The organism is Nostoc sp. DedQUE05 (assembly GCF_034530955.1).
Classification (GTDB): Bacteria; Cyanobacteriota; Cyanobacteriia; order Cyanobacteriales; family Nostocaceae; genus Nostoc.
In genome coordinates, this window is the sequence record NZ_JAVRCB010000045.1 from 1 (window position 1) to 57,671 (window position 57,671).

Genomic DNA, 57,671 nt, shown 5'->3' on the forward strand with positions numbered 1-57,671 from the left:
ATAATTTAATAAAAACCCCCAAGCTCAGATCAGAGCTTGGGGGTTTTTATTTCTCATGAATTGCGCTACTAATGCCACACAACACTTTTAGAGGCGATTCGATTGGGTTAATTCGATTGGGTTAAAGGTTTATCGCCTGTCACCTATCCTCCTTTGCTTGTCGTGCAGACATGATTTGCTTTTGCTGTTCTTGTAGCCAGTTTTCAAAGAGTTCATTCAACAGGCGCATTTTCATAAATTCATCCAGTTGTGCTGGAATAAATTTTTCTAAACGCAAAATCACAAACCATTCAGCGATACGGGTAGGGGGCAATATCTGACCTGGTTGACTACTAGAGAGCATTTGCACCATTATCGGATGTAGTGCATTCAGTTCAATCGGGCCTACCAAGCCACCAGTTTGGGCTTCCGGACCGAGTGAGTATTCCCGCGCCAAATCAGCAAAAGAGTTTTCTTTTGCCTGAATCCTAAAGTAGAGTTCTTGGGCAATTCCCACATCCTGGGTTCGCAGTAGGGAATAAATTACTTTGTCCAGTTTTGCCTTGGACTGAAAAAAGTAAGATTCCAGTTTATTACCCCAAGTGGCTTGCTTGAATTTTTCAATTTTCAGCTTACGAGTGGTAATAACTTCTAGTTGATCGGGAGTCAGCCCTTGATGTGCCATCCAAGCCTGGATATCTTCTTCATTTTTAAACTGTTTTTCAGCGTAAAACTGTTGTTTAGCTTGGGCTACTTCCTCAGGAGTACACTCTATAACTACCTTGGCGGAGCGTGAGTTTTGCTCTATCGCCTCATCAATGATTAATTCTCGCTGCAACTGTGGCAGCATTTGGTAACTTGCCAGTAAAGAAATCAATTCACTAGCTGTAATTGTACGATTACCGATTTGGATCGCTTCAGTCATTAGCTTTCGGTCATCTCAAGAATATTTAGTCTGTTAAAGAAGCTATACCTTAGCCCATTGTCTAGGAACTTTTACCTTAATTCTACAGGGTTAGGTATATTAACCTCACTTTCGCAATAATTAAATAGTTACTTGCTAACATACTTAAAAATATACAGTTTGTATGAGTTTTTATCAAAGATTATACGCAAATGCTAGCAGATATGAAGATAAAGATAAAAGACAGTTCTTGCTAGTACGACTTTAGAAGACAAAGTTTATAGACTGAGTTAGGGTGTTTTGAGGTTTCTATTATTTATTATACGTAGAGCCACAGTGGTATTAGTGTCGCGATTCTTCTCCCAACCTCGAAAGAGGGTTTAGTACATAAGGGTAGACGCCAAGTATTTTCATGAGTCCGCGTACCCCTACGCGAAAGCGTTCGCGCACCGTTTTGCATCTAAGCGTTTAGAATTTTCTCAAGTAGAGCAGGCATAATGTACTGAGGGCGACGCTCCTATGTTACTAAAGCTTCTTTACAAGACGCTGTGCGAACGCTATCAAGCATCTAGGGGGCCTGTTTACAAGTGTTTCGGGTATAAAGGGGGACGCCTTATATGCTGCCTTTTCAAATAAGGGTATTATGTATTTTATATTACATGAATTACGCAACTGGCACAGTACGATCGCTAGCCAGTAGTACAGAAGTATTTAATTACCCAGAATGTAGCTTGATTGGCTTTACTCGAATTAGTAATAATAATCAATGATGTATCTTGAAATAAATCATATTGCTTGCACTATATTAGTTTAGCTAAAACTGAAAAGTTTAGCTTATCAAACAGGTAAAACTATTTACAAGCTTAAGCACAATTTGCTTTTTAATTATTTAGTTGAGCAACAAAAACGTCCAGAAATTGCTATGTCTTCTGTGTAGTTTTTCGGTGCTCGGTGCGCTTCGCACACCATTGCTTGTGCCAGTTGCGTAAATCCTGAATAAATTCAAATTAAATCTTGTATCTGTGCCTAATTTGGAAGAATTAATCTTGCTGTAAAATACAGCATTAATATAGATAATTTTGTCTGGCAAGTGGGAATTATAGGTTAAAATTAAATATTACCACTTTACCTGATGATCAATTAGAAGTGCGATCGCCTGGTGTTGTGACTCGCATCGATCCAACAAAACTTCGCACCGATCCAGAATTAGGATTAGTCTTTACAATTCAAGATTTACAAACTCTCTTTGGCGTAACGGCAAAATTTGATATCAATGAATACGCCATAGTTTTAGATGTTCCAGGACTAGATCGATTTAGTGGCAAATTGGCAGAAACGGAAACTCCAATTCAACTAGAAGGATTACCACAGGTTGCACCTCAAAAATTTAGTATCGCTGCAATTGAACAGAAGGTAAATGCTAGCGGTAGTGCTAGCAGATCGACAAACTATAGAGGTGATTTTCTTGCTGTTGGTAGTGCTTTTGGTGGTTCGTGGTTCATCCGCACCGATCAACCAAATTTAGAAAATCCGCAAACTTGGAATATTGCCGAAGCGCAGTTTCTTCGACAAACTAATTCAACTGATTATTTTGTAGTTTCCCAGCCAACGTTTTGGCAGACTCAAGGAACAGGAGACTATTGGGGTTTTACATCCATTCAACGACAGGGGTTTGTACCACCTCAACCCTTCGGTGGTGGTTCTTCCGATCCTCGCCAACGGTTACAAGCAGATTCTATTGAACGGACAATTTCTGGTAAGGCTGAACCAGGTACATTAGCGCGATTGGTGCAAGGTTTTGGCGATCGCGTGATTGCCGAAATTTTAGTTGGTTCTTCTGGCATTTACCGTTTTGAAAATATTAAAAGCCAAAATCAATTTTTGGGCAACAATTATCGCATCTTGCTGTATCCCCAAGGACGACTCACCGCCCAACCAGAAATTCAAGAGGCTAGTTTTTCGACAGTACTAGGACAATTACCAGCAGGTGCTTCAGGATTAATCGTTTCTGGTGGCTGACGACGGGATTTTGTGGGAAATCAAAGTTTCTTGGGCAACTTTTCTGACTTTCAAGGCGGAATTGCTGGGCGTTGGGGTTTATCGGAAAATCTGACAGTAGGTTTAGGTGGAGTGTATGACGAATCGGCTAGAGCCTTAGCAGAATTATTTTGGCGTCCGGGAAAGTTACCTTTGCAGGTAGCAGTTTCAGCATTGACGGGTAATAGAATGTGAATACAGATATTCGCTATAATCCATCTTTCAGCTTGAGTACTGCATTTATTAGCGATCGCTTGTCTAGCCGTTTTAATCTAGATTGGCGAGTTTTGCCTCAATTTATTTTATTCACTAGTACTGACACACAAGCGATCGCAGGCGCACGGGTAGAAGCTATACAACCAGATCGGGGGACTCGGCGTTTTTCTGCCACCAACGGTGCTGGAGTCTATTATTTAGAAGGCTTACCACAGGGTAAATACACTCTACAAATCAACGGTAAATCTTTTGGTAGCTTGACATTGGAAGAGTCTTCTGAGGCATTTCAAGAGCTTAATTTACAACAGTCGGCAATCCCCTAAGAGACTTCCAAAAAATAAATTATCCCAAATTATATTTATATTATGGGCACACAGTTAGCTGTGCGACCCAAGCGAGAAGTATTAATACACGATGCATTTCTGGAAAAGACATTGTGGCATGTGTAGTAAGAAAGCAAATATCACTTGATGCTCAAGTTAGCTCAAGGGGGTCTAATGATTGATCGCTTTTTGAATCTAATTTTTATCGATTCCTTCGCTGTAGTAATTAACCTGACATTTGGTACATTACTTCGCACTAAAATCTGCAATTATTCATGGGATGGAGTTGTAAATGATGAACCTTCAACACCAGAAAGTAGCGCTAGTTCTTCTAAATCTCTACCATCCTTAGAAGAGGTACAAACTACTCCTCTTCGATGAAATCTGCCTGCTGTAGCGATTCTCATTTGAATAAAATATAGGCTTGCTTAGGGGCGTACATCTGTGCGCCTCTATGAAAATCTATATCGATCTGTGGTTAATTATATTGATTGTCACAAGCAATAAGGGACTTCCAAGTAAAAAAATATTCCATAGCAGAGGGACAAGGAAGAAAGAAGTCTAGTTGAGTAGACAAATTGGATAATTTATTTTTTGGAGTTCCCTAACTAAAATTTTAACGGGAATACGGTAAAATCCAGAGGTACTTTTATTGTTACCAAAGCGGGTTAAGAATGGAAGTAATATGATTAAGTTTTTGGCTGGGGGTGATGTTGCTCTTTCTGTGACGCTATTGTTTGTGATGTCATAGATGTGGGCTAGGCAACTCTAGTTTTGAATATAGTTGCAATAACTTTAGGTTTTGCGATCGCTACTTTAACCGGATTAGGAGAAAAACATGTTACAGCAATTACAGTAGAAATAGGAATTCAAAATCGGACATTAGCGATCGCGATCGCTTCTACACCTACGCTGCTGAATAGTCCTACAATGGCCATTCCTGGGGCAATTTATGGTCTGCTAATGTTTGTGACTGGTGCTGGATTTGCTTGGTGCGCTAGTCGTCGCCAAGACTTGTTGAAAGCATAAAAGTAGTTTGCCTCATGCTTTACAAGTATTTGTAGAAATTGAATTATCCAATCTTGTTACGTTGATGTTTCTAGCCTCTTCTGCTAAACCGATTGATGACAATCTCAAAAATTTTGTAGACGAAATTGAGGCGATATACTGGGCAAACTAGCCATCACCAAAGCTGGCATTTTTCATAGTAAAATTTTGGTTTTGAGTAATTGTGTAGGATTGAGAATACAGAATAGATAGCAATTCTATTTGATTTTTTAAAATTGAAAGTCTTAGATTATCGACCTCTCTAAGAGGGCGGTAATTTTATTGTTTGTGGGTAATACTACCCAATATAAGCAAAGCCGCAGAAGTTGATGATGATGTTCCTTCTCAGCATTTGGGAATACTAGACTTGGAAAACTTTGTTGGCAAAGGCAAGCAGTGGATGAACAACGCGCAAGTCAGAATCTATGAGCTATCAAAAGAATTGAATTTGGAGAACAAAGAGTTACTAGCAATTTGCGACCAACTCAACATCGTGGTCAAAAGCTATAGTAGCAAAATTTCAGAATTTGATGCAGGACGAATCCGTTTGGCTGCTAAAAAATATGCATCTACAAATGGGATACAACAGGAATTAGCTATAGCAAGTCATCAACCAACTTCACCAAAGACTATATCTCCAAATCGGCTTGCTCCCATTCACAAACAACAAACCTTGGAAATAAATCAACCCAAAATATTAACAAATCGTCCTTCTAAAACGCCAGAACTATCCGTTACTACATCTTTCCAAGCAAGTTGCTTAAATATTAAAACAGATTCGGAAAAATGGGGCTATGTCTTCTTAGGTTCTTCGGCAATTAATAGTTTAATCAGCAATTTTGAAAGTCAAGTAGTCCTTGAATCATATCGTGAACCTTGGCAGCGACAAGAGCGTGCTAACGAGTTAATATTTGATTTACTAGGTCAAGAGCCTCGCTTAGTATATGTACGCCGCAAGGGTGCGGGGCAAAATCCTGAAGAAGAAATTTGGGATTTAACCATAGCAACAGATCATGATGATTTTCAATTACCTGCAAGACTTGACAAGCTGGGAAAAACACTAGGATTCATAGTAGTTGTACAACAAAATGGAAGGGGCGGTTTAAAGGTACTATCTGCTAAGTTGCTAGAACTTTCACAGGGAAATGCTGATGGCTATACTGTACCTTATTATTTACGGTTGCTGCCTAATCATCAGTATCGTATTGATATTCCGTCAACGGCATTGGCACGGATGGCAGCTATGCCTATATGCGGCGACCATCTGCCTACAGAAGATCATCTGCGAATTTGGGAAGTATTTTTACAGATTGAGGAAAAAATCGCTAAAACACGCCAATTTTGTGTGCCTTTTTTCAGCCACAATGGCTTCGGAAAACGGATCACTTTTGAGATTGACGTAATCTCAGCTACTCTTGACGGTTCTGATGAAAATTCCTTGGCTGTGGAAAACTTCTGGGAACGGGTAAAACGAGCAAAAAATGAAGAGGTTAAGCTATTCGAGACTACTCCCAAAGGACAAAACTGGCGCAACAGCCGCCAATTAGGAATTATTGAAGAAGTTATTCCAAACAGTTGCATTATCCGCGTAAGGCTAGAACGCGATTTAGCAGACTACATGGCAGCAGGACGTTATCAGCTACCAGCTACCGGATTTTTGTTTTTTGAGGCAGTTGGTGACATCCAACAGATTAAACGCAAAAAAGAAGCCTTGGCACAATTAAGACAAGGACGCACCCAAAATCCCTATTTGGGAAACTTTTTATTCGACGCTTCCCAAGCAAGACCTATTGAAAAAACTGTCGAATTGCAACCAAAGGATTTGTTGTTATCCTCAGCTAATCATAGCCAGAAAGCAGCAGTAGAAACAGTGCTTGCAGCTGAAGATTTAGTTTTAATTCAAGGGCCACCAGGTACTGGGAAAACTACCGTAATTGCCGAGATTTGCTATCAAGTTGCTCTACGGGGTGGACGCACTCTAATTACTTCTCAAGCCAATTTAGCAGTAGATAACGCCCTGAGTCGATTAGTTCATAACCCACTAATTCGGGCTGTGCGAAAGGGAAACGCCGAAAGAGTTGGAGAACAAGGACAGCCGTTTTTAGAAAATCGAGTGATTGGCACATGGTTAGAAAATACTGCTACAGACTGCGAAAAAAATCTTGCTAAACACCTCGATAATGTAAGAGTTTTACGTGAATTGCTTGCAGCATCACAACGATTCACAGCATACCTGAAAGTAGAAGAGGTATTTAATAAAGAGCAGGATTTATTACAGACGCGTAAAGCAAATTTAGAGTCAACTTGTACGACCCAAAAAAATGAATATAATCAAGCCGCATCTCAACTGGCTGAGGTCGAATCTCTGAAAACTGCTTTAGAGGAGTTGCTGAATCAAGCACCTTCAGTAGACTGGCAAGATCCAGCACTTCTTAATTTGTGGGCTGGTCTGAATAAATACACATCTACAGACGCTTCCTTGCGAAACTTTGCTGCAAATCTTCGGTTAGCAATTAATTTGGCTTCTGAACTTGGTATAGTTCGTCCAAATCATAGCTTATTTGGTTTAGCTGGTTGGTTGCAGAAGACTGTAGTTTCTCGGATTACTGAAGTTAGCACAGCATTAGCCTACGCCAGTGATATAGCTATGGCAATGACCGAAGCGGAGTTAGCTGCACAAACTTACACACAAAATTCAGAATATCTTGCTCGCCTAAAGTCAAATCACCAACAATTGCTTGCTAACCAGCAAAGTTTGCACCAAAGAATTAGGAATCTACATAACCGTGAATCTGAGGTCAGTTTAGCAATAAATGACCTTGATATATGGCTGTCTACAGCTAATTTAAATATTGCCAATGTATTGACACAGTGCTTACAAAATCGTCAAGGGTTTACAGTTGACTTAATCTTATTACCTTCGGTATTACGAAGCATGACGATCGCAGATCAATATCTACCTTGGCAACAAAGTATTGATCGGTGTCAGTTGAAAGTCAATGAATTAATTCCAAATTATCGCCAATGGGATAGGGTACGCAGTCGGGTTACTGAAATCAGAAATTTACTTGTGCAGGGACGAAATATACTAGGTAATCGCTCAATCGATGAAGCTGCCATTTGCCAGGTGAGCGTTATTAACACGCTAGACCCTGTGGAATCTCTCATAAAGCTGAAGCAACTAGCACAAAATAGCATCGATGAGATTGAGAAACCACTAGGGGTCTGGGGTCGGATTATCGAATGGATACTTGCGTTTGCTGTCAACCAGCCAAGTTTGGATTCCATAGCTCAAAAATTACGTCCATATAGCCGCCGTTATGGTGCGGCGGTAACTCTTGAGGCTATTAGGAGACAAGCCCAGATTATACGTCAAACAGTTCAGCCTGTTGAAAGTGAATCCGCTATCTCCCAAATTACAGAGGAAGTGGTTAATGGTATAGTTACGAGTGCGCGTACATGGCTGAAGCAACTACAAACTGAAACAGAAATAAAGCAAAACCAGCTTGAGGTTCAATTAAATGAACAGATGAGGTTGGTGGCTAATGAGCAGCAAAAAATATCTGCTAATCAAGAGCAGCTAGAAAATTATCGCAGTGAAGCTGACTTCAAATTTCAAAGAGCGATCGCACTCTTACAAGAACTTTTCCCCTTCCCATACTTACCCAAAGAATTAAAACTTTTAGTGCAAGAATACCTCAATAATCCTTCAAATATTCTGACTAAAATACCACAATTTAGAGCAAAAATACGGGACTGGGAAAATCGTACCAAGCAACTTGATACTTTAATTTCCTTGATCGATCCTTTTGCTACACTTTCCACTAGCAAAGACCTGCTCATAGTTCGTATTACTAGCTTGCAGGAAATAACGGAAACCTACAAAAGCCAATTTATAGAAACTCAAAGTCAAATACAGACAATTGTTGAGCATTTACGGCAGCAATTAGAATACATATCAACTGAACGAATCTGGTGGCAGTCAATTTGGGAAACAATTCCTGGTAAATTCAAGCTTGAAGTTGATTCGACAGACTTGTTTAATTTGGACTTTTTACGCAGTATCAAGGTAAAGTTTGAATATTGGCAGCAGCAACTTCAAAATGAAGAATTTTATCTTAATCGATATCAGCACTTTGTTCAAGATTGGATAGGAAAATTAAGACAGCCAACGGAAAGCGGTCGCAACGATTTAAGGCGGATTTATCTAGATAATGCCAATGTCGTTGGTATCACTTGCGTTCAAGCTGCAAATTACAATTTTTCACAAGAATTCAAATACTTTGATGTCGTCATTATTGATGAAGTTAGTAAATGTACTCCTCCAGAGTTATTAATCCCCGCTTTGAAAGCCAAAAAGTTAGTCATGGTAGGCGACCATCGGCAATTACCACCCATGCTTGACACGAAGACTTTAGAGGAACTTTTTCAAGAGATTGGTAGCACAAATACAGAACTACAATTATTGCAAGAATCACTCTTTAAAATTCATTTTGAAAGTGCTAATAATAGCATCAAAGAAATGTTAAATATTCAATATCGAATGCACCCCATAATTATGGGAGCAATCAATCAGTTTTATGATGGTAAACTAGAATGTGGTATTTTAGAGCCGGATACAAAACGCGCACATAATTTAGCAGGCGAAATCATCAAAGAATCTCACCATCTTATTTGGATAAAAACGCCTGGAAGTAATAAGTTTCAAGAAGAAACGATAGGAACTTCATTTTTTAATATTCCAGAAATTAATGCAATTGAATATCTATGTAAGCAATTTGAGAGTACTTGGGCTTTTAGAGTTGCTAATGGTGAACCAAAAAAAGAAATCGCCGTGATTACTTTTTATGGCGCTCAACTCAGAAAAATTGATGAACGCCTGCAATCTAAAGATTTCCCATCGTTGCAAATCACCACTGGTACAGTAGACCGATTTCAAGGTATGGAACGACCTATTGTAATTGTGAGTATGGTTCGCAATAATAGTAGAGGAGATGTGGGATTTGCTAAGAAACCAGAACGAGTTAATGTTGCATTTTCCCGCGCTCAAGAACTATTAGTCATTGTGGGTTGTCATTCGCTATTTACTCAGCAGCGTGGACAAGTCGGAGGTATGTACTCCAATGTTTCAAATATCGTGCGTCTACATGGAGGTTTCATTGATGTTTCTCGCCTCTTCTGCTAAACCTATTGATGAAACTCTCAAAAAATTGGTAGACGAAATAGAAGCGCAAAGTCCTAGTTTATCAGTTTTAGCAGCGCGTCAATTCCGTTATAGTTTACGTCAAACTCCGGTAGAAGTAAATATCAAGGAACCCCGCCAGTTTAACGTACTTGAAGAATTTATTATCCGCGCCGCTATTGAATTTCAACCTCCGCCAACAGAGGATGAATTAGCATCTGTACTTGGGCTTGATTCTGTTTTTATTAAAACTACTACTACAACTCTTCGTTCCTTACAAACTCTATCACCTACATCGCCACTAACAGTTACTGCTGAAGGTCACTCATTTTATGAAAAAGGGTCTGTACCACAGCCACCATATCCTATACAAATTTATGCTATTACAGACCCTTTAAGCAATAAGATAACCTTTCAATCTGAATCCTTAAATGAGACAACGATAACTTTACCTGACTTGGCAGACTTTATCACTATTGATCATACAATTGCTGATATTGCTTCCTTCCCCCTTGAGGAAATCCAAAAAAGTGTTCAAGCTTCAGGTTTAGCACTTCATGTACCAGAAGAGGGAAAAATAGTAACTTCCTATAGGGTACTAGCTTCGACTCAAAAATTTTGGAGAAAGATATCGCTTTTCGTTATCTTTGATGCTCTTGAAGATAAATTGAACATTCAAATAAGAAATGGAAAGCAAATTTTAGAGTCAGCATCAAATTGCTTAGAACTACTACATACTGAAGGTAAAATATCTTTGCAAGCATTATGTAAATTGTCAACCGAAACCATCAATTTTGAACGTCAAGCCATTCTCAAGCAGAAAAATACTGAAATAGAAGCTCGGCTTGAAAATATTCGCAAAAAGGCGCTAGAAGCTGCCACAAAAACTACTAGTGATGGAGATAACTATAAAGCGTTAGGTGAAGCCGTGCAGTTACGCGATGGACAAATTAGCTTGGTTTTTTCAGAAGTTTTAAATTCGGCTAAAAGTCAGATTCTAATCTATTCTCCTTGGGTAAATCAGGCAGTTGTCAATGAAAAATTTCTAATCTTGTTACAGAAATTAGCTAATCGCGGAGTTCGGATTTTAATTGGACATGGAATTGCGCGGCGACAAGAAGATGAAGATAAACCAATTCCACCAGAAGTAGAGAAAAAACTTCGAGCAATCAAAACACCTGATGGTTTACCATCTGTACAAGTTTTTTGGTTAGGAGATTCCCATGTTAAAGAAGTAATAGTTGATAAAGAAATTCATCTTTGCGGATCTCATAACTGGTTATCCTATCGCGGCGATTACTTACCACGAGGTGAGTCAGTTTATAAAGTTACAATTCCACATCAAGTTCAGGAAGCTTATGAATTTCTCGCTAATCGCTTCCAAAATCACGCTCAACAATTATGGCAAAATGCTCTCGAAAACCGTGATTCTCAACTGGCTGTAGAGTCTTTATGTATGTGGGGTGCGCTAGGTATGGAAGATATTGCACTCAAAGAGATACAGAAAAACAATTGGCTTGAACTTCTGCCTGTATGGTTGAATGTAGCAATACAGGGATTAAAATCAAAAAACTTATCAGGTGATTCAGCAAGTTTTAAAACTGCACTTTCGTTGCTGAGTCAAGTTTCTATCGAAGAGGCTTTTATTGATTTATTGCAACAGGAATGGCGTAAAGTTATCGGCGCGATCGCAATTAACAATCCCGAAACTGCTTTAAATTTACTTAGTGATGAAGTATGGGCGCAGTTTATACGTCTCAAGATTGTTCAAGAGAGTGATTCACCCAATGATTTTATTTTGTAGCATTATGTAACCTACACTAGAAGATTTTTCCTACTCCAATAGTAATAATTTCTCAAAGACAATCCAGAAATATGCCGTCTGAAATATACCGTCTTGATTTCGCGGGGATTGTCAATTAAATGATTCTTAACCTTTGATTGACTTAAAGATAGATCCAGAGATTCGTCTTGTTCGATACAATTTATAGGTAGAGAGAGCCGAGGAGAACAAGGTGGTCTTATTAAAAGGCTTTGAGATTGAGATGTACACGGGCACGCCTCAAGGTGAAATCGTCGGTCTCTCCGACAAAATTGTTGCGGCTTTGGATGGATTTATGCGCGAACCAGATAGCCGCAACGTCGAGTACATAACTCAACCATCCCATAATTACGAAAATTTATTGTGTGCCTTGCTGCGTCCCCGGCGGGAGTTGCGAAACTACCTCAATCGTTTGGGCGATTACACCTTAATACCAGGGAGTACTTTGTCTTTGGGTGGGGGCGATCGCTTTCTCCGTTCCGATCCAGCAAACCCCTATCATGATTACATTGAGAACACCTACGGCACGAAAGTAGTCACCGCTAGCGTACACATCAATGTCGGCATCAGCGACCCAGAAGTATTGATGCGGGCGTGTCGGGTAATCCGTATGGAAGCGCCCTTATTTCTCGCCCTCAGCGCCTCATCTCCGTTCTTGGATGGCAAAGCTACTGGCTATCACTCCACCCGTTGGGGCGTTTTCCCACAAACGCCCAGCCATGTGCCCTTATTTGCCAGCCACGCCGATCATATCCAGTGGGTGGAAGATCAACTCGTTGCCGGAACCATGCAAAATGTAAGGCATTTGTGGGCATCGGTGCGACCAAATGGCGATCGCCGTCCTTATGACTTGAATCGCCTAGAACTGCGAATTTGCGATTTAGTCACAGATCCCATTGCCTTATTGGCTATTACTGCCTTATTAGAAGCGCGTTTGTTGCAAATAATCGAAAACCCCAGCATCGATCCGTTAACCCAAAGCACTTTCTCTGCTGAAGAACTCGTCACCCTGACTGCTGACAACGAAGCTGCTGCTGCTGCTGGTAGTCTTGATGCTCAGTTGAGGCATTGGCAAGATGGCAGAAGTATTGTAGCCAGAGATTGGATTGCCGAAATTTACCAAGATGTTTGGGCGATCGCCAAGCAACAAGGTTTTAGCTGTTTCCTTTCGCCTTTGCACAAAATCCTCCGCGAAGGCAATGAAGCTCAACAGTGGTTGCAATTACACGCAGTCGGTTTTGACAGCCAACGCGTCATCACTCAGGCTATTATTGCCACCCAAGAGCGCGAAATCGAACTCGAAGACAAATTATGTTCGTCTCTGCTGGGTTAACTCAAAAGACATTGGGGATTGAGCATTGAGAAAACACTTTGTTTTATCCCCTTATCTCTCCACTTTCGTCTTCATACAAATGGTAGATTTTTTTGCAGGCACTACCAGCCCTAAAAAATACAAGTACTTACTTTGTCTACACAACACTTAATATTTCCCGATTGTAGCCAAATATCCTCTCAGGCATTGATCTGGGATAGTTTGTACTTCCTTTTAAAAATCTAATCGATAGAGGATGCTTGATTATTATTAACAAAACCTATGAATAGCCTCTACCTTTTGGTAGATTTAACATTGACCATAATTTTTTTATACAATACTTAAATTATACGGATAATGCCTCAGGTAGTTTTAGTGAACCCGCAGATACCTCCTAATACAGGTAATATTGCCCGTACTTGTGCAGCTACAGGTACAGAGTTGCATTTGGTGGGGCCTTTGGGGTTTGAAATTAGCGATCGCTACCTCAAAAGAGCCGGCTTAGATTACTGGCCTTATGTCAAACTACACTATCACGAATCACTAGAAGCCTTTAAAACCGTACATCAGAGGCGTGGCGGCAGATGGTTGGGTTATACGGTTAATGGAAATTGTAATTATGTAAGCTTTCAGTTTCAACCTGATGATTGGCTACTGTTTGGTAGTGAAACCACAGGCTTACCACCAGCAATTCTGTCAGATTGCGATGCTACCGTCTATATTCCCATGAGCCAACCAGGGGTTCGCAGCTTGAACCTGTCAGTGAGTGTAGCAATAGGCTTATTTGAAACCCGTCGTCAGTTAGGCTATTTAGAATAGTTGTTTACATGACTGCTTATAAGTGTATTTACTTATAAGCTTTCCAGAAACCTATTAGACGATTTATTTGTGACTGCAAAAATTTTCTTGATGACAGCAAGAATATGTAAAACAAGATACCAAAAATTGGGTTTATTCGCGAAATGTAGTGGAAGATACTTACAAGTATAGTAAGGTTATTATAAGAAATTTGTATATGAAACTTGGGATATTGCCGAATTTGAATGATAGATTTTGATGAATTTAAAACATCCTAAACTAGGAACGAAATTGCTAAAATCCAGTCATGTATTACATTTGAGCTATTTTTGCTCGATCGAGGACAGAAATCAGCCCAAAAGTAGCCGATAGTTAATACGGTTGTTTTTTAGGGAATAATCAACGTAAAGTCTCGTGTTGATGAAGACGGATGGGGTAGAAATATCTTGAAGATATCTACAGCAGGGGGCATAACTTTTCCAGAAGTCGCCGCAATTTAATTTTCAGCAGCGACTTGGACTTGGCAAATAATTTGTCCAGTCCCCGCGATTGACGCAAGACAAGCGCGGATAATGGTAAAGAGTAAAATCGTCCTAAGTGGTGTTAGGAGTGGTTCGGACAAGTAAACACAGCAAAATTTAAGTTTTGCAAACAGATGTGAACTTGTCTAAATCAGAGAAGCAGGTTAATCTTGCGTAAGCATCTCTGGTGAATGTGATCTCGATCTATCATTTGTTGCGATCTAAATCATTGACTAGTATCCAACTGAAAAATCGAGGTTAGTTAAGCGCTAGTGATCGTAAGGAGGTCGTCTTTGAAACGAGCATTGAAAAAGAGAGTAAAAGCTGTGTTGAACAATACCCCTAGCAGCGATGATGCCCCGGTAGAACTGCTAAATGTGATGAATCCAAAAGTGAACAGCCGGGTGCGGACAAAAGCGGCGATGATTGGCTTGGCAATCTCTATGGGAGCAACCAGCCTTTTGGTGACTCGACAAAGCGATCAAGCCCAAGCAGCGGTGCCCGTAGGTAGCCAAAAGGCAACTTCAGCGATTCCTGCTGTTCCTGACACCGAGGTGAAATTCGCCTCCACTAAGCTGGAGTCCCAAGCAATCTCATCAGCGAGCGTGCCGGAAAATCCTGTAATCGTGGAACCAACGGCAGTATCACAAGTGCCTGGGCTTGAAGCTAAATGGCAAGTCGCGGCAAGTGGAATATCTTTGCAAGTTCCTGCACCAAACAAGTTTTCTCAAACAACAGCAGGTTATAAAAATTCCACTAACCTGAAGCCCAAAATGGCACAGGGATTGAACAATACCTTAGCCGAAACTAGTTTTCCAACAGTCAATAAGCTGTCTGACTATAGTGCTGATGGTGTTGATAGTACAAATACATCACTAACTGCCCAGCCACAAACAGTGGCAACGTCAACCGCAGTTAACAGTGAAATAAATGCACAACTTAAGGCGCAACAAGAGTTCGCACTAAATCGCTTACAAGAAAAATCGAACCGTTTAAGAAAGAGTCTGGCGCAGTTGCAGTCTGGAGAGACCAAAAATTTATCAAAAGCTGATATAGAATTGGCGCAGCCGACAACTGTGGTTGAGAAGACTGCATTAGCAGTCCAGTCAGACACTTCTAGCGATCCAAGCCAAGCGAACCTGGTATCGAAGTTAAAACAGAAGACAAGTGCATCTGTACCATCGGCGCCAATAGTGATTGCCTCCTCGACGCATACAGCTTATGAAGTTAAACCTGGAGATACACTAGCAGCGATCGCTAGCAGATACAACACTTCAGTATCAGAACTAGTTAAAGCAAATAACCTCAATAATCCCAATGAACTGCGAATTAGTCAAAAACTAGTTATTCCTGCGGTTCAAACTCCTGCGGTTCAAATTCCTGCGGTTCAAATTCCTGCGGTTAAAGTTGAGGCAACTGTAGCGAGTCAGCCCACTTTTGTAGAGTCTAGCAAAACTCCTAATGTTGCTACCTCCCCTTTGAATATTGGTAGTGCTAACTCATATCTACCTAGTTCACCATCACCAACTATTGCCGACAACAGTAGCGTTGCCGTCCCTGCACCGGTAACTGTACAGATTCAGGCAAATAGTGCAACCGACTTAGAAACTGCCCCCCCTACAGCTAAGTCTTATGGCGTCGGTGGTGACATTCCAGTGCCACAAGCTTTTGCCGAGATGCAACAGCCGAAGACACCAGCAAATAGGGTAGCAAGGGTAAACAATAACAATAATGACCGTTTGCGGGGCTTACAAGCGGAAATCCAGAGGTTACAGCAGAAATATCGCGCTCAACAGTCTGGTAATTTAGTTGTGCCAGCAGCAGCGATCGAAGCAAATAATGCTGCTATACTCACTCCTATTTCTACGCCCAATAATTTAAGTGTACCTAACCCTGCATCTAGACCGAATAGTGTAGCAATACCAATTCCAGTTCCGACACCGATTCGGGCTAACTATAGCGTTCAGCCTAAGTCCCAATTCCATACTACTGTACGCCCTACCGAAGTAGTAAACCCAGAATTCTTGCCTAATCTGGGTTCTGCTAGCCAGTGGACTCCCTCTCGCACTCAATCTGCCACAAGGGTGGCAACGCCTCCTGGAAAAGTAAATGCCTCTGACTCCTTAGGAAAGATGCGAGGAACCACAGTTTCTCCACAGGTATTACCACCTTTGGCAGCAGTGGATCAATATCTTCCCAGACCCATTGACGAACTTACACCTCCTCCATCTTCCTCAACCTTAGCTTACACCTGGCCAGCAAAGGGAACCCTAACTTCTGGCTATGGCTGGCGCTGGGGTAGAATGCACAAAGGAATTGACGTTGCTAACTCCACTGGCACGCCAGTTGTAGCTTCAGCTGAGGGGACGATAGAAAAAGCTGGCTGGAACAATGGTGGCTATGGCAACCTCGTCGAAATCCGCCATCCTGATGGCAGCACGACTCGCTATGCTCATAACAGCAAGATTCTGGTGCAACCTGGTCAAGCAGTACATCAAGGAGAAACAATTGCTTTAATGGGTAGCACTGGTCACAGTACTGGGCCACACACCCACTTTGAAATCCATCCATCAGGCAAGGGTGCTGTTAACCCAATAGCTATGTTACCGCAACGCCTATAATTCTTGGCTGTCTGTAACTAAATCATTGCTTTGTTAGTTGAGGGAGTCTACCTCCCTCTTCTACTTTTATTACCTCAATAAGGATGAAAGTTCTAACAAAATTGCCAAATGGACTAGTCTTGAGCAAATTTCTATGCTACATTAGTTAATGATTTTGAAAAACATGGCTCAGTAGCTCAGTTGGTTAGAGCACGGGACTCATAAGCCTGGGGTCGTTGGTTCAACTCCGACCTGAGCCATTTTGAAAAAGCAATAACAAAATAGGGGTTTCAACTCCTAGTGTACATTCACAAATTAATGTCGCTATTTCACTAATTGGTGTTGTAGTTCATTCGAGATAACCGCTCACAAACTAATGTCGCAATATTAGAGACTTATCGACTGTCTACAGTGACTTGTTAGGACAAGTTCTCTTAATCAATAATGCTTTTGATATTCTGCCATTTCTGCAAAGGATATAAAACATTGCTGGCATTGTCCGCTTATCCATAAAGCCAGAATAGGAAAGGGTTTTTCACAGACAGGGCATTTTGATAACAAGCCTAACTGATGGCGATCGCATCCACATAACTTAATATAGGTGTCTTGACTTAAATTGCATAAACTTGCATAATAATAAAGCTAATACAATTTATAAAACTAATTAGTAAGCTTTTTAAGCTTATCTACTAGTAGTTTTGGGGTTATAGCGCAGTTGGTAGCGCACCTCAATGGCATTGAGGGGGTCAGCGGTTCGAATCCGCTTAGCTCCACTATTAAAACACAGCTGTTCAAAACCTGTTTTTGTGATTTAAAGGAGAAGTTGGACAACTTCTGCAACTTTATCTTCCAAATCAAGCAAGATCATGCTTGAAATCACAACTAGTTTCAGTTTCTTAAATACGCCCCCACATTAAGATGCGCTTGTAGGGAAAAAAGAACGGACGCTCATCCTCTAATAACTCGAATAGCTTCTGCTGATAGCGTTCGACAAATCTCTCATAGGTTTGGGCATCCAGTAGGGACTCATAAGCCGTTAGCAATGTCCCGCGATACCACTCCACTACGGCTTCTCGTGAGGGCAACACATGCCCATAAATTTGAAGCTTGACTTCCTGCCGGACAAACCCCAATTTATAAAGCATTCGGGCGTATGTTTCTGGAGGAAGTACCTCTAAACGCCGCACATATCCTCTTAATTCTTGACTGAATTCCTGTGCAGTCTCAACTGCTATCTGATGCACTGGCTCACTATCCATCGTTGGTATTTGTACGGCAAGCTGTCCACCAGGTCGCAGTTTTGCCCGCAATTTCTCAAATAAAACCTCATGTCCCGTCAACCACTGCAATGCTGCATTAGAAAAAATCACATCAAACTCCCCATCTATTGGGTTTTTCTCAATCCGTCCTTGCTCAAACCGTAGTCCATTGCCTTCAAACTGACGCGCCTTTTCCAGCATTTTCTCAGAAGCATCTATCCCTAAAGTCTCCTGTGCTGCTAACGTTTCATGCAGATATTTAGTTAACTTTCCGGTTCCACACCCTAAATCAAGAACTCGTAAGTTTTCTTGCCGATGTACCATGTCTACCAAGTCGTAGAATGGACGACTTCTTTCAGCTTGAAATCGTTCGTATAGTTCTGGATTCCATTTATCTGACATATTTTTATAATTCGTAATTCGTAATTTATAAAGCCGTATTTTCTGATGTAAATGACAAAAAACGATATCGTCAGAAATTGCGGGTTGAAATTTGCTTAAGATACGTCATAAGGTGTCGCAGCTACGCCCGTCGTAGACATCCCACTCAATTTACCATGCCTTATGACCAACTATTTTCGCTCTAATGTTGATGCAATGGCTAGCTATGTTCCTGGCGAGCAGCCTCAACGTGGTACACAGATTATTAAACTTAACAGCAATGAGAATCCCTATCCTCCTTCTCCTGCGGCATTAGCTGTGTTACGAAATATTGATGGTGAGTGGTTGCGGCGGTATCCAGAACCTTTTGGGGGGGAATTTCGGCAAGCTGCAAGTAAAGTTTTAGGAGTTCCTAGTGATTGGATAATTGTCGGAAATGGCAGTGACGAATTGTTAAGTGTGGTGATTCGAGCCTGTGCTGAACCTGGGAAAAAGGTAGTTTATCCGATGCCTACTTACGTGCTATACCGGACATTGACAGAAATGCAAGCGGCGGAAATTATTGAGATTCCCTACAGCAAAGACTACAGCTTACCAAAGGACGAATTAGTTGCTGCCAATGGGGCTGTGACCTTTATTGCGTCGCCCAATAGTCCATCGGGACATGTGGTAGCAACAAATGATTTACGAAAACTAGCCAGCCAGTTATCTGGAGTTTTAGCAATCGATGAAGCATACATAGATTTTACCGAAGAAAATGCATTGGCTTTGGTTAAGGAGTACGAAAACGTCATTGTGCTTCGGACGCTATCTAAGGGGTACTCATTGGCAGGATTGCGATTGGGCTTTGGGGTGGCGAATCCTAAACTGTTGCAGGGATTGTTTAAGGTTAAAGATAGCTATAACATTGATGCGATCGCTTGTGCAATTGGCACGGCTGCCATCACTGACCAAGCTTATAAAAATGCTTGTGTAGCCAAGATTAAAGCATCACGGACTAAGTTAGCAATAGACTTGAAACAATTAGGTTTTCACATCTGGGATTCCCAAGCTAACTTTTTGCTAGCGCAGCCAAGAGAAGGAAATGCAGAATATCTCTATCAAAAATTGAAGGAACGGGGAATTTTAATCCGCTACTTCAAGCAGCCTGGACTAGATGATAAATTACGCATCACTGTTGGGACAGATGAGCAAAATCAAGCTTTAGTAGAGGCACTAAGTAGGTGGGCGTAAATATTTGTCGTTAGGATAAGGCAGAGTCAGAAGTCAGAATTCATTCTGATTGTAAAAAGCAAATAGCGCAGCGTCTCGTAGAGAATGTCTTGATTCTGAATTTTGCATTCTTCTTCAATCACATTAATTTACAGCACTTGAAAACTAAAGCCAAGACTTGCCCAATTATTCACATCCAAGCTATGTGAATCGGCTGCTGTAACATTCATCTCTGTTTTGAAGGCACTAGCGTTATGTAAGTCTTGTAGCAAGGCTTGTACAACTTCTAAGGAATTTAACAATGGGCCAATTGGCCCTTGTTCGGTTGTGGAATACTTGGCAGTGTTCAAGGCGGCCAGAGTTCCGTTAAAGGGGGCAGTACTAAAAATCAGTTGGTGTTCGCACTCAGAAGCTGGCCCTGAAATCATCCATTCGGAAGCAGTATTTGTTTGGGGTAGGGTAAGGGTTTCACCTGGAGCGATGACAACTTCTTTAAGCAGAGGTTTGGTGTCTGCGGTGTTTGGTTCTTGGGGAGTTTCCCAAGAATAGAAGGCGATCGCTGTATGATTATTGTTTAATCCCAGCAAGATTAAATATACTGGGCGATCGCTCTGGTTTTCTACCCGATATTGCATTTGACTACCGATAGGGACAATCGGAGTAGGGAGTGATTTTTGAATCGAAGTTTCTGTTTTGAAAGTTCGTACTGTTTCGCGCTGCATGATAACGCGAGGCGATATGTTGTTAATTATTTCTAAGGTTGTCTTGAGAGCCAAGCGGGAAGAACCTTGATTTTCTGTCAGTCGCCATAACTTGGCTGCTAACAAGGTTGATAATTTTGGTGCTAACTTTTGCACTGTTGATTTTACTGCTTCTCCTGCTTCCCCCGTGGCATTAGAAATTAGTTCGCCACTCAGAGAAAATAAACCATAACGACTAGGTGTTTGCTGTAGTTTGGCAAATAGATAATCAGCCGGTTTTTCCCCTGCGACTACGGTGGAGACATGGGGAAATCCAGCAAAAGCACTTGTAGCGTCTACGCGCTCAATTCTTTCTAATCCAGTATCCAGAGCAATTATTAAATTAATATTTCGGGGTAAAACCCGGACTGCTTCTTGGATAAGTTGCCCGATTTGTAGGGGATTTGCACCTTCTATTTGGGAAATTTGCGCTTTTGCTGTTAACCCAGTCCGCGATCGCAATACTAATTCTTCTCTTGTTGTGCCTAAAGTAAATCGAGAATTAACTCCGTAGTATAGCAGCACTTGTGGCGGTAATCCTGCTAACCACAGCTGGACTGTTTTGCCGTCTTCTTCAATGGCTGTCACCGCGCCTTCTGCACCAATAATACTGTCTGGCGGTAGAGACGTTAAATGTTGATTTTTTTGACTACTTAATAACCCTGGTTGCTGTTTACTACCCAATTTGGATAGAGAATTTTCCATATACGAGAGGGCGACTTGAATTTTGGTATTTGGGGTGAATTCCCACAAATACTGCGTCAAGGCGTAGGTAAATAACCCAGCACTAAAACCAGAAAAGAGTTCTTCCCTCGCCGACTGCTTGGGATTTGAGGTAGCTGCTAAGACAATCGGCGTGCTGGGTAACTTCTGAGTTTTAAGTTGTTGAAGAAAGTCGAGTTCTTCTGCTGCTAGCTTTGCCTCTACTGATTCTGGAAGGGCACGACTTTTTAATCCTAATACTGGGGTTGGCGCATAATAGCTAGTATCTAATACTGCTGTGACTCGTTCTGTAGGGAGCGATCGCAATAATAGCAGTAAAGTTTCTTCTAATATATAGTTGACTATTTTCTCTTCTTGTGGACCAAAACTGGCATTAGCTGTCACCAGAGCATTTTGCATTGTCTCTGGCGATGTTTCCAATTTGACACGGCTGCCATAACCGCTAAAGTGGAAGAAGACCGTATCATCGGGTTTAGCTTGATTGCTCAAGCGATCTAAAAAAGCCGTCTCAATGAATTCCCTACTAGCTTCTTCCTCAGTTAAGGTTAGGATATCTGAGCCTTGGAAACCAAAGCGATGAATTAAAACTTCTCTTTGTAGTTCCACATCTGTCAGACAACCACTGAGGGCTGGAATTTTTGGGTATTGGTTAATACCAATTAACAATGCCAACTTGCGCGGACTGGGTTGTGCCAAAGCTTGATAATAGCGATTTCCTAAAGACAACCACTCAGCTTCAGTTATGCCCAATACCGCGAGTATTGAGCCAATTCTCTCTAAAAACGTGCGACGTTTCATAATTAGCTATCAGCCCTCAGCCATTCAGTTAGCAGCTTACAGGGCTGAACTCTGTATTGTAAAGTTACAAAAATCTGGGGAGCGGAGGGGCAGGGGAGAAATCAATTCAAAATTCAAAATTCAAAATTCAAAATTCAATCCCCATGCCCAATGCCCAATGCCCAATGCCCAATGCCCTAAGCCGTTACTTCTATACGCATTGCCCGTGCTAACTCTGCTGCTACCTCTGGACGAGAAAATTCTGGTGGAGGTAACTCACCGCGCCGCAGCATTTCCCTAACTTTTGTCCCTGATAGGTGAATGCGTTCTTCTGGCCTGCTGGGACTGGTTTTAGATGTTGCCATCTGCTTAGTGCGGGTGCAGTAAAAAGCGTGTTCAAATTTCATCGGCACAATGCCTAATTCGCTTGGCGCAAATTCATCAAAGATATACTGAGCATCATAAGTGCCATAATAGTCACCAACACCAGCATGATCCCGTCCGACGATAAAGTGAGTACAGCCGTAGTTTTTGCGGACTAAGGCATGGAAGATCGCCTCACGAGGCCCAGCATAGCGCATTGCGGCGGGATTGATTGCCAAAGTTACCCTGTCTAAGGGGTAGTAGTGTTCTAGCAAAATTTCATAGCAGCGCATCCGCACATCAGCGGCGATATCATCTTCTTTTGTCGCCCCGACTAATGGGTGCAAAAATAGACCATCAACAGTTTCTAAGGCGCACTTTTGAATATATTCATGGGCGCGGTGGATGGGGTTGCGAGTTTGAAAGCCGACGATAGTTTTCCAACCCTTGTCTTGAAATAGTTGCCGTGAAGCAACTGGATCGATTTGGTAACTGGGAAACTGGGGATGAGGTTCGCGTTGCAACAACCAAATATCACCCGCCAGATGTACGCTACCTTGGTTATAGAGTACCTGTACGCCGGGATGATTGACATCATTAGTACGGTAGACTTTTATTGCTTCGCGGATTTTGTCGTAATGATATTTTTGCGTAAGTTGCAAAACTCCGATAAATTCGCCTTTGGAGTTATCCAGACGGATTAAGCCGCCTTCTTGCAACGGGGAAGCTACTTCTTCGCTTACCGATAGTGTAATCGGGATTGACCACACAAGACCGTTAGCTAATCGCATTTCTGTCACAGTGCGATCGTAGTCTTCTTGGTTCATAAAACCCGTCAGCGGACTAAAAGCACCGATCGCAATCATTTCTAAATCGGAAACGGCGCGATCGTCAAGTTGCACTCGTGGCAAAAAGTCAGCTTTTGAGAGAAACTCTGCTCTTTGTTCTGATGTGGCGATACGGTTAACCAACTGTCCACCGTGGGGGGCTATGGCATCTGGATTGTGACTCAACTTAATCCCCTCTCTGCTTTTACTGTTATTGTTTCAGATTATGTACTAACTTATCAAATGCTGGTACGTAGAGAAAAATAGTTTAGGCATTGGGTACAAGAGGCAGAGGAGCAGCACTTCTCTACGAGACGCTGCGCGAACGACTACGCTCAGTGACCGAGAGGTATGGGGCAAACTAAATATTAAAAGCGATCAAATCCGAGTCCTTAGCCTTACCTTTTCCCTAGATGATAATCTCGATCGCGCAGATCAAACCTTCTTCAAGAACCTTTAGATTTTCTCCTAATTCCCTCAGAATTTATACCAGTAATGAGTAAAGGGGATCGATGACATTCGCTTGCTGCGAAGCACCCATCCCCGAATAGCTGCCCAGATAATGAACCTGGAATCTATAGTCCGGTATCTAATCATCCCAGTATCGGCCGAGATATGTCGATTGTCACTGGGATAGATACTGATTTAGAAGATATCTACAAAAATATAGGTACACAATTACTCTTTTTCAACGCTTCTTCCATTCCCCATCGCCAACAGTGCTGTCCCGTAAGCTGCTTCTGTGTACGCTGACGCTACTACAGGAACCTGCAAATGACGCGCCCTAATTGCAGTCCAAGTATCATTCGCCGCACCACCACCAGCTGTATAAACACGGCTCAATTTGTCTGCTCCCATTTGTTGTAATAATTTATACCCTCGCGTTTCTATGCGGGCAATGCTTTCTAACAACCCATGCAAAAATTCTACTGGGTTATCTGGGCGTGGTGACAAACGTGGGGATAGATTGGGATCGTTAATCGGAAAGCGATCGCCTACCTTCAACAACGGATAATAATCTAACTCGCTGGCAATTGAAGCATCAATCTCCCGACTAAGGCTTGCTAACTCAGGGTTGGTGAAAAATTGCTTTAGTACTGCACCGCCAGTATTAGAAGCACCCCCAGTCAGCCACAAATCACCCAACCGATGGCTGTAAATTCCATATCTGGCATCTTCTTGACGGGTACAACTTAACAACTTTAGTACCAACGTTGAACCAAGGGAAGTCACGGCTTCACCAGGTAATTTTGCCCCACTGGCAAGAAAAGCGGCAATACTATCGGTTGTACCAGCACACACCAGACAATTACGACTTAAACCAAACTTGTCCCCAATTTCAGAACGCAATTCGGCAATGGGAGTCCCAGGAGTTAAAACTTTGGGTAGCTGAATCGGTATTTCTAGCTTTTGTAGCCATTCTGGGTATTTCAACTCTTCTACGTCATAACCTAGCTTTAAAGCATTATGGTAATCGCTAATACCCAACTGTCCATGCAGCAGAAACGCCAGCCAATCTGCTTGATGCAGGAAATATCTAGCTTCATTAAAAGAAGGTAATTGTCTCATCCACAAAAGTTTGGCTAGGCTAGAGGTGGCACTCAACACAGTATGATTGGAGGGTGCAATACTCCTCAAATGCTCTAGTACTAACGATCCCCGCGCATCGTTATACAGCAATGGTGCATCTACAGGGTTGCCAGCAGCATCGACCAGCAAGACGGTAGAGGAAGTACCATTAATTGCGATCGCTTTAATTTCTCGCCGCAATTGATCGGGTATTTGTTCCACCAACGCAAACAAAGCCTCCTGCCAAATTTTTGGCGTAACGGCATTTGGTGAGTCGTGAAAGGGATATCGCACCTCTCTCTGAATACAAGAGGCTTCCTCGTCAATCACCACACCGCGTCCGCCAGATGTGCCGAAGTCGATACCCAGATATAAATTCATAATTTTTATAAATTTTTTAATGGAGAATAAATAAGAACTACTGACCAATAACTGCTTTTGTTGCATCTTGTAACAAGATATTCCACAATTCTGGCAAAACAAGGAAAAGTAGTAAACGAACTGTTCAAAATCAATTCAGGTTAGGAGGTTTTCAGCCATGCCTATCTTAGATACTCTGTACATTGCTCAGATATCTTCCATCTCAGATACTCAAGTCTATATCGCTCTAGTTGTAGCCTTGATCCCAGGAGTTCTGGCTTGGCGATTAGCCACAGAACTTTACAAATAACGCTCCGATGTGACACAGTTAAAAAGCTAATAATCCTGGCAGTACGGGGTGCAATTTCCAGACTTTATGGCTTTATGTCACAAGTACCTAGAAACCTTGCACTTACGTAAGCCAGGTTATTTTTTAACTAGTGCGACACTTGTAGCTATTTCAAAAAAATGAAGTAATATGACAGCTAAATCAAGCATTCAGGAGTGCTGGCATCTGAGTGCTAAGTGCTGAGTGCTGAGTTGGAAATCTCACTAAGCACTCATAACTCATAACTCAGCACTCTTGATAGTACTTCCCTTCACTAAGCGAGGTTATCTTTTAGCATCATGAACGCGATTCAACCCTCCAGACCCCCGTTACAACCTATACAAAAACGCCGGGTCATTTCTCGACCAAAGCGGCATCTTCGTCAACGTTCTTACAAAGTGATGGCACTGGAAAGCACAGCCAAAATAGCGGTCAATCTTGTGATTACAGCCGTTGCAGCATCTGCTTTAACACAACTCTTGCCTTATCATTGGTTACAGCAAGAAAAATTGCGAGAAATGAGTACTGAAGTCAAGCTGATGGAAGGACACGTCAATGGTTTACAGGCGGAATTTAGCCGTAACTTTGATCCCCAAGAAGCTAAAATTATCAGACAACGACAAGGATACCGATTCGATCCCAGCCAGCGTCAGATCGTGTTGATGAATCAAGATCGCCGAGAAGATGAGCAAACAGACTCGTCACCCTAAGACAAATGGCGAATTTGGGATTATTTAGGTTTATTGTGATTTAGGCTACGTCTAAACCGGGTGTTAATTTATATTATTGCTAATAAATAATGGTTAATAGCTAATTTTTGAATAGCTATATAGTTATCATCTATTAGTTATTAGCGATACAGCGTCACTAAACTCTAGTTCAAAATTAATCAATTATTTTGAATTTTAAATCCCCCAGAAGAACTAATCTACCAATTAGGACGCTGATTGAGATAGTAACTCGTCTAACCAATTTTCGAGTTGTAAACGCAAGCGACAACCAGTAATATCCTTATCATTGTCGAGAGAGGGTAGTTGAGTGAGGGCGCGACGATAATCAGCGATCGCACAATTCCAGTCACCCCAAAGATGGTAAGTTCTGCCGCGTTCAGCCCAGATATGACCTTCTAGTTGACCTAAAAGCAGTGCTAGCTCAAAATTCTCAATTGCCACCTCGTATTGCCCCAAATCGCGCCAGGTAATGCCTCGATTAATCCACGCCCGAACATGGTGAGGTTTCAAATCAATCGCTCGATCGTAGTCGGCAATAGCTACTGCTAATTCTCCACAAGCTGCGTAGTAATTTGCGCGGTTATTATAAGCACTAGCCAAATAAGGATTGAGTTTAAGGGCAGTGTTGTAGTCGTAAAGCGCTTTTCCCCTTTCGCCACTTTGGAAATAAATTAACCCTCGGTTGTTGTAATCAACGGCATTGTCGGGATGGCGGAAAATTAGTTGGCTTAAAAGTGCGATCGCTTCGGTATAATCTCCTTGTTGAGCCAACCTCAAAGCACAAGAGCGCAAGTCGTTATCCCCAAAAATAGATTCGCTGCGATCGCTTTTCCTTTGCTCTTGAAGTTTGCTTGTAGTATTTAGAACATACTTGTATTGGTTACTTCGCTGGTCATCGTCAGCTAAAAATGAGTAAATATTCATCTTTCCCTGCTTGAAATCCCTGCTTTTTTAAATAAAAATCTAATTTTTTAAGGCTGGTGGTTTTACCACTATCTTTATTTTCAAGGTACTTATGGTTACTTGAAGCCATCTTAAGACTGAGATTTAAACTACTCACACCAGTAGAAATCTACCCCTTAAATAAACAATTGCTCCTCAAAGCTATTCATAGATACTCGATCCCGAAGATGAATTCCAGAAATAGCAGACGTTAATCTCAAAGACTAGTCAAGTAGTGAGAGCAGCAAATTGGTAGAATGCCAACAAGCCGTTCATTTAGAGATGAGAACAGAGGAGACGGGGACTGGTGGCAAGGAAAATCAGGGAGATGAGAGAGACAAGGGAAATAATAATCCCCAATGCCCCATGCCCCATGCCCAATGCCCCATGCCCAATGCCCAATGCCCCATGCCCTAAATTCAATTTTTAAATTTTGAGAAATTTCCCGATGACAACTGCAATTTCCTATCCCAATGCCCCTGATTTAGCAACCGATGATTACATTGCGATCGGCTTGGCAACCTGCTTCGTTAAAGAAGATGGAGAAGTTTATCAAATCGAAGTTATAGAACCGATTCCCTCTGCGGCTTTGGAAGCGCTTTTAAAGGGCATTCCTACCTCTTATAAGCTGGCTCATGCCACAACTTTGGGATCTGTACTGGATGGCGATTCACCACTGTTACCAGATGGCTTTCCAGAGTCGGCTCAGTTTGGAGAAGAGTTTGTACCACGGGTATTTGCAGCAGCTCGTACCTATAAGCGTCGTGAATCTGCAAAATCTCTGATTCCCTTGGGTACAAACTACACTGAATTTAAATATTCAATTGAGCGGAAACGGGTTTTAAATGCTGCCAGAGTTGTCACCAAAGAAGACAATATTAAACAGCATTCTCACACTCATAAAGTGCTTTAAGTCATTATGCTAAAACTTTACGGTGGCGCTCGTAGTCGAGCGTCAATTGTCCACTGGTATTTAGAGGAATTAGGAATTCCCTACGAATTCGTTAAGCTTGATATGCAGGCGGGTGAACACCTCCAGCCTGCATATTTAGCAATCAACCCATTTGGTAAAGTCCCAGCAATTGTTGATGGAGATTTTCAGCTTTGGGAATCTGGGGCAATTTTGCTATATCTTGCTGATAAGCACAGTAAAACTCCACTTTCACCAGAGGAAAATGCTGTATTTTCCCAATGGGTGTTGTTTGCCAATGCTACCCTTGGCCCAGGGATTTTTGTAGAAGCAAATCGGGAGCGGGAAATGCCCCGCTTGTTGACTCCCTTAAATGAAATTTTCAGTAAGCAACCTTTTTTACTTGGCAATGATTTCACTGTCGCTGATGTAGCAGTGGGGTCTATTTTGAATTACATTCCCATGATACTAAAGCTAGACCTCAGCCCCTATCCAGCGGTGTTGAACTATATGAAGCAGTTATCTGAGCGTCCGGCATTTCAAAGAAGTATTGGCGGACGGACTTAAAATAATTCGTAATTCGTAATTCGTAATTCGTAATTGAATTTTTAACTACGAATTACGAATTACGAATCTTTTAACGATAATTTGTAAATTGTAAAGCAACTGGGTAGTCTTCTTGTTTTAGTCGCTGCATGACTACTTGTAAGTCATCTTTAGATTTAGCAGAAACCCGCACAGCATCCCCTTGGATTGAGGCTTGTACCTTTTTGAATTCGTCGCGAATCAATTTGGAAATTTGTTTGGCGATTTCCTGACTGATGCCTTTTTTGAGTTTGATTTCTTGACGCACGCGATTACCACTGGCTGATTCAACCTTGCCAAAATCAAAGATTTTTTGGGAGAGGTTACGCTTGGCAGCTTTTTCTCGGAGAATGGTGTGTACAGAATCTAAGGTAAACTCGCTATCAGTACTAACGTTAATGCTTTCTTCAACTAAATCGACAGTAGTTTCAGTGTCTTTGAGGTCGTAACGACCTTTGATGTCTCGGATAACTTGATCGACAGCGTTAACCAACTCTTGTCGGTCAAAGTCGCTCACAATGTCAAAGGAAAAAGTAGAAGCCATAAAACATTTTGGATTTTAGATTTTGGACTTCGACTTCGCTCAGTCGAACGATTTTGGATTGGGAAAACTCTTCCCCAGTCCCCAGTTTCCATGCCCCAATTAACTAGTAGCTTGGACGATACTCAAGAAAAAGAGAGTGGCACAGCCAAGTATGCCAATAGCAAACATGAGCGATCGCAAAAGGGGTATATTCAAAATATAAAAAATCGAGTATAGGAAACGAGCCACTACAAAAGCGATCGCCGCTACTTGGGCTGTAAAAGAATTTACACCAGTTACATAAGCCATCAATGCGGCTGCGGAAAATATCATAAAGGCTTCAAAGGTGTTCTGATGTGCCCAAGTAGCCCGTTGGGCATAAGGTGGCAATTTATCAAACATGGCGCGAGGAGTAGAAAACATTTCATAACCAATACGCGCACGGGCATAAGCTACTAGCAAAAATGGCACATAAATGAGAAATGCAGCAGCAGCGATCGAGTACAAAAAAATTATCATTACTTATTAGTCGTTGGTTATTAGTCATCAGTGAGCCAGCGCGGTCTTGGGGGTTTCCCCCATGAGTGACTGGCGAACCCGTAAGGGTCATCAGTCATCGGTCATTAGTCAAATACAAAGGACAAATGACAACAGACGAATGACAAATGACTAATCAAAGTAGAAAAGCGTCACCACTTTTCTTTGTTCTTCTGCATCTTGACAGGTTTGCAACAGGGTGCGACTGTCATGAAACGCAAAGCAAATTAATTGCTGGCAACGAGAAACAATTTCTTTGTTGCACAAGTAACTAGCTTCAGCAAGAGACAAATTATCATTACTGGGATTTTCGACTAGATGCATTACCTGTTCTAGTTGCTGGCGTGATTCCAAAGGCTGGCGTTCCAAGCTTTGGGGTAGAATCACCGTCAACAAATTTGCATCAGCCCGTGTTGCTCCCTTGATGGCAGCTGAATTTGTACCTGTAGCACCAGAAGTAATGATTCGATTACCCGATAAAACTAGGGCATAAGTCATCATTTCAATAAGATTCTGATGCGTAATCGGGACATGACGAGAACCGAGCAAGGCAATTCTTTTAGAACCCGTTTGCTGGATTGTCGCCAGTTCTTGCGCTAATGTATCGAGGTTAATAAGGTCTGTTGATTGGCTCAAAGATGGGGATAATCAGATTAAACGACCCAGATATTTTACCAAACAGCGTGTAGATGCGAGGAAAACTTGAGTTAAACATTGCTACTAATTTTCGGTTGTTTGCTTCAGTAACTCCATTACTTGGTTACACCAGGCTAGCCAATGTGTTTCGTAACTAATGCCATTTAGGAGAGTAAAATACTGAAATTTGGCTGTTTCTGGCAGTTCTTGCGGATTCTGAAAGTAACGCTGTTCTAAGTTATGGTACGTAGACAATTTTTTTTGATGGGCTTTTTGGTGATTTTCTAGCTCTGCCAAGATGGTTTGGTTAGGAACAATATGACCAGCAAAAATTTTTACCAGTAAATCATCTTTAATCGGTGTGGGTTCACAAGGTTGAGCAATCCACTCTTTGAGGTGCTGTTCTCCCAAACCTGTAACGCTGTAGAGCCTTTTATCTGGCCGCCCTGCTTGAAGAATCGACTTGGAACTGAACCAGCCTTGATCTTCTAGCTTCGCCAACTCCCGATAAATCTGCTGGTGACTTGCTGACCAGAAAAAGCCTACAGAGCCATCGAATCGTTTTGCTAAATCATACCCACTACAGGGTGCGTCAACCAGAGCCGCTAAGATTGCGTGCACTAATTTGCTACCTTGTATTTTTATCGGGCTTGTACTTTGGTTGGCTTTGTGAAGGTAAGAAAAAAGTGTATTGCTTGATGGCAGTTGTTCGTTTAGCTTTGGCTTGAGTGCATAAATCAACTTGGCTTCAAGAGTTTTCAGAATGGAAGGATCTACGCATTGTAGCCAAGCTAACTTGACATTTCCCAAATCAATGAGTTCTTTAAATCTATGATGTGATATCCAACGACGTGCAAGATCAGCAGTTCTGCCTATGTAGAGAATTTCCCCAGAACCAGAAATCGCGAAATAGATGGCTGGACAGTCAGGGAGATCAGCTTTTTTCTCCAATGGAAGCGAGGGTAGTTTCAGGGGATCAATTGCCGTTAAATCCATTTTTTCCTAGTTCCAGTGACTTCTATAGCCATCACTAATAAGACTCCACTGAATTCCTTACTTCAGTAGCTTCAAATCATCCGGGATTCGATCCCGGATGATTTACTCCTTCTGTCTCCTGCCTCCTGCCTCCTTCAATACACTTATGAATCTAAGACAATGCCGCTGCGGGAGTTAAACCTAGTTTGGATAACAAGCGGTCAATGTCAAAATGCTGGGACATCAACTGGCGAATATACTGAACCTTAATCGGCTCGTGAACGCGGACTTGACCAAAAGTGCGGTCAACAATTCCTACAGTAGTGAGGGTATCTAAGTCAACAGACAAAATGGGGATTTCTAGTTCTTCAGCGCGACTGAGAATGAACGGTGGGGGTGGTAGTTGCCCGGTGAGAATTAAACATTGGGTAGAAGTTTCTAAAGCCGCTTGCTGAATTTCCACCCGATCGCCTCCTGTCACCACTGCCATATTCCGGCGTTTGCGGAAATATTTTACAGCTGAATTGACATTCATTGCTCCAATTGCCAGACTTTCTACCAACAAATCCATGCGATCGTTGCGACAGAGAACGTCAGCCTTTAACTGTTTGACTAGTTCGCCAACACTCACACTGCGGAGCAAATCGCTATTCGGCAGCATTGCTAGCACTGGAATACCCTGCTGTTCCAAAAATGGTACTATGAGGGTTTCAACCGCTTCTAGTTGGGTGACAGGGATATCATTGATCGCAACTCCAATCAAGCGATCGCCCACACGCCTTTTAGCAGCCAATAGCGCCTCAACCGAAAGCAACGATTTATAGCGGGCTACTAACAGCACACCAGCATCCAATATTTCAGCCATTTGCAGCAAAGACAAGTCAAACAAATTGCCTTCGGACAAATTACCAGGCCCCTCCAGTAACACTAAATCTCCTTGAGACTTATGTAAATATTGCTGTATTAGGGACTGCTGATAATCGGTTTTGTCTTCCCCCCGCAAGCGCTTTTGCACATTTGGTTCATCCAAAGCCAGCATTGTAGGTGCAACGCGGTTTTCCGGCAAATTGAGGCTAAGAGCGATGAACTGGACATCTTCCTCAATTACGGTTCCACCAGACGAATTGAAAGACGTACCGAGTGGTTTACCGTAGCTAATATCCAGACCTTTTTGCTGTAGCTGATGAGACAAACCCAGAACAGTTGCAGATTTACCGCTGTAATTCTCGGTCGATCCAATCAGCAAATATTTAGGGGATTTTGGCACACATGCACTCCTAATTTCAAAAGTCAGAAGAACCCAGCTAGGTGTTTCCTAATTCTAGTTCCTTCTGGCAAAAGCCTCCCGCTCTCACAAATTAAGCTTTCCCAGAATTACCTTCTGATTGCACATGCAGGGGAGCCACTTATGGGTAGGCTTTTCAGATCAGACCAATTTTTTGGGTTTTGGAACCAATAAAGATTGTCTGAAACCTTAAAACTAGGTTCAATGCCTTCTAGGTTTCTAGCTGTTCCAGTTCCCGACTACGGGAGTTGGCGATGTTCTATGCTACTAAAGTGGTGACTTATCCCAAACACTCTGCTTCTATAGTTACGTTAAATCGATCGACTATTAGTAGTATTTTATTTGCTAAAATTTAGCTCGTAGATACGTATAAGATACAAGAGTGGTAATGAAAACTACCCATAATTAAGCTAAAAACCTTTCTTCGCTAAGTAAGATTTAGGTTTAAAAAAAGAGGTATTGATATGAACACAAACTTAGAAGAATTTTCATATCTCTGGGAGGACTCTGATTGGGCACTCTTAAAATTCAATGCTTCACCTTCAGAAAAAGAACCAAGATATGCAATTGTAAACACGAAAACTAAACATGGTTTGTTAGTTAGTGATGATACTCTCTATCAGGATCTCAAAGAAACTATGCGTAAAAAAGGAGTTCGTGTTGTCTCATGTTTATGATGTCTAGATAAAAATCAATTATTCGTGGATTAAAAGAAAAATGCACACACATAGACAAAATGAAAGACACATAGTGTCTTTTGGATCGGTTGGTATGAGTAGTTATGGGTAGGTGCAATGGAGTTTTGGGCTGATTTAGCTCATGATTTGATGCGTATCAAGCCCAGTAAACTACCCTATTCTCAGAAGGGTATACGTGCTATGACTATTATCCAGTCTGCTTTGTAGCCACTTGATCGCCCCTTCGAGTGAGTACTGTTAACCGTTGATCCATTAAGGAAACGTAACCATATTTGTGCATTTGTGCCGATTTTTCCAAGTACTGCGATCGCAGGCAAAATTATTCAATAATTTCCTTACAAGCCCAACACCTGCATTGATTTTTCAAGAACTTCTTTGGGACGGAATGGTTTAGTTAGATATAAGTCTGCACCAACCTCAATTCCTTTTTGTTTATCAAATTCCTGTCCCTTCGCTGTCAAAATTATAATGTAGATATCAGTCATTTGTAGGTCGTGTTTTACAATATGGCAGACTTGTAGACCATTCATTTTTGGCATCATCACGTCAAGAAAAACCAGGTTTGGTTTTTCAGTTTTGATTGTTTCGAGAGCTTCTTCTCCATTTCTAGCAGTTAGAAGCTCAACACCCTCATCTTCTAATGCTTCTAAGGCTTGTTCCATCAAAATTAAGATATTGGGTTCATCGTCAACAATTAGAATTTTCTGGGTCATGGGGATTGGTGATTGAGGATTGGGAAGTGGGGATTGGGCATTGGGAATTCAAGATTGGGGATTAGAATAATTCTTTACCATTCCCCAGTCTCCAATCCCTAGCAATTACTGTTCAGACAACATAATAAAAAATACATTTTCCAACTCCTTCTCAAACCGTAGAGTTTTCACCAAATCGGCTTCTTGAGAGAAGATAGAATCGATGATGATCATGTCAGGTTTGGCTGACAAGGCTTTATAAATGCATTCTTGCGGATCGGAGGCTTCAATCACGCTGTATCCTTGAGTTTGCAGTACATCTGATAGGGTTTTTAAGGCTGATGCATTTTTATCTACAACCAATACCTTTTTATTAGAAGTGCCTTGGTAAAGCAGTGAGCCAATTTCGCTGAGGAGTTTTTCTGTGTCAATGGGCTTGGTGAGATAGCGATCAATGCCAATATGATAGCCTCGTTCCTTGTTTTCAATAATTGACAGAATGATGATCGGAATGTCTGCGGTCTGGGGATCATTTTTGAGAACTGCTGCCACATCGAAGCCGTTGATTTGGGGCATCATCACATCCAAAAGAATTAAATCGGGACGGGATATTTTGATTTGATGAATTGCATCCATGCCGTCTTTTCCTTCTCGAACGTTGTAGCCTTCGTTTTCCAATTGTTGACGCAGGAGTTCTCGAATGTTAGCGTCATCATCTACAACCAAAATGGTTTTACGGTTTTGGTTCAACACAGCGCTTTTAGTGATGACGTGTTCTTTGAGTTGTTTGACAAGCATATCCAAATTCAGATTAGCAGTGGTTTGTCGATCGCAGGCGTAGGTGGGAATGATGAATGAGAATATGCTGCCTTTACCTGGTTCACTCTCAACCCAGATTCTACCGCCGTGATGATCGACAATTTGTTTACAGATGGGCAGTCCTAACCCAGTCCCTTTGGGTTTGTCGGTGAGGGTGTCACCAACTTGGCGGAATTTCTCGAACACTTTCGGCTGGTCTTCAGGTGCAATCCCAATGCCTGTGTCGATGACGCTAATGCAAACACCGTCGTCTCCTTGCTTAACGCGGCAGGTGACACAACCAGATTCGGTAAATTTAACGGCATTAGAAATCAGATTGATTAAAACTTGCAGTAGACGATTGCGATCGCCTACTATCTGAGGCAGTTCAGGTTCAATTTCGCTGACCAATTGTAAGCCGTTGGTTTCAAACAACCCGGCAGTAGAATTGGTTGCCCAATCCAGTAATTCGCTGGGATCGATCGGCTGCATTTGCCATTCCACCTTACCTGCTTCCATCTTGGCAATGTCTAGGACATCGTTAATCAAAGACGTGAGCCGTTCTGCTTCCGACACAATAATGTTGAGATTGTCAGCCACCCGCTTAATCGTTTTCTGAAGCTTGCGGTCTTCGGTAGAAATCATTGGGAACACATCGGTTTCCAGCTTTTCTTGAATGATCGACGCAAAACCGAGGACAGAAGTCAGTGGCGTTCGCAGTTCATGGGAAACTGTTGAGATGAAATCGGTCTTCATCTGGTCGATTTCCTTTTCTGCCGTCACATCCCGAATTAGCAGCGCCGAACCGAAGCAGGCAGCGGGTTCTGAATTTACCGTCTTTTTGAAAATGGCGGTTGCCACTGCCTGACCAATGCGTTCTTTGGTCAGTGCAACTTCGGCAGATAACACCTCACCGGGATGCGATTGAGTTCGTGCAACCAGTTCTGCTAAACCAGATATGGGTAATTCTCGGTAGTGACCGTTGACGGCGTTAGCTGTCAATTCATACATAGCTAGAAAGGCAGGATTGAAGTGGGTGATTTGTCCGGTGGTGTCTGCCACTAACAAACCATCTGCTAAATTATCTAAAATGGCATTTAACCCCTGCGCTTCTGCTAGGGTATTTTGCAGGGCAGCTGTCCGCTCAACAACTCTGGCTTCCAGTTCTTGATTCAGTTGCCGCAGAGCGATTTCTGCTTGTTTGCGAACAGAAATATCGGTATTGATTTCTAGCATGGCGCAGGGTTGACCGGATAAATCTCGTTGCAAAGTCCAACGGCTTTGAACGGCGATGGGTTTGCCATCGTATGTGATGTGTTCCAGTTCTCCTTCCCAAGTGCCCTGCCGGAGAAACTCCGATCGAATTTCTTCTAAAAGTTTTGGAAAGGTTGATTTCAGAAATGCGTGAATGTATTGGTCTTTCACTTCCTCACGCGTCCAACCGTAGAGCCTTTCGGCACCCTGATTCCAGTAAGAGATTTTGTCGCTCATGTCGCGGACAATGATGGCATCGCTGGAATGATTCAACATATCCAATAAACGTTGATTTTCAGCTTCTGCCAGCTTGCGATCGTGAATATCGCTGCAAGCGCCAATCCATTCCCGAATGCTGCCGTCTTCTTCTAGTACGGGAGCACCACAGACAGAGAAGTAGCGGTATGTGCCATCTTTGCCACGCAGCCGATATTCAGTTTGGTAGATACCTCGGTTTGCCACAGCAGCATTCCAAACTTTTGTAGAACTGGCACGGTCATCTGGGTGAATCGGATCGAGCCAGCCCCAACCCTCAACTTCAGCCTCGCTTTGCCCCGTATAGGCCATCCAGGTGAGCATTTCCCTGCTGATTCCCAGTCCTTCTGGGGTAGCCCCCCAGATAATCTGTGAAGTAGCAGTTACTAAGGAGCGATATCGTTCTTGAAGACGCTGATTTTCGGCTTCTGCCTGTTTGCGATCGTGGATATCGGTGCAGGTGCCAATCCATTCTCGGACGCTGCCATCAGCTTCTAGGATGGGGGTGCCACAGACAAAGAAGTAGCGGTGTGTGCCATCCTTACCACGCAGCCGATATTCGGTTTGAAAGAGACTCTGATTTGCCACAGCAGCACTCCAGGCTAGGGCGGTGCAGGTACGGTCATCGGGGTAAATCGGATCGAGCCAGCCCAAACCCTGGATTTCATCTGCACTCTGACCTGTGTACGCTAACCAAGTAGACATTTCACTGCTCACCGCCTTTCCTTCAGGGGTAGTCACCCAGACAATTTGCGAACTGGCAGTCACCAAAGAGCGAAACCGTTCTTCGCTCTGTTGCAGAGTTTGTTCTGCTAGCCTGCGATCGTGAATATCAGTACAAGTACCTACCCACTCCCGGATGCTACCGTCTTCCTCTAAGAGAGGAACACCACAGACCCAAAAGTAGCGATAAGTGCCATCTTTGGCACGAACCCGATATTCAACTTCATATAGGCTGCGATTGTTCACAGCGGCACTCCAAACTTCGGCAGTGTGGAGGCGGTCATCTGGATGAACGGCATCAATCCAGCCCCAACCATCGGCTTCGGCTACACTCTGACCTGTATAGGCTCTCCAGTTCGACATATCTGCCTTTTGCATTCCTTCAGGAGTGGTAATCCAAACCATTTGGGAAGTAGCTGTCACCAGAGAGCGATAACGTTTTTCCAGATACTGATTTTCGGTTTCTGCTAGTTTGCGATCGTGAATATCGGTGCAGGTGCCAATCCACTCCCGGACGCTGCCATCTTCTTCTATAACGGGCGCACCCCAGACCCAAAAGTAGCGATAGTTGCCATCCTTGCCACGAATTCGGTATTCAATTTGATACATACTCAGGTTTGCCACGGCAGCACTCCAGACTTCTCCGGTATAGGCGCGATCGTCGGGATGAACGGCATCAATCCAGCCCCCATTTTCCGCTTCAGCTAGACTTTGGCCTGTATAGGCTATCCAGCTTGCCAGTTCAAAGCAAATTCCCTCTGGTGTGCTTATCCAGACAATTTGTGTATTAGCTGTTACCAAAGAACGGTATCGGGCTTCACTCTGTTTCAGTGTTTGTTCGGTATCTTGGCGTTCCTGCTGAATGCGTCGAAGGTCGCTAATATTCTCTACACTACACCAGATCAGTTGCTCTCCATCTTTCTCAATCATCTGTCCAGAAATCCTCACCGGAACCAGATGCCCGTCTTTGTGGATGTACTCCTTCTCATAAGGTCCATAGCGACCAGTTCGTTCCAAATCTTCTAGGCAAGATTGCTCTGTAGCAGCATATTTTTCTGGGGTAATCTGCCAGTAGGTGAGATTCAGAGTTTCTGGAACAGTACGCCCCAAAATGGCAGCATAGGCAAAATTGATGCTAATTAACGTCCCATCTGTTCGGCATAGTGCTAGCCCAACAGGACATTGTTCAAATAGCTGACTATTGTATTCATCAAGTTGGTTAAACATGATTGAGGTTTCTTTAGTGGCGTATTTGGGCAGAGTTAGAACAACAAAACCAAGACAACAAAGTGGCGTAAAGCTTTAACGAAATTGGGTGGTGTTGAAACATCTGATAAAGTTGATCGGGTGATGCACTTTCCACATCTGGACTGTGTTGTGAAAGTCGCTGGATCAGTTGAGTATGGCGGATCAGCAGATCCGTCGGTTTGAGGATTGGAGCTGTTGATGGAATGAAGCCGTCGGTATCGGGAGTAGGGGATGATTCCGTTGTGGGAGTTGGCAAGGCAGAGGTGCTATTTTGTTCTTCAATAGCGTCTGCCAATGCACAATTTATTGGAATCTGAATCCAGAATTCTGTGCCTTCACTCGGTTGAGAACGACACTTAAGCATTCCCCCATGTTTGTCTACAATAATTTGGTAGCTGATTGCCATGCCTAACCCCGTTCCCTTACCAATATCTTTCGTGGTGAAGAAGGGATCGTAAATGCGGCGAATTACCTCCTCCTTCATTCCTGGGCCGTTGTCGGCAATGCGAATTACAACCCACTGGTGGTCAATGGCTATGGTACGAATAGTAATTTGGAGATTGGGAGCTGGAGATTGAGGATTATTTTTGAGTCTCCAATTTTCCATGCTTTCTTCCAAAGCATCAATGGCATTTGCCAGGATGTTCATAAACACCTGATTCAATTGTCCGGGATAGCATTCAATTAGAGGAAGTGTTGCATAGTCTTTAACGATTTCAATTGCCGGACGATGAACATCTGCTTTCAGGCGATGGTGAAGAATCATTAAGGTTCCATCGATGCCATCGTGGATGTTCACGGCTTTCATTTCAGCTTCATCATGGCGGGAGAAGTTTTTCAGGGATTGGACAATTTCGACGATGCGACCTGTGCCCAGTTTCATCGAATCTAGCAGTTTGGGAAAATCCTGGATGATAAATTCCAGGTCTATATTGTCTAACTCTGATTCCAGTTCTGGAGGAGCAATAGGTAGAAATTTCTGATACTTTTCCAACAGGTGTAACAAGTCTTTAGTGTATTCGGCAACATACTTTAAATTGCCGCAAATAAAATTAACTGGGTTGTTGATTTCGTGGGCAACTCCAGCAATAAGTTGTCCGAGACTGGACATTTTTTCGCTTTGGATTAACTGAGTTTGAGCTAATTGCAACTCATGGAGAGCTTGCTGAAGCTTCTGTGTTTGGGCTTTTGCCTGAAGAGCTACTTGAGTGCTTTGCTCGTAAAGCACAGCTTTGTCAATAGCGATCGCTGTTTGAGAGGCAAAGATACTCACCAGTTTCAGGTGTTCAGCCTTGTATGAGTCAGTTTTGACCGTTCCGATGGCGATCGCTCCCAGTACCCGCTCTTTGGCTCGTAACGGTACACAAATCATTGCACTAACGTTTTTTTGCCCCTCTAATCGCGGATCGGCTTGCACATCATTAACGAGTTCGGCCCGGTTGGATTGCACAATGCTGCCGATAATTCCCTTACCAGGTTCTGGCTGACTGTGGTCAAAAAACACTCCAAATTCGGCAATGATTTCAAACGCAGTTGCATCTCGATTCAAAAGCAAAATCATCCCCGCAGATGATTCAATTAATTGACTCAATTCTTGAAGCACAAGTTGGGCAATCTGTCGCGTATCTAAACTTGTTGTCAGTTGAGTCGAGATATCGTCAAACAAATCAATTTCCTGATATCGCTCTAACAATTCTTTGGCGAGTACTTTCTTCTCAGCTTCCTCCTTTGCCAGAAATGAGAGCAAATTTGCAAGTATAGTTGCCTGTTCTTCTCCAACAACCCAACCGATGATTTCTCCTGAAACCTCGATTGGATAACGGTTTTCTACTGTTTGCTCTCCAATACTAATTAGTTTCGTGCCGTCTACTAGTTCAACATCAATTGCGATGTTGAACTGATAGACTAAGTTATGAATAAGAGATGGCAACTCTTTTTTGTTGAACATCTTTCTAAGGCTAAGTGCGGGCATGAAACACCTCATCTAGAGCAGGTTGCAAATTTCTCACAATCAGTGTTGGTTCGTTGGCGTAGTTTCTCATCGAGAAAAATACAGTGTATTGCAACCTCCTGCCACCTTCAACGTCGCTATCCATACTCCTTTGCATAAGCAAGCAAGAGCTACCATCTCCCAAGAAGAGAGGAATTTTCATACAAATCTAGGGATATAACAGTTTAGTAATTAAGGCTAGTTTTCCCAAAAACCTTAGCGATATAACAGCGAAGTCGAACGGTAGCAAATACCTTTAAACTCTTTACCAGAGGCATTTTTCTGTTCTTATAACTAGCTTAATATTTGATAGGTTCTAAAATAACTATAAGTAAAAACTTATTAATTAGATAAAACCATAGATTTTCATCTATGGTAAATTTGTGTCTCTTGTTACTACTCCTGATAAATTGGGAATTAGCTTTTTTGAGTATAAAAGTTAGCGTATTTATGAGAGTAGAATAATCGCCTTTAGTGTACCAAAAGAAGCTGCGATCGCAGCTTCTTTTGGTGATTTTAAAAAGTATTTAGGTAGGTGCTAGTTTTAGTTAGATCCGAGAGTAGCGAAAACGAAGTCTGAGTAGCCGTAGCCAGCGTAACCACATTTGTGCAGGTTGTTCAAAGAAAGTAAAAATATCACCGAAACCCAAATTAGTTTTGTGATGATGTAACCAGTGTCTTTCAGGAGTAGTAATAAATAGAATTTGGCATAAAATATTTACAGGCTTTGAAGTTTGCCAACCCAGTACACTTATATGTCTCCACCATACATGTAATTGACCAAGCAGTAATCCAGAAATCACGCCAATAGGAGAAAAAGACCACAGGACTACTGCTATAAGTACATAAGGCAAAGCTCCCAAGATACCATCTAAAAGAACCTGGGGATTAAAAGTCAAAATAGCGTAGTGGCGGAAGTCTTTTTTCCAGGAGTGGTGCGTTTTTAAATGAAGGCTACCAAAAACGTGCTCGGGTACGTGGTAAAAAAATGTAGATAGAAAATCGCCAACAAACAGTAACAACCAAGCAACAGCGATAGCCTCAAGCATTTGTACTCCTCAAGAATAATTAAGAAAACTCCACAGAAAATATGCAAATGTCATGCTGTAGGCGTAGACACCTGTTTTGCGCTATGCAAGTAGCACCTGTGTCTCTCATGAGTCTACCCTCCAGTTAATTTGGCTCAGAGTATATGTAATTGGATCAGTTGCAGTTTCATGAATCTTCGATCCTTAATGCAGTCAACAGCAACTTGTAAGAACCTCCAATTTGACTTCTAGCTCTGGGTTAATGGTATTAATACCTCTAAAACCCGATGTAAATACAGTACTTTACTATAGTTACTACACAATCTTCTTACTAAGGCATACAGCATAAGCAAAGGTTGAGTTAAGCTTGGTAAAAATTTAGGTTAAGGATTTCTGCAATATTGTTAATTCTAAATTTATTGCAATTAAGCTTGAACGATGACTCAATTTATAACGATCTAAATAGATATTATGCCAATATCAATTGAGTTTTTGAAGTGAATCAAGTAGGTTTATAAATTAACTGAATATCTGTAAAATTTGCAGCATCTATAATTAATTAGATGCCATAGATATTTTCTATAAATCGAGTAATAATATCGCTTTAAATTTACACTTTCAACGATTAATAAACATTAAAAAGATAGGGAAAATTTGATAATTTATCTTTATTTGCCAAGTGCGTTTGAATTTCCTTACTCTAGACCATTCGTTCGCTCAAGTTGTAGACACTGGCAACTTTATGTGTCACCCTTGTTTTGTGGTTACTGCTGCGTATAGCTTGCTACGCACAGCGAACGGGGTATGCATTAGACTACAGCCTAAGCTAAGAGATATAAAAAATTAAATGATAGAGTACCAAAGATTGATTCTTCCTTTATCATTTATAGACAAGTTAGTAAATCAAGAAAGCACACCTGCAATATTTATTTACAATGTGTCCGATTAAAAGGGTGCCTCAATATATCCAAAATTTAGGTTACTTTCCAGTTGGAAGGTAAAATCAGGATTTGAAGTTATGATTACACGATTTATCTATTTCAGTATGAACAAAAAATGGGCGGTCAAACGAATCACTATAAACCTGGCCTCAAATGAAGCCAAAAACCTTGAAAAATATTGTGAACAGACAGGCAGACCAGCAACGGATGTCATCAGAGAACTTATTCGAGCCTTGCCACTGACAAAATAAAAGTAGATTTGCGAACTATTTCACCCGTTGATTTTCAAGATATAACTATTAAAATTTGGTTGAATTGGAGGTCTTAAAGTAAGAGGTAGTAATTTTTTGTGATGATTGAGAAGAACGTAAAAATTTAATTTCTGGCACGCTGCGCTCATTACTGCGAGCGCAGCGTGCCAAAAAGAAGATAACATGAGCGCTATTATTGAGTTGCACAATGAGGAGTGAGAGAATATTTTTTTTGGTTCGGTGACTATATTGTGTCGTCATCTTCGTCAGAAAATAATCTCTAACCCATATTGTTTAAAATTTTCGCCACAAACAATAGCATTGAGGTAGCAAATATACAGTCGTGAGGATCTAATCTATGATTACTGCTCTTGCGATTACTCACATCAGGTAAAATTGGAAACCTTTGTCCAAATCTGTACTTCTACTTTAGCTATAACTCTTCTGGAATACCGCTTTTCAGACTTAGCGTCAACGTTGGACAGCTCAAGGCAAAGCTTGAATGAGTTCTCGAATCACGTCTATTGCTAGTTTGCCTGTCTGTTCACAATACTTTTCAAAGTTTTGAGCTTCATCTGATGTCAAATTGATAGTGATTCGCTTAAGCGCTCTTTTTTGACTGGAGGTGGTCAAACGGGGAAATTTAAGTGCAGCAGTTTTATTCATTGATTGATAAGCTAGATATATAGAAACTTTCCTTATCAAGATTGCCAATTTTTAGCTGTATTTACCAGTGAAAATCGGGATTTTGAGATTGAACTTAAGCTTTACTCCCAAAAATATTACTGAGAATATTAGGTATTAAATTACTAATACCATACGTAATAAATCTACTATCACCAAATGTAAGAAGCTTTCGGCTAAAAAGATGATGTTAGCAATGTCCTACAGTCCAGATAGTCTGTTGAGCAAGCAGCGTTGAATTACCGAGATGAGTGGATGATAAAGGTAGCTTTTATTACTATTCATTTTGGTAATATGCCTATTTTAAATCTTCTGCAACATAAGATTATTCGTTTGTTATGGCTATTACCCTATATCTATAACAACCTAGTAGATAATTCCTTTTAATAAAAAGTGATTAAACGAACAGTGAGTTAATACATGACTTTACAGAATTGGAGACGTAAGCGTGGCGTTGCACTTACTACCAAGGGTTTACAAAAAATTAAAGAAGCAAAGCATCAGTTAGAAGCAAAAGAAAATTTTGGAAATCGGTATACTCTTGAAGAAATGAGTGTACGTTCTGGTTTATATTCCGCTACCATCTCGAAAGTATTGAATCGGGAGGGAGGAGTTGACAAACAGACTATTGAGAAGCTTTTTTCCGTTTTTAACTTAAAAATAGATAAAAGTGACTATTCAAGCTCAAATACTCGTTTAGATTGGGGAGAGGCTATCTTTAACTCCGCTTTTTATGGGCGTGTAGAAGAACTTATTACATTAGAGCAATGGATTCTTAATGAGAACTGCCAATTGGTTGCACTCTTGGGAATAGGAGGTATTGGAAAAACAGCACTGTCTGTAAAGTTTGCTCAAAAAATTCAGGACAACTTTGAGTATGTGATTTGGCGATCGCTACGAGAAGCACCACCTGTTAAAATTATTCTAGGTAACTTAATTCAATTTTTATCTGACGAACAGGAAACAGAAAGTAACTTACCAGAAAGTTTTAGCGATCGGGTATCGCGACTACTCTATTATTTACAAAATTATCGCTGTTTAGTATTCCTTGATAATGCAGAATCAATTCTCCGCAGTGGTAGCCGCGCCGGACTTTATCGAGAAGGATATGAGGAATATGGTGAGCTTTTAAGACGGGTGGGAGAAGCAAATCACCAAAGCTGCTTAGTGCTGACTAGTCGTGAAAAACCCAGAGAAATAGCATTTTTGGAAGGACAAGCACTACCTGTTCGCTCATTGCCACTGAGTGGATTGAAGGTAGCCGAAGGGCAAGAAATTTTAAAGCTCAAGGGGCTATCGGCAGCAGAGGATGAATGGAAATTAATGATTGAACGTTACGCAGGCAATCCATTAGCTTTAAAGATAGTTGCCACAACCATTCAAGATATCTTTGATGGTAATATGAGTGACTTTTTGCAACAAGACACGGCTGTTTTTGGAGACATTCGCGATATCTTAGAGCAGCAGTTTGAGCGCTTGTCAGATTTAGAAAAGGAAATAATGTATTGGCTAGCGATTAATCGTGAGCCAATGGCACTTCCAGAATTGCGAAATGATATTATATCACCAGTAGCACCAGCAAAATTACTAGAGGCTGTAGAATCTTTAGGAAGGCGATCGCTAATTGAGAAGGCTTCTCTACGAGACCCTGCGCGTAGCTTGCTTTCCCGTAGGGGTACGCTAATGCCAACGCCTACGTTGATTGAAAAAAGTAAAGCACTATTTACACTTCAGCCTGTAGTCATGGAGTATATGACTAGTAGATTGATAGAAGAAGTCTGTGAAGAAATTGTTACTCAGAATATTGATTTGTTTAGGCGTCATGCTTTGATAAAGGCGACTGGTAAAGACTATGTTAAAGATATTCAGGTTCGCCTTATCCTTAAACCAGTCATAGATGGCTTGCTTTACGACTTAAGAAGCAAAAAAAATATTGAAAGTCAGTTAACTCAAATTCTTGCAACACTGCGAGAAGAATCTCCGCTAGAACCAGGGTATACGGCTGGCAATATTCTCAATCTGCTTTGTTATTTAGAGACGGATCTAAGTGGCTATGATTTTTCTTATCTGACTGTTTGGCAAGCAGACCTACGCAACGTAAATTTACACAATGTAAATTTTGCTCATGCCAATCTAAGTAAATGTGTTTTTGCTGAAACCATAGGGGGGATTCACTCAGTGGCATTCAGCCCTGATGGAAAATTTTTAGCGACAGGAGATACTAATAATGAGATTCGCCTGTATCAGGTTGTGGATGGAAAACAACTGCTTACCTGCAAGGGGCACAAGGGTTGGATTTGGCCAGTTACCTTTAGTCCCGATGGTTGTGTTCTCGCTAGTGGCAGTGACGATCAAACAGTGAAGCTGTGGGATACTAGCAGTGGGCAATGCCTCGCAACCTTAGAAGGTCATAGCGGTGGAATATGGTCTGTTTCCTTCAGTTCGGATGGTAAAATGCTGGCAAGTGGCAGTGAAGACACAACGGTGAGGTTGTGGGATGTCGGCAGCGGTCAATGCATTAAGATTCTACAGGTATCCAGTCGGGTGTGGGCAGTCGCATTTAGTCCTGATAGTACAATACTTGCAAGTGGAAATGACGATCACACGGTGAAACTATGGGATATCAGCGTTGGTCAATGTATCAAAACCTTGCTGGGACACACCCATAGGGTGCAGTCTGTTGCCTTTAGCTTGGATGGTTCGCTAGCTAGTGGTTGTCATGACCAAACATTAAGGGTGTGGAATATCAGCAGTGGTCAATGTCTTCAAATTCTGCAAGGTCATACTGACTTAATAAATTCAGTTGCCTTTAGTTTAGATGGTCGTAAGTTGGCAAGTGGGAGTGATGACCAAACAGTTAAGCTATGGGATGTGAGTACAGGTGGATGCATCAAGACTTTGAAAGGACATGGTAGCAAGGTGTGGTCAGTTGCCTTTAATCCTAATGGTACAACGCTAGCGAGTGGTAGTGATGACCAAACGGTTAAGCTGTGGGATTTGAGTACAGGTGGATGCCTCAAGACCTTCCAAGGTTACTGTAATGGGATATGGTCAGTTACCTTCAATCCCCAAGGCACCATGCTGGCTAGTGGTAGTAGTGACCAAACGGTGAGGTTATGGGATGCCAGCACTGGTCAATGCCTTAAAACATTGCGGGGGCATAGTAATCGGGTTACATCAGTTTCTCTTAACCCAGACGGTAGCATCCTTGCTAGTGGTAGTGAGGATCTAACGGTGAAACTATGGGATATTAACACCAGTAAATGTCTTAAAACTTTGCACGGACATAGTAATAGAATATTATCAGTCGCTTTTAGTCCTAATGGCACGATGCTGGCCAGTGGTAGTGAAGACCAAACAATAAGACTGTGGGATGTTAGCACTGGGCAATGTTTGCGGATTCTGGAGGGACAAACTCATCGGGTATGGTCAGTTGCTTTCAGCCCAGACAGTCATACATTAGTCTGCGGTTGTCACGATCAAACAGTAAGGCTGTGGGATGTTATTACTGGGCAATGTTTGCGGATTCTGCAAGGTCATACTGACTGGATCTGGTCAGTTGCTTTTAGTCCTGATGGTACAACATTGGTAAGTAGCAGCGGTGACCAAACAGTAAAACTATGGAATGTTAGCACCGGATTGTGTCTTAAAACTTTGTATGGGCATACTAATTGCGTATATTCCGCTGCTTTTAGTATGGATGGTTGTACATTAGCAAGTGGTAGCGGTGACCAAACTGTGAAGCTGTGGGATGTCAGCACAAGCAACTGCGAGAAAACTTTATCAGCACACACTAAGTTAACCTGGTCAGTTGCTTTTAATCCTAAAGGTAATACTTTAGCTAGTAGTAGTGAAGATGGAACAATTAAGCTTTGGGATATATTGACAGGTGAATGCCTGAAAATTCTTTTTAGCTCTAGACCTTATGAAGCCATGAACGTTACTGCTATTACAGGTGTAACTTTGGCGACTATTACCACTCTAAAAGCTTTAGGAGCGGTTGAGCATCAAGATAGATAGTATTTTAATACTACTACAGTGATTGTTCATTTGTTCTTCATTCAATATCTTGATTCAATCTCTTGAGATGCTCTAAAATTCTACACTTTTTGTTGATAAGATAGATGTTTCTGAAGCAAGTAAAATTGCGAACTTGCTACCTTCACCTTCATCTACCCTGCCTTACTGTGCAGTATATCCTCCATCAATCATCATATTATGACCCGTGATGAAGGAAGTCGCATCTGAGCACAACCAAACCACCGTTTTTGCAATCTCTTCAGGCTTGCCAATACGCCCTATTGGATGCGCTGTTGGAAGTTGAGCAATTAAATCTACGGGAAGACTAGCTAGCATATCAGTTTCCGTAGCACCTGGACTCACGACATTGACTCGGATACCAGATTTAGCATATTCTATTGCTGCGGTTCTAGTTAGAGTAATGACTGCGCCCTTTGTGGCTGAGTAGATGGCATAACCAGGTACACCAACGACAGCACCGACAGAAGCCACATTTACGATCGCCCCGCTGTTCTGTTTGAGCATCGCCCTGATTTCGTACTTGAGGCAGAGCCACGTTCCTTTAAGATTTACATTAACCAGACGATCCCAGTCTTCTTCTGAGATATCATCAGTGATTAAGCCGGGATTGCCCCCAATCCCAGCATTATTGCAAGCGCAGTCTAGACGACCATAAGTTTTTACAGTTTTATCGACCAGTGCCTCTACTTCAGCAGCATTTGAAACGTCGGTCTTAACAAAAATAGCTTCACCTCCGATCTCTTTTATCAGGCGCACAGTCTCCTCACTTTCGACGAGCCGACGACTAGCAACCACAACTTTTGCTCCAGCACTGGCAAATGCGATCGCACTCGCCCGACCAATACCTGATGAGGCCCCTGTAACCAGCGCGACTTTCCCATTTAATTGACCTGTCATAGGTGTGTTCCTTCCCTTTTGATTGCTTTGTTTTGCACCAACTGAACTATTTGCGTTTCTGTAGCGATACTGCACCTACACTAAAAACTAAAACTCCTAACACAGCAGAAGGTTCAGGGACAGGCACTGGCTCAAGGGCGGAAAACGCTAATTTTCCGATTAGCTGATGAGTGGCAGTCGTAGGATGGACTTCATCCCAGAACAAAAACTTGTCTGGGATACACATAACTGGCTGTGTGGTAATTTCAATAGGCACCACTGGTGAATCTCCGATGCACGAGTCAGTTCCATTTGTAAGATTGAATTCCTCCGGCTTTGCAATAATCCGATTAAAAAGAGAATTAACATCAAGAGAAATAATGTTGACATTAGGGTTTAGTTCCTGACTCAAAAGTTTGAGGTTTGTAGTCAAGCTGGAATTATGTTTACTGGTAAAAGTGCTAAGTAAGCTAGAAATTTGACTATTGCCACTTGTAACTGGAAACTTTCCTAAATCTGGCAGATTCAACACCATAATATCTCTAGCTCCAACAGCAGCAAGCGATTTTACCGCCGTTGATAAATTTGTCACACTCTGGGTAGGGTTGGGAGTGCCTTGGAAAAAGTAATCTAAATAATCATTAACACCCGCCCACAAAATGTAAAGGGAGTTTGGATCGGCAGACAGATTTGCTGTTGTAAAGCTGTTGATTTGTTGTTGTAATCCTGGTAGAGTGCTGATTCCGATATTCTTCAATCCTGTAGTTGCGCCACCAAAGGCAAAGTTGGTCTTCGGATTGAAAGTTATCCCTAGATCGGAGGCGAGATATTCCACCCAAACCGAACCATTGGAAAAACGTTCATTAAAGTAAAGTGGATTTGGGGGAACGATTCCGTTAGTTGCATTAAATACATTACCCGTATCGGAAAAGCTATCTCCAAAAACATAAATCTCGTCATAATCTTTTGCCGAGACTTTGAGCGGAAATATCAAAAATAACAGGTAAAAGCCCGCCGCCAAAATTTGTTTTTGCACGATCGACTACTGGATATGCTTTAAATCTTGATAGATAACTTTAACAAAAAGTGAAGCTACGATCTAAAGAACTTTTCAGTGCTGATTCAGATTCGCCCTGATTTGGAACAAGACCTAGCGCCACGTTACCCCAACGCATTACACTTGCAGAGGCGACTCCTGCTGCACCAAAGCCATAAATGAGAACCAAATCATTTTCACGAATTTTACCCATCTGTGCAGCGTGATAAAGATTGGCTACAGTAAGTACCGGCCCAATATTAGCGTACAGAGGGTAGAGATTAAGGGTGCGCTCTGAGTCAATACCAAGTACACGTACACAGAAGCTTGAAAACCAAGCTGTGGCTGTATTGAAAAGGAAAAAGTCAATTCGATCGAGAGTTAAATCGGCTGCTGAGATAGCACCTTCGCAACAGGTACGTAAAAGCTGAGTCGATTCTTCACTGAGCGCATTTTTTGCGTCCTTGTTCAACTGCATCTGAATTCGTGGATTGCCTTGCTTGTTTTCTCTAATATTTAAGGTTAATAAGTCACATAAACAACTTGTATTCACAGTTTTTGTACTGAGTATTCCTTGGTTAGGTTTGACTGAACCGACAACGAAGGCTCCAGCACCATCACCGAGAAACCAGGAAACAGTATCTTCCTCATCGACAAAGCGAGAGTAAGTGCAGGAAATTACTACCAGTACATTGCGGTACTCACCTGCTTGTACCAGAGCACAAGCAGTTTGCAATGCTACTGGGGTAACACCACACGCTCCATCAAGATTCCATGCAGCGCCTTGCAGTCCCAGTTTTTGGGCAAGGAAGGCGGCATTACCAAATCCGATTTGTTCGGGCCAAATCGAGGCTACGAGCATGAGATCGACTTCTTCAGGATTAAGCTTCGCTGCTTTGAGAGCATCACGAGCTGCACGCTCTTCTAGCATCAGCGATGATTCACCTGGAGCAAGTACCCGCTGTTCGACAGTACCACGAAAAGGATCTGACAGATATGGCAACATCTCCAAATCAAACTCGTTGCTGGGGGTAGAGCCAGCAAGCGAAAACAGCCTTCCCAAGCTTTTTTCCTCAACTTGAGCAACTATATCTGGATATTTCTCTCTGTAATAATCTTTTGTACGTCTGATGCTGGGAAAACTAACTGCGATCGCGCGAATACCTACTGAATGATGCACCATGAAAATCTCCTCTTAGTAATTCGTAGCACCTTGTGCAATCAGATTGTCAACATGACTCCTAATTGGTGCAAGCCGGGTTGGGTCAATTACTACGTCAACAACGTACGGACAGGTCGAGGCGATCGCTTTCTCCAAAGCTGCCTGGATTTCAGGTTCTGTTTCAACGCGGATGCCGTCAGCTCCCATTCCACAAGCTATCTTGACAAAATCCGCCTGCGGAATCTCTACATCTACACCTTGGAAGCCTAGCAAAGTCATCCCCTGGTCGCACATACTATAGCGCCCATCGTTTAGTACAATCCAAACGGCAGCGATCTGGTATCTTACAGCCGTGCTTATCTCATTGTTCATTAGCATGGCACCGTCTCCAACTATGGCGACGGTCTTACCATTGCGTGCCAGTGAAGCACCCACGACGCCTGTGACGAAATGACCCATAGATGCAAACCTGGTACTGACTCGGAAACGACCTGGTTTGGCAAATCGCAGTAAGTTAATTGCCCAAGCTAGCGAGTTTCCTCCTTCAGCCATGACAACCGCATCGCTTCCTTCAACTATTTGCCGTTGAATTGCATCCATGAGTACTTCCGGTCGCACTGGGCCCTCTGCGCGTGGATTAAGTATTACAGGCTTAGAACAAGGCAGCAACATTTCTGTTAACTGATTTGGGTGTTGTGGAAAGTTCTTTAGCAGTGCCTTTACAAACATTCCCACATCGGACTGAATGGCAAAGGTTTCGGCAGATGGATATGCAGTTCCTGGAACCTCTGGGTCGATATCGATATGCACGAAGCCTCGTTTTGGAATCATTGCAAAATTCCAGAACGAAGTCCATTCACTGAGGCGCGTTCCTAGCACCAACACTCGTAAAGGTCGTTGTTCTTGCATATACGTTAAAACTGACGTATCTCCGGCAAAACCTGTAACACCAACAAATTGAGGATGGTTTTCGGGAAAAATGCCTTTGCCCCGAGGCGAACACATTACCGCCGCTCCCGTTGCTTCTGCAAGCTGACGAATTTCTGCTGCTGCACCCCGCGCACCAAAGCCGACCCAAATGGCAAATGGTCCTTCTGAAAGCAACCGCGTACATTCTGCAATAGTTTCCTCATTTACGGCTGCGGGAGCAAAAGAGAAAGCCACTCGTGGCAATGATGTCTTAACCGAACTAGTTTGGATATTAGTGGAGATATTTAAGTGTGCGACAAAACCATCTGGTCGGGCTATACCAAGTGCCAACCGTCGATGAACTTTTGACAGTTCATCGCTGCATTCGAGAGTCGTCGCATAATGAAACAGTGGTTCTGATGTGAACAGTCCCTCACTAGGCATGGTGTAAGTGCTGGTTTCTTGGAATGCCCACCTTCCACGCTGCGATGCCGATGTGGAAGGCGACAGAAGAATAACTTTAGCACCTTCCCAACGTGCAGCAAACAAGCCAGTTAATGCATTGGTAATCCCTGGACCAGTTGTAGTGAATACCACAACTGGGCGATCGCTAGCAAAATACGCCTCAATGGCTGCAAAAGCGGCTCCAGCTTCATGGCGAAAGTGCAGCACCTGGATAGAACTTTGGTGTAGTGCAGCCCACACTGGTGCGATCGCACCTCCCGAAACACCAAAGGCATACTGCACCCCCATATCTTCCAGGATTTTTACCACTGCCTCCGCTACCGAAAAAGTTTCGGATGGCTTGCTATTAGATGGCTGTTTACTTGAGTTTAATTGTTTAGTGGTATTTGCTTGTGTATCCTGAAATTTCACATCCATACAAATTATACTTAGGAATAATTTCCTTTTTGGAATAACTATTATCCCACACCTAAACTTAGTAATCTTGTATTATCAATGTAATATAAATTTGTTTGGATAACGCCCATACAACTTCGGTGAGTACTGCTTTTAACGCAGGTATAACAGTAAAACTACCTTGGCGGTTCACTTCGCCAATCTTTGAGCAACCTATAAGTTCCGCATTGCTCTGATATAGAAAAAATGTTTAGAGACTTCGAGAACAGTGGATGTGGCGATGCCTGCGGTGGCCACTGAGCTTCTTGCCTTGAGCGTCTCGCTAAAGCGAAAGCTCCGCTAACGCGTAGCGTCTGTAGAGAAGCCGAAAGGTGTCGAAGTGCGGACTGCGCCAACGCGGACGACTTCATCCGTCTTTTGGTTTGTGAAAACTGAACGCTATCAATCAAGCTTTGGAGTATAAAAAAGTGATTGAATTAAATCAGTATAAGGCTTTAACTTTCGATTGTTACGGAACCCTAATTGATTGGGAAAATGGCATCTTAGGGGTGCTAAAACCATTTCTGCTGGCACATAACACTAATTTGGATGACGAGCAAATTCTTGATATTTTTGCTGAATTTGAAGCAGAACTCGAAATTGGAGAATATATCAAATATCGAGAAGTTTTGCAAAGAGTAGTCCAGAAATTTGGTGAACGATTTGGCTTTGAGCCAACTGCTGACGAACTAAATTCACTTGCCGATTCGATTCAGCATTGGCTGCCTTTCCCCGATACAGTTGAGGCACTTAGAACTTTAAAGCAAAAGTTTAAGCTGGTAATTATCTCAAATGTAGATGACGATATCTTTGCTTTCTCGGCAAAGCACTTGGAGGTGGAATTTGACGAGGTAATCACAGCAGAACAGGCAAAAAGCTACAAACCTGCCTTCAACAACTTCAGACTGGCGATTGAGAGAATTGATTTGCCGCTAGAGCAGATATTACACGTTGCTGCTAGTGTATATCATGATATCGTCACAGCCAAATCTCTAGGATTATCAACAGTCTGGGTAAATCGTCGAGCAGAACAAGGGGTTAGTGCGAGTTTACCAGCAGTCACTCAACCTGATTTAGAAGTGCCTGATTTGAAGACTCTCGCGGCTTTAAGTTTACAGTAATTTGCTGATTTGAATTTAACCACGAGAGGAACAAAAAGTAGAACGCATTTAGATAGACAGATGCCAAAGAACGAATTTGTTGTTATAGCACAAGCTTTGGTGGTTAGGACATCAACAGACGATAAAACTTAGACACAAAAAGGCTTTTCACCCAGTCCCCAGTCCCCATTACCCCTTATCCCCAGAGGGGGCCCCACCATCCCCAGTCCCTTGCTATAAAAAACTAAACAGGGATTGCAACATAGATTGATTCTGTCTTACTCTAGAAAAAATACTACGTCAGTTTAATGTTCTTAAACTTTGGGAACCAAAGCATATAACTGGCTTTCCTTTCCTGTGCGCCCTGCCGATCGCCTTGTTCAATAAAACACTTTGATAGCCTAAAACGATGAAAGCATCTGCTAATTTTGACTTTGAAGACGAAAAATTCAATGCACCGCCTTCTCAAGTCCTTCCCTGGTGTCAGATGATTAATCCTCGGTATGGCACAGATGGTATACAATCTCACGGTTTGGCGATTAAGCTGGATAATGCCAATGCTGTTGGCTTTGTACCAGATGATAATTGGCAGCAAGTTGAGCATGAATTTAGCTCTGGAGTAGAAACAGTCTTTATTAGCGCTACTCCACGCTTGGTCATAGTGCGCCGGGGGCCATTGTCTGTTAAAGACCGAGAAAGTGGTCTAAAACTGGGTACGCTCAAAGATAATTATGATGCTTTTTTAGCCGACAAACTTAAATTTAAAACCTTTACTCGCTATCTAATTTTTCTAGTGGGTGAAAATAAAAAGTTTTTACATGAATCACCACTACAACTAACTCTCAATGGTGCAGCCGGAGCGAGTTTCAGCAAAACCTACTGCGAATATCAACAAGGCAGAGTAGTAGGTGGATTCGTGGCTGAACTAGAAAAAGCTTATGCTATCTACCGCAAGCAACCTTTAACACCAAAAGGGCCTTTGTTCCACGCTCACGGGATTTTTTGTCCGATCGTTGAGTGTGAAGAAAGAGGAATTGAACCAAATACAGTTTTGGTAGCTTCAACTGTGGACTATAAACATCCCACCGTAGGGACTTTAACGCAATATTTAATTGCTTCCGATGCTCTGGAGTCTGCAATGATTTGTAAGACTTTTGAAGAATACAAAGATTTTGGCAAGGAACCTGTAAAATCAGAAACCCCTAAATTGGCAATGGCAGGAGTTTCCAACTCTTACGTTTATGCTGATGAAGATGATTTTGCTTATCCGCCGTATTAAGAAAAGTGAAAAGTTAGGAGTGATCAGTGATGAGTTTTGAATTAATAACTTCTAACTTCTAACTCCTAACTTCTAACTCCTAACTTCTAACTTCTAACTTCTAACTTTATTCTTTGAGCAGCAAATAATATAATGAACCATTACCGCCTGTGACACCAGCGCGATCGCCCGCTAGTTTACCAGACCCCATGAAATAATCCACCCGGCCCGGCCCTTTGATGGCGCTTCCTGTATCCTGGTCAAGCACAAAGCGACTGACAGTACGCCTCTGGAGTTTGCCACCACTGGCAGGATAGGGAAATGAGTTGTAAATCAGGGCTAACGCTCCCGGTGGCATGAGAGACTTATCTGTAGCAATGGAACGTTCTGCTGTCACTGGCACATGAATACTACCAGTAGCACCTCTACCGCTTGTTTCTTGGAAGAAAATAAATCGTTCCCAGCGCGGTAGATAATTGTTCAATTCCTGGGGCTTTTGTCGGAAATAAGCAATCAAACGTGGCATTGTTAATCCTTCCAGGGGAAGTTTGCCATCTTTGGCTAATTCTTTGCCGATACTAGTCCAAGGGTAATCAGTGCCGCCGGCATAGCCAATTGATGTTGTCTTGCCATTAGTTAATTTAATTTGGGCAGAACCTTGGATATGTACCATGTATGCATCTAGGCGATCGCGAAACCAAAGCAATTCTAAACCGCGTAATTTGCTCTTATTCCCTTTTAAACCATCTTTCCCTTCCAAATCAATTCGTTTTGGGTGGGGTTTCGGCCATTGGCTGAAATCAGGTGGTAGCCGATAAAGAGGATACTTATAGATTGCAGTTCTGACACGGCTAGCGGTGTAAACAGGTTCGTAGTAAGCAGTGAACTTAACAGTACCCTTGCCATCGTTGCCCACGGACTGGTAGAAGACAAATTCACGACTGACAGCAGCTTGTAATTGTGCTGCTGACTTAGAACTGACAACCAGTTGGCGGAAACGCAGCAAACTCCGGCGGACGCGATCGAGAGTGATTTCCTTGATCGGATAGTTTTGATATGCTGCGATCGCATCACCCTTTGTTAGATAAAGCAAACTGTTATCAATGGAAGCTAACAACGCTTTGCGATCGCCTATTTTACCTCTTTGACCCCAAATTTGCTCATCCCAACCCAAGCAAGTCGGCCGGAGTGTACAATCGCTTCCGATAGTGATTGGTTTTAGCGGCGGCGCGATCTCAGGAGCGATTGGTATTGGTATAGGTGGAAGATCGGGAGTCGTCGGTAGTGGCAAAGGCAGTAAGTTAGGAACCTGAGCAACAGCCGACCAGAGAGGGTTTACGAGGGCAATTCCTAGACTCAAGGAAAGCAAAGCAAGGGTTTTTCTCATCATTTAGTTGAATCTTTCAACACTAGAACTAAAAATAGGTTCTACCCGGATTGCCACAATCCGAGAAGGGCGTACTACCATATATTCCCCTTGAATATTTTTGATCGGTACGCTAATAAAGTCATTAGAAGCAGATTTTGGCACAAGTTCGCCGCTATACCATTTCTGAAACTCTTGAATAGTAGGAAAACGTACTTCTTCTCGGTGGCCGCTTTCCAGTAAGAGGTATACGGCATATTCATTTGCGGTTCTAGCCATAAAGTTGAATCATTTAAAAAACATTCAACCCATTGTTAACCACGTAACCCCCGAATGAAAAGGGTAAGCATACGGGAGGTTGGGAGCAAGGGAGCAGGGGGCGAGGGAGCAGGGGAGCAGGGGAGATGAGGGAAATGAGCAGACAAGGCGACAAGGAGATAAACAAAACTCTTAACTCTTAACTCTTAACTCTTAACTCCTAACTCAGCACTCAGCACTCCTAATGCCCAATGACTCTTCACTCTAGACGCCTAATCCTTTAAGCAGTTCCTTAAAAAAGTGTAAGTCTACCTTAGCTCTTGCATAACTCTCTAATCAACATCTGATAAGTCATTGACATTGTTGAAAAACAGTTATTCAGGAGGCGAAAATTATGAAACTTTACTATCGTGGTCTAAGCTACGAATATAACCAAAACAAAGTTGGCAGCAAAAAAACAGAACAGCCGTTTCAACCAGTTCCTCAAATTGGGCCAGTTTATAATTTGATGTACCGTGGTGTTAACTATTGTGTCGATCCAAATTCTAAATTGGCAGAAGTTTCTCTAGCACCAGTAGCCTATAAATTGAGCTTTCGGGGAATAACCTATTTTGTCAATAAAACTCAATTAGGAAAAGTTAGCGTAGTCTCTCAACCAACAACTACTTCAAAAGCTGAGGCACTGGCGATTTCTGAGGAATTATTAAAGCTTCAACAATAATATGCCTGCAAGCCGATCTGGAGTTTAGTTAGTCATAAACTTGTAATGTAATCCTCAAAAAACCTTGCTTGAAATTTTGCCACTACCTACTTTCTGTCTGAACAAACCTTACCAAAGCTGGTAGTTGTGTCAAGATTAATTTGAGGAATTAAGGCTTGTAACACAATGTTAGGACAATTATTAGACGGACGTTACCAAGTCCTCCAGATATTAGGTGGAGGTGGATTCGGTCAAACCTACATAGCCCAAGATACCCATCGGCCAGGTTTCCCAAAATGCGTTGTCAAACACCTTAAGCCCGTCACTCGTAGTCCTGAATTTCTCAAAACTGCCAGACGGCTATTTACTAGTGAGGCAGAAACACTAGAAAAACTAGGCTACCATGACCAAATTCCTCGGCTTTTAGCCTATTTTGAAGAAAACCAAGAGTTCTTCTTGGTGCAAGAGTTCATTGAAGGACATACCCTGAAAGCGGAACTATTCCCCAATCAACGTTGGCCAGAAGATCGAGTCATTCAACTACTCCAACAGGTTTTGGGTATTCTACAATTTATTCACAGCCACAACGTTATTCATCGAGATATCAAACCGGACAATATAATTAGGCGGCAACAAGACGGTAAGTTAGTGCTGATTGACTTTGGCGCTGTTAAACAAGTCCAAACTCAACTGCTCACAATTACAGGGCACACGGGAGCTACTATTATTATTGGTACTCCCGGATATATGTCTACAGAACAGGGACAAGGTAAGCCCCGCCTCAACAGTGATATTTATTCCTTGGGCATTATTGGTATACAATCGCTGACAGGGTTACATCCGATAAACTTTGAAGAAGACCCAGATACAGGAGAAATTTCTTGGCAGCATCAAGCTAATGTCAGTTCTGAGTTGGCATCTGTGCTATCTAAAATGGTGCTACATCACTTTAAACAGCGCTATCAGTCTGCGGCTGAAGTTTTACACGTGCTTAAGGATCTCGATATTACAAAAGAAGCGCGATCGCTTCAACTACCATCTTCGACACCCAAACAGCAAGAATACAATCGTCAAGATTACCAGGTAGAAGCGCGATCGC

Annotated in this window: 46 protein-coding genes and 2 tRNA genes (1 of these 48 running past the window's edge); 25 read left to right on the top strand and 23 right to left on the bottom strand. The window is 42.2% G+C overall.

Features of this window, described 5'->3' with window-relative positions; translation table 11 throughout:
* Positions 1-139: 139 nt before the first annotated feature.
* Entirely contained in the window at positions 140-904 is a 765-nt protein-coding gene (locus RMZ42_RS27140) for a peptidylprolyl isomerase (protein WP_322674331.1), read from the bottom strand.
* Between the two features lie 1,125 nt (positions 905-2,029).
* On the opposite strand from RMZ42_RS27140, the gene RMZ42_RS27145 reads away from it, so the two are divergent.
* The 12 genes from RMZ42_RS27145 to RMZ42_RS27200 all read left to right on the top strand — a co-directional run bounded on the left by RMZ42_RS27145 (position 2,030) and on the right by RMZ42_RS27200 (position 17,514).
* On the top strand, positions 2,030-2,902 hold the full coding sequence (locus RMZ42_RS27145) for a hypothetical protein (RefSeq protein ID WP_322674332.1): 873 nt from the start codon (positions 2,030-2,032) through the stop codon (positions 2,900-2,902).
* A 12-nt stretch (positions 2,903-2,914) separates the two neighbouring features.
* On the top strand, positions 2,915-3,115 hold the full coding sequence (locus tag RMZ42_RS27150; protein ID WP_322674333.1) for a hypothetical protein: 201 nt from the start codon (positions 2,915-2,917) through the stop codon (positions 3,113-3,115).
* Positions 3,112-3,459, top strand: a complete 348-nt coding sequence (locus RMZ42_RS27155; protein ID WP_322674334.1) for a carboxypeptidase-like regulatory domain-containing protein — start codon at positions 3,112-3,114, stop codon at positions 3,457-3,459. The genes RMZ42_RS27150 and RMZ42_RS27155 overlap by 4 nt, the downstream gene beginning before the upstream one ends.
* 174 nt (positions 3,460-3,633) lie before the next feature.
* On the top strand, positions 3,634-3,840 hold the full coding sequence (locus RMZ42_RS27160; protein ID WP_322674335.1) for a hypothetical protein: 207 nt from the start codon (positions 3,634-3,636) through the stop codon (positions 3,838-3,840).
* A gap of 393 nt (positions 3,841-4,233) precedes the next feature.
* Positions 4,234-4,488, top strand: coding sequence for a hypothetical protein (locus tag RMZ42_RS27165; protein WP_322674336.1), 255 nt, complete (start codon positions 4,234-4,236; stop codon positions 4,486-4,488).
* Between the two features lie 418 nt (positions 4,489-4,906).
* Positions 4,907-9,691, top strand: a complete 4,785-nt coding sequence (locus RMZ42_RS27170; RefSeq protein ID WP_322674384.1) for a translation initiation factor IF-2 N-terminal domain-containing protein — start codon at positions 4,907-4,909, stop codon at positions 9,689-9,691.
* Positions 9,669-11,492 carry a hypothetical protein gene (locus RMZ42_RS27175; protein WP_322674337.1) on the top strand — a complete coding sequence of 608 codons (1,824 nt, stop codon included), beginning with the start codon at positions 9,669-9,671 and terminating at the stop codon, positions 11,490-11,492. Before RMZ42_RS27170 ends, RMZ42_RS27175 begins: the two co-directional genes overlap by 23 nt.
* 211 nt (positions 11,493-11,703) lie before the next feature.
* A complete protein-coding gene (gshA, locus tag RMZ42_RS27180; protein ID WP_322674338.1) occupies positions 11,704-12,843 on the top strand; it encodes a glutamate--cysteine ligase in 1,140 nt (379 codons plus the stop codon).
* A 336-nt stretch (positions 12,844-13,179) separates the two neighbouring features.
* Complete coding sequence (locus tag RMZ42_RS27185; RefSeq protein WP_322674339.1) at positions 13,180-13,641, top strand: tRNA (cytidine(34)-2'-O)-methyltransferase; 462 nt, start codon at positions 13,180-13,182, stop codon at positions 13,639-13,641.
* A gap of 793 nt (positions 13,642-14,434) precedes the next feature.
* Positions 14,435-16,762 carry a peptidoglycan DD-metalloendopeptidase family protein gene (locus tag RMZ42_RS27190; RefSeq protein ID WP_322674340.1) on the top strand — a complete coding sequence of 776 codons (2,328 nt, stop codon included), beginning with the start codon at positions 14,435-14,437 and terminating at the stop codon, positions 16,760-16,762.
* 165 nt (positions 16,763-16,927) lie between these two features.
* Positions 16,928-17,001 (top strand) — tRNA-Met (locus tag RMZ42_RS27195).
* A gap of 440 nt (positions 17,002-17,441) precedes the next feature.
* A tRNA-Ala gene (locus RMZ42_RS27200) sits at positions 17,442-17,514 on the top strand.
* A gap of 123 nt (positions 17,515-17,637) precedes the next feature.
* On the opposite strand, the gene RMZ42_RS27205 is transcribed toward RMZ42_RS27200, so the two are convergent.
* A complete protein-coding gene (locus tag RMZ42_RS27205) occupies positions 17,638-18,402 on the bottom strand; it encodes a methyltransferase domain-containing protein (RefSeq protein ID WP_322674341.1) in 765 nt (254 codons plus the stop codon).
* Positions 18,403-18,564: 162 nt separating this feature from the next.
* Between RMZ42_RS27205 and hisC the strand changes: the two genes are divergently transcribed.
* Complete coding sequence (gene hisC, locus RMZ42_RS27210; protein WP_322674342.1) at positions 18,565-19,614, top strand: histidinol-phosphate transaminase; 1,050 nt, start codon at positions 18,565-18,567, stop codon at positions 19,612-19,614.
* 128 nt (positions 19,615-19,742) lie between these two features.
* Here the strand turns inward: hisC and RMZ42_RS27215 are convergent, their stop codons facing one another.
* From RMZ42_RS27215 to RMZ42_RS27225, 3 genes are all read right to left on the bottom strand, one after another.
* Positions 19,743-21,854: a caspase family protein gene (locus RMZ42_RS27215; protein ID WP_322674343.1), complete on the bottom strand. Its 2,112-nt coding sequence runs from the start codon at positions 21,852-21,854 to the stop codon at positions 19,743-19,745.
* A 176-nt stretch (positions 21,855-22,030) separates the two neighbouring features.
* Positions 22,031-23,209 carry a sulfate adenylyltransferase gene (gene sat, locus RMZ42_RS27220; RefSeq protein WP_322674344.1) on the bottom strand — a complete coding sequence of 393 codons (1,179 nt, stop codon included), beginning with the start codon at positions 23,207-23,209 and terminating at the stop codon, positions 22,031-22,033.
* Between the two features lie 492 nt (positions 23,210-23,701).
* The gene (locus tag RMZ42_RS27225; RefSeq protein WP_322674345.1) at positions 23,702-24,973 is read right to left on the bottom strand and encodes an FGGY-family carbohydrate kinase; all 1,272 of its coding nucleotides are present in this window, start codon (positions 24,971-24,973) and stop codon (positions 23,702-23,704) included.
* Positions 24,974-25,172: 199 nt separating this feature from the next.
* On the opposite strand from RMZ42_RS27225, the gene psaM reads away from it, so the two are divergent.
* Complete coding sequence (psaM, locus tag RMZ42_RS27230) at positions 25,173-25,262, top strand: photosystem I reaction center subunit XII (protein WP_040630342.1); 90 nt, start codon at positions 25,173-25,175, stop codon at positions 25,260-25,262.
* A 317-nt stretch (positions 25,263-25,579) separates the two neighbouring features.
* Complete coding sequence (locus RMZ42_RS27235) at positions 25,580-25,990, top strand: hypothetical protein (protein WP_322674346.1); 411 nt, start codon at positions 25,580-25,582, stop codon at positions 25,988-25,990.
* Positions 25,991-26,215: 225 nt separating this feature from the next.
* On the opposite strand, the gene RMZ42_RS27240 is transcribed toward RMZ42_RS27235, so the two are convergent.
* Positions 26,216-26,935, bottom strand: a complete 720-nt coding sequence (locus RMZ42_RS27240) for a tetratricopeptide repeat protein (RefSeq protein ID WP_322674347.1) — start codon at positions 26,933-26,935, stop codon at positions 26,216-26,218.
* A gap of 267 nt (positions 26,936-27,202) precedes the next feature.
* Here RMZ42_RS27240 and RMZ42_RS27245 point away from each other — a divergent pair, with 267 nt between their 5' ends.
* Genes RMZ42_RS27245 through RMZ42_RS27255 form a run of 3 tightly spaced genes read left to right on the top strand, consistent with a single transcriptional unit; the run spans position 27,203 to position 28,430 of the window.
* Complete coding sequence (locus tag RMZ42_RS27245; RefSeq protein WP_322674348.1) at positions 27,203-27,370, top strand: hypothetical protein; 168 nt, start codon at positions 27,203-27,205, stop codon at positions 27,368-27,370.
* 31 nt (positions 27,371-27,401) lie between these two features.
* The gene (locus tag RMZ42_RS27250) at positions 27,402-27,866 is read left to right on the top strand and encodes a hypothetical protein (RefSeq protein ID WP_322674349.1); all 465 of its coding nucleotides are present in this window, start codon (positions 27,402-27,404) and stop codon (positions 27,864-27,866) included.
* Between the two features lie 6 nt (positions 27,867-27,872).
* Positions 27,873-28,430, top strand: coding sequence for a glutathione S-transferase family protein (locus tag RMZ42_RS27255; protein ID WP_322674350.1), 558 nt, complete (start codon positions 27,873-27,875; stop codon positions 28,428-28,430).
* A gap of 70 nt (positions 28,431-28,500) precedes the next feature.
* On the opposite strand, the gene RMZ42_RS27260 is transcribed toward RMZ42_RS27255, so the two are convergent.
* The 5 genes from RMZ42_RS27260 to RMZ42_RS27280 all read right to left on the bottom strand — a co-directional run bounded on the left by RMZ42_RS27260 (position 28,501) and on the right by RMZ42_RS27280 (position 32,386).
* Positions 28,501-28,992 (bottom strand): YajQ family cyclic di-GMP-binding protein, encoded by a 492-nt coding sequence (locus RMZ42_RS27260; protein WP_322674351.1) that lies wholly within the window; start codon positions 28,990-28,992, stop codon positions 28,501-28,503.
* A 99-nt stretch (positions 28,993-29,091) separates the two neighbouring features.
* Positions 29,092-29,490, bottom strand: coding sequence for an MAPEG family protein (locus RMZ42_RS27265; protein WP_322674352.1), 399 nt, complete (start codon positions 29,488-29,490; stop codon positions 29,092-29,094).
* A gap of 150 nt (positions 29,491-29,640) precedes the next feature.
* A complete protein-coding gene (locus RMZ42_RS27270; protein WP_041565591.1) occupies positions 29,641-30,144 on the bottom strand; it encodes a hypothetical protein in 504 nt (167 codons plus the stop codon).
* 84 nt (positions 30,145-30,228) lie between these two features.
* Entirely contained in the window at positions 30,229-31,140 is a 912-nt protein-coding gene (locus RMZ42_RS27275) for a helix-turn-helix transcriptional regulator (RefSeq protein ID WP_322674353.1), read from the bottom strand.
* Positions 31,141-31,291: 151 nt separating this feature from the next.
* Positions 31,292-32,386 (bottom strand): phosphotransacetylase family protein, encoded by a 1,095-nt coding sequence (locus RMZ42_RS27280; RefSeq protein ID WP_322674354.1) that lies wholly within the window; start codon positions 32,384-32,386, stop codon positions 31,292-31,294.
* 482 nt (positions 32,387-32,868) lie between these two features.
* Here RMZ42_RS27280 and RMZ42_RS27285 point away from each other — a divergent pair, with 482 nt between their 5' ends.
* On the top strand, positions 32,869-33,081 hold the full coding sequence (locus RMZ42_RS27285) for a hypothetical protein (protein WP_322674355.1): 213 nt from the start codon (positions 32,869-32,871) through the stop codon (positions 33,079-33,081).
* Between the two features lie 356 nt (positions 33,082-33,437).
* On the opposite strand, the gene RMZ42_RS27290 is transcribed toward RMZ42_RS27285, so the two are convergent.
* The 5 genes from RMZ42_RS27290 to RMZ42_RS27310 all read right to left on the bottom strand — a co-directional run bounded on the left by RMZ42_RS27290 (position 33,438) and on the right by RMZ42_RS27310 (position 41,111).
* Positions 33,438-33,815, bottom strand: coding sequence for a response regulator transcription factor (locus RMZ42_RS27290; protein ID WP_292814899.1), 378 nt, complete (start codon positions 33,813-33,815; stop codon positions 33,438-33,440).
* A gap of 105 nt (positions 33,816-33,920) precedes the next feature.
* Positions 33,921-38,051 carry a PAS domain S-box protein gene (locus tag RMZ42_RS27295; RefSeq protein ID WP_322674356.1) on the bottom strand — a complete coding sequence of 1,377 codons (4,131 nt, stop codon included), beginning with the start codon at positions 38,049-38,051 and terminating at the stop codon, positions 33,921-33,923.
* A 13-nt stretch (positions 38,052-38,064) separates the two neighbouring features.
* On the bottom strand, positions 38,065-40,044 hold the full coding sequence (locus RMZ42_RS27300) for an ATP-binding protein (RefSeq protein ID WP_322674357.1): 1,980 nt from the start codon (positions 40,042-40,044) through the stop codon (positions 38,065-38,067).
* On the bottom strand, positions 40,031-40,168 hold the full coding sequence (locus RMZ42_RS27305) for a hypothetical protein (protein WP_322674358.1): 138 nt from the start codon (positions 40,166-40,168) through the stop codon (positions 40,031-40,033). The genes RMZ42_RS27300 and RMZ42_RS27305 overlap by 14 nt, the downstream gene beginning before the upstream one ends.
* A gap of 442 nt (positions 40,169-40,610) precedes the next feature.
* The gene (locus RMZ42_RS27310) at positions 40,611-41,111 is read right to left on the bottom strand and encodes a fatty acid hydroxylase (RefSeq protein ID WP_322674359.1); all 501 of its coding nucleotides are present in this window, start codon (positions 41,109-41,111) and stop codon (positions 40,611-40,613) included.
* A 1,024-nt stretch (positions 41,112-42,135) separates the two neighbouring features.
* Between RMZ42_RS27310 and RMZ42_RS27315 the strand changes: the two genes are divergently transcribed.
* Positions 42,136-42,282, top strand: coding sequence for a ribbon-helix-helix protein, CopG family (locus RMZ42_RS27315; RefSeq protein WP_094348756.1), 147 nt, complete (start codon positions 42,136-42,138; stop codon positions 42,280-42,282).
* 486 nt (positions 42,283-42,768) lie between these two features.
* On the opposite strand, the gene RMZ42_RS27320 is transcribed toward RMZ42_RS27315, so the two are convergent.
* Complete coding sequence (locus RMZ42_RS27320) at positions 42,769-42,948, bottom strand: CopG family transcriptional regulator (protein ID WP_322674360.1); 180 nt, start codon at positions 42,946-42,948, stop codon at positions 42,769-42,771.
* A gap of 438 nt (positions 42,949-43,386) precedes the next feature.
* Between RMZ42_RS27320 and RMZ42_RS27325 the strand changes: the two genes are divergently transcribed.
* Entirely contained in the window at positions 43,387-46,986 is a 3,600-nt protein-coding gene (locus tag RMZ42_RS27325) for an NB-ARC domain-containing protein (RefSeq protein ID WP_322674361.1), read from the top strand.
* Between the two features lie 162 nt (positions 46,987-47,148).
* Here the strand turns inward: RMZ42_RS27325 and RMZ42_RS27330 are convergent, their stop codons facing one another.
* From RMZ42_RS27330 to RMZ42_RS27345, 4 genes are read right to left on the bottom strand one after another with little or no spacing between them, the layout of a single operon-like run.
* Positions 47,149-47,904 (bottom strand): SDR family oxidoreductase, encoded by a 756-nt coding sequence (locus tag RMZ42_RS27330; protein WP_322674362.1) that lies wholly within the window; start codon positions 47,902-47,904, stop codon positions 47,149-47,151.
* A 46-nt stretch (positions 47,905-47,950) separates the two neighbouring features.
* Positions 47,951-48,919 (bottom strand): SGNH/GDSL hydrolase family protein, encoded by a 969-nt coding sequence (locus tag RMZ42_RS27335; protein WP_322674363.1) that lies wholly within the window; start codon positions 48,917-48,919, stop codon positions 47,951-47,953.
* A 40-nt stretch (positions 48,920-48,959) separates the two neighbouring features.
* Positions 48,960-50,102, bottom strand: coding sequence for a 3-oxoacyl-ACP synthase III family protein (locus RMZ42_RS27340; protein WP_322674364.1), 1,143 nt, complete (start codon positions 50,100-50,102; stop codon positions 48,960-48,962).
* Between the two features lie 12 nt (positions 50,103-50,114).
* Positions 50,115-51,872 carry a ScyA-related TPP-binding enzyme gene (locus RMZ42_RS27345; protein ID WP_322674365.1) on the bottom strand — a complete coding sequence of 586 codons (1,758 nt, stop codon included), beginning with the start codon at positions 51,870-51,872 and terminating at the stop codon, positions 50,115-50,117.
* A 446-nt stretch (positions 51,873-52,318) separates the two neighbouring features.
* Between RMZ42_RS27345 and RMZ42_RS27350 the strand changes: the two genes are divergently transcribed.
* Positions 52,319-53,011: a haloacid dehalogenase type II gene (locus RMZ42_RS27350; RefSeq protein ID WP_322674366.1), complete on the top strand. Its 693-nt coding sequence runs from the start codon at positions 52,319-52,321 to the stop codon at positions 53,009-53,011.
* 388 nt (positions 53,012-53,399) lie between these two features.
* The gene (locus RMZ42_RS27355) at positions 53,400-54,269 is read left to right on the top strand and encodes a DUF5895 domain-containing protein (RefSeq protein ID WP_322674367.1); all 870 of its coding nucleotides are present in this window, start codon (positions 53,400-53,402) and stop codon (positions 54,267-54,269) included.
* A gap of 106 nt (positions 54,270-54,375) precedes the next feature.
* Here the strand turns inward: RMZ42_RS27355 and RMZ42_RS27360 are convergent, their stop codons facing one another.
* Entirely contained in the window at positions 54,376-55,635 is a 1,260-nt protein-coding gene (locus tag RMZ42_RS27360; RefSeq protein ID WP_322674385.1) for a murein transglycosylase A, read from the bottom strand.
* Positions 55,636-55,638: 3 nt separating this feature from the next.
* On the bottom strand, positions 55,639-55,893 hold the full coding sequence (locus RMZ42_RS27365) for a hypothetical protein (RefSeq protein ID WP_190728057.1): 255 nt from the start codon (positions 55,891-55,893) through the stop codon (positions 55,639-55,641).
* A gap of 373 nt (positions 55,894-56,266) precedes the next feature.
* On the opposite strand from RMZ42_RS27365, the gene RMZ42_RS27370 reads away from it, so the two are divergent.
* Together RMZ42_RS27370 and RMZ42_RS27375 are read left to right on the top strand one after the other, a co-directional pair.
* Positions 56,267-56,593, top strand: coding sequence for a DUF4278 domain-containing protein (locus RMZ42_RS27370; RefSeq protein WP_322674368.1), 327 nt, complete (start codon positions 56,267-56,269; stop codon positions 56,591-56,593).
* A 165-nt stretch (positions 56,594-56,758) separates the two neighbouring features.
* A protein-coding gene (locus RMZ42_RS27375; RefSeq protein ID WP_322674369.1) for a serine/threonine-protein kinase crosses the window boundary here: on the top strand, positions 56,759-57,671 show its 5' portion. It continues 548 nt past the right edge of the window; only the first 913 of its 1,461 coding nucleotides appear in the window; the start codon lies at positions 56,759-56,761; the stop codon falls past the right edge of the window.

Bases quoted from the DNA above. Each gene is read 5' to 3' on its own strand.
- RMZ42_RS27140 (WP_322674331.1), bottom strand. From the start codon at position 904: ATGACTGAAGCGATCCAAATCGGTAATCGTACAATTACAGCTAGTGAA.
- RMZ42_RS27160 (WP_322674335.1), top strand. From the start codon at position 3,634: ATGATTGATCGCTTTTTGAATCTAATTTTTATCGATTCCTTCGCTGTA.
- RMZ42_RS27170 (WP_322674384.1), top strand. From the start codon at position 4,907: ATGAACAACGCGCAAGTCAGAATCTATGAGCTATCAAAAGAATTGAAT.
- RMZ42_RS27175 (WP_322674337.1), top strand. From the start codon at position 9,669: ATGTTTCTCGCCTCTTCTGCTAAACCTATTGATGAAACTCTCAAAAAA.
- RMZ42_RS27185 (WP_322674339.1), top strand. From the start codon at position 13,180: ATGCCTCAGGTAGTTTTAGTGAACCCGCAGATACCTCCTAATACAGGT.
- RMZ42_RS27205 (WP_322674341.1), bottom strand. From the start codon at position 18,402: ATGTCAGATAAATGGAATCCAGAACTATACGAACGATTTCAAGCTGAA.
- hisC (WP_322674342.1), top strand. From the start codon at position 18,565: ATGACCAACTATTTTCGCTCTAATGTTGATGCAATGGCTAGCTATGTT.
- RMZ42_RS27215 (WP_322674343.1), bottom strand. From the start codon at position 21,854: ATGAAACGTCGCACGTTTTTAGAGAGAATTGGCTCAATACTCGCGGTA.
- RMZ42_RS27225 (WP_322674345.1), bottom strand. From the start codon at position 24,973: ATGAATTTATATCTGGGTATCGACTTCGGCACATCTGGCGGACGCGGT.
- RMZ42_RS27235 (WP_322674346.1), top strand. From the start codon at position 25,580: ATGAACGCGATTCAACCCTCCAGACCCCCGTTACAACCTATACAAAAA.
- RMZ42_RS27240 (WP_322674347.1), bottom strand. From the start codon at position 26,935: ATGAATATTTACTCATTTTTAGCTGACGATGACCAGCGAAGTAACCAA.
- RMZ42_RS27250 (WP_322674349.1), top strand. From the start codon at position 27,402: ATGACAACTGCAATTTCCTATCCCAATGCCCCTGATTTAGCAACCGAT.
- RMZ42_RS27255 (WP_322674350.1), top strand. From the start codon at position 27,873: ATGCTAAAACTTTACGGTGGCGCTCGTAGTCGAGCGTCAATTGTCCAC.
- RMZ42_RS27260 (WP_322674351.1), bottom strand. From the start codon at position 28,992: ATGGCTTCTACTTTTTCCTTTGACATTGTGAGCGACTTTGACCGACAA.
- RMZ42_RS27265 (WP_322674352.1), bottom strand. From the start codon at position 29,490: ATGATAATTTTTTTGTACTCGATCGCTGCTGCTGCATTTCTCATTTAT.
- RMZ42_RS27275 (WP_322674353.1), bottom strand. From the start codon at position 31,140: ATGGATTTAACGGCAATTGATCCCCTGAAACTACCCTCGCTTCCATTG.
- RMZ42_RS27285 (WP_322674355.1), top strand. From the start codon at position 32,869: ATGAACACAAACTTAGAAGAATTTTCATATCTCTGGGAGGACTCTGAT.
- RMZ42_RS27290 (WP_292814899.1), bottom strand. From the start codon at position 33,815: ATGACCCAGAAAATTCTAATTGTTGACGATGAACCCAATATCTTAATT.
- RMZ42_RS27295 (WP_322674356.1), bottom strand. From the start codon at position 38,051: ATGTTTAACCAACTTGATGAATACAATAGTCAGCTATTTGAACAATGT.
- RMZ42_RS27300 (WP_322674357.1), bottom strand. From the start codon at position 40,044: ATGCCCGCACTTAGCCTTAGAAAGATGTTCAACAAAAAAGAGTTGCCA.
- RMZ42_RS27305 (WP_322674358.1), bottom strand. From the start codon at position 40,168: ATGGATAGCGACGTTGAAGGTGGCAGGAGGTTGCAATACACTGTATTT.
- RMZ42_RS27310 (WP_322674359.1), bottom strand. From the start codon at position 41,111: ATGCTTGAGGCTATCGCTGTTGCTTGGTTGTTACTGTTTGTTGGCGAT.
- RMZ42_RS27315 (WP_094348756.1), top strand. From the start codon at position 42,136: ATGAACAAAAAATGGGCGGTCAAACGAATCACTATAAACCTGGCCTCA.
- RMZ42_RS27320 (WP_322674360.1), bottom strand. From the start codon at position 42,948: ATGAATAAAACTGCTGCACTTAAATTTCCCCGTTTGACCACCTCCAGT.
- RMZ42_RS27325 (WP_322674361.1), top strand. From the start codon at position 43,387: ATGACTTTACAGAATTGGAGACGTAAGCGTGGCGTTGCACTTACTACC.
- RMZ42_RS27330 (WP_322674362.1), bottom strand. From the start codon at position 47,904: ATGACAGGTCAATTAAATGGGAAAGTCGCGCTGGTTACAGGGGCCTCA.
- RMZ42_RS27340 (WP_322674364.1), bottom strand. From the start codon at position 50,102: ATGGTGCATCATTCAGTAGGTATTCGCGCGATCGCAGTTAGTTTTCCC.
- RMZ42_RS27345 (WP_322674365.1), bottom strand. From the start codon at position 51,872: ATGGATGTGAAATTTCAGGATACACAAGCAAATACCACTAAACAATTA.
- RMZ42_RS27355 (WP_322674367.1), top strand. From the start codon at position 53,400: ATGAAAGCATCTGCTAATTTTGACTTTGAAGACGAAAAATTCAATGCA.
- RMZ42_RS27360 (WP_322674385.1), bottom strand. From the start codon at position 55,635: ATGAGAAAAACCCTTGCTTTGCTTTCCTTGAGTCTAGGAATTGCCCTC.
- RMZ42_RS27365 (WP_190728057.1), bottom strand. From the start codon at position 55,893: ATGGCTAGAACCGCAAATGAATATGCCGTATACCTCTTACTGGAAAGC.
- RMZ42_RS27370 (WP_322674368.1), top strand. From the start codon at position 56,267: ATGAAACTTTACTATCGTGGTCTAAGCTACGAATATAACCAAAACAAA.